Source organism: Enterobacter sp. SST3 (assembly GCF_000286655.1).
Lineage (GTDB): Bacteria > Pseudomonadota > Gammaproteobacteria > Enterobacterales > Enterobacteriaceae > Enterobacter > Enterobacter roggenkampii.
In genome coordinates, this window is sequence record NZ_ALNS01000008.1 from 1 (window position 1) to 57,671 (window position 57,671).

A 57,671-nucleotide genomic window follows, 5' to 3' on the forward strand; every position below is an offset into this window, starting at 1 on the left:
GGCGGCTTCGCCTTACCCGGCCTACGAGGTTTTGGTTCCCTCTCCCTGTGGGTGAGGGCATCAGACCGCATAATTACCGTAGGCCCGGTAAGCGCAGCGCCACCGGGCATTTTCCACCTCAGAGCTGAACCGCCACCTCATCCCCCTCGGCTTTCACCACCACGCCCCACTCGCTGCCCGCGTGCGAGCCGCCCTTCACGCCGCGCACTTTCTGCACGTTGCGCAAACACACCGACCAGTTTTGCGCGTCTCCCGCGCCGGTAAAGGTCACGACGTCGCCCTGACGTGACGCCTTAAGCGTAAACACCACAGAACCGTCCGCCGCAGGCACTTCACTTACCGCCGTTGCGCCATCGTCCAGGTTAAACAGCTGAAAGGCTGTCCCCTCGTGCCACGCGTAGTCCGGCTTCTGGTTATTGTTGCCCAGCGCCAGCAGCGTGTTGTCGCGCACGTAGACCGGCAGGCTCATGAAATCGTGCTGCTGCTTATGCCAGCGGCTGCCCTCGATTTCATCGTTGTGCCACAGGTGCGTCCAGCGCCCTTCCGGCAGGTAGAACTGCACGTCACCCGCCTCGGAGAATACCGGTGCCACCATTAACGAATCCCCCAGCATGTACTGACGGTCGAGATAATCACACGCCGGATCGTCCGGAAATTCCAGCATCATCGCCCGCAGCATCGGCGTGCCGAACTCGCGGGCCAGCGCCGCCTGACGGTACAGGTACGGCATCAGCTGACACTTCAGCTGGGTGAAGTTGCGCACCACGTCGCAGGACTCGTCATCGTACGCCCACGGCACGCGGTAGGATTTGCTACCGTGCAGGCGGCTGTGGCTGGAAAACAGCCCGAACGCGCACCAGCGTTTGTAGACGTGCGCCGGGGCGGTGTTTTCGAACCCGCCGATATCGTGGCTCCAGAACCCGAAGCCGGACAGGCCAATCGACAGCCCGCCGCGCAGGCTTTCCGCCATTGATTCGTAGTTGGCGTAGCAGTCGCCGCCCCAGTGAACCGGGAACTGTTGCGCACCCACGGACGCGGAGCGGGCAAACAGCACCGCCTCTTCTTCTCCCACCGTCTCTTTCAGCACGTTCCACACCAGCTCGTTGTAGATGTAGGCGTAATGGTTGTGCATCTTCTGTGGATCGGACCCGTCGAACCACTGCACGTCCGTCGGGATGCGCTCGCCGAAGTCGGTCTTAAAGCAGTCGACGCCGATATCCACCAGGCCTTTCAGCTTGTCGGCATACCACCGGCACGCGTCCGGGTTGGTGAAGTCGTAAATCGCCAGCCCCGGCTGCCATTTGTCCCACTGCCACAGGGAGCCGTCCGGACGCTTGAGCAAATAGCCCCTCTCTTTCAGCTCCCGGAAGATCGGGGATTTCTGGCCGATGTATGGGTTAATCCACACGCAGACCTTCAGCCCTTTCTCCTTCAGGCGGCGGATCATCCCTTCAGGGTCCGGGAAGGTCACCGGGTCCCACTCGAAGTCGCACCACTGGAAGGCCTTCATCCAGAAGCAGTCAAAGTGGAACACGTGCAGCGGCAGGTCCCGTTCGGCCATGCCGTCGATAAAGCTGTTCACCGTGGCTTCGTCGTAGTTGGTGGTGAACGAGGTGGTGAGCCACAGGCCGAACGACCAGGCAGGCGGCAGCGCCGGACGTCCGGTGAAGCGGGTATAGCGGTTCAGCACTTCTTTCGGCGTCGGGCCGTCGATCACGAAGTACTCAAGATATTCGCCTTCCACGCTGAACTGCACCTTAGAGACTTTCTCGGAGCCCACTTCAAACGAGACGTTTTCCGGGTGATTCACCAGCACGCCGTAGCCGCGGTTGGTCAGGTAGAACGGGATGTTTTTATAGGACTGCTCGGTGCTGGTGCCGCCGTCGCGGTTCCAGGTCTCGACCATCTGGCCGTTGCGCACCAGCGCGGTGAAGCGCTCGCCCAGACCATAGACCGTTTCCCCCACGCCCAGATCCAGACGCTCAAAAACGTAATTGCGGTGGGTATTGCTGTCCTGCACGTAGCCGTTATTTTTCAGCTGGCTGCCGGTAATACGCTGGCCGTTGCGCAGGAAGTCCAGCGCCCAGAACTCGCCTTTGGTGACGCGCACGCTGACGCTGCCGCTTTTCAGCTCAGCAAATTCGGCGTTGTTTTCAATCTCGACCTTCACGTCTTTCAGAACGTTCAGCGGATAGTGCGGGCCGTTGTTCAGCGCGCCCTGGAAGTGCTCGATGCGCACCCCGACAATCCCTTCCTGCGGGGCAAACAGGCGCACCGTGAACATCAACGTGTCGAGCTGCCAGGTGCGTTCGCGCACGTCGCGCGGCGCCACGTACACCACCAGGTCATTCCCCTGCTGCTCCACGTCGAATACCTGCACCGGACAGGTCACGTTCAGACCCGGTTGAATAAGCCAGTTTCCATCACTGATTTTCATGCTCTCGTCCTCTTAGTTCTGTAATTCTTTGCTGACCGGCAGGTTTTCAAACTCCTGCTGATTGCGGTGCGCGCCCTGCGCCAGCTCGCCCAGGATTTTGGTCAGGAAGGGGGTTTTCAGCGTGTAGTAGCGTTTGGCGATGATGGCGCTCAGCACGTAGCAGACCGCCGGGGCCAGGGTAAACAGGCCGATAATGATGCTGATGGTCGCGCTGTTCTGGGTTTTGGCCGCCGCGTCGTAGCCGCCGCCTGCCAGCATCCAGCCGATCATCGCCCCACCCAGCGCCAGGCCGAGCTTCAGCACGAACAGCGTGCCTGCAAAGCTAATGCCGGTCAGGCGCTTGCCGTTGGTCCATTCACCGTAGTCGACGGTATCGGACATCATGACCCACTGGATCGGCGTCACCAGCTGGTGCAGCACGCCGATGACGAAGATAAAGGCGAACATCACCATGGTGGCATGCATCGGCACGAAGAACATCGCCACGCTGACCACCGCCAGCGCGGCGTTGGTCCACCAGAAGATGCTGACCTTGCACTTCCAGTCGGTGAGCGGTTTCGCCAGCGCGGAGCCAATCAAGTTGCCGACGCAGTAGGTGGTCAGGAACGCGACGAACACTTCCGGCGAGCCCATGATCCAGGTGCAGTAGTACATCATCGCGCCGCCGCGCACGCAGACGGCAAGGATGTTGAGGATGGTCAGCACGCCGACGATGCGCCACTGGTCGTTGTGCCAGATGTCGCGCAGGTCTTCCCGCATGGAGGTGGTGCTCGGCGGCACCTGGATGCGCTCTTTGGTGGTGAAGAAGCAGAACGCCAGCATCAGGAATGCGACCACCGACAGCACGGCAATCCCGCCCTGGAAGCCGAAAGCTTTGTCATCTCCACCAATCAACTTCACCAGCGGCATCATCAGCACCGTAGAGAGCATGCCGCCCGCCGTCGCCAGCACGAAGCGCCAGGACTGAAGGGAGATACGCTGCGTCGGGTCACTGGTGATCACGCCGCCCAGCGCGCAGTAAGGAATGTTGACCACGGTATAGAGCAGGGTCAGCAGGGTGTAGGTAACGGCGGCGTAAACCATTTTGCCGTTAAGGCTGAGGTCCGGCGTGGTGTAGGCCAGCACGCAGACGATACCGAACGGGATCGCGCCGAACAAAATCCACGGGCGGAACTTGCCCCAGCGGCTGCGGGTGCGGTCGGCAATCAGCCCCATGCACGGGTCGGAGATCGCATCCAGCGCGCGGGCCAGCAGGAACATGGTGCCGACGAACCCGGCGGGAATGCCGAAAATGTCGGTGTAGAAAAACATCATGTACAACATGACGTTATCAAAAATGATGTGGCTGGCGGCGTCTCCCATGCCGTAGCCAATCTTCTCTTTTACTGACAGTACTTCGCTCATCTTTTTTTATCCTTCACGCTGTAGGGGCGCTGAGACCGGTTGCATTGGTTTTAAACCATTGTTTCAGATGGGGGTATTGCGTTTTCTGGTTAGCAGATTACGTTTCTTGTTTTTTGTGATCGCGGTAAATACTGGAGAGCACGAAAGGCTAACCTGAGGATTTTCTTAAGAATTAACTGAAACAGGGGGGTGCAGGTCAAAAGAGAGGTGAAAAAAGTGGTGTGGGGTATGTGGTAAATGCCTGAAAGTAGCTATAATGCGCCCCGCCTCCATGTAGCAATGCAGGCGCGGAAGATCGTCATCTCCGGTGAGGTGGCTGGACTTCAAATCCAGTTGGGGACGCCAGCGTTCCCGGGCAGGTTCGACTCCTGTGATCTTCCGCCAAAAATGTCCATTTATTCCATTATGTTTTGTTCATCTCCATTCTCGAAGAAATCGATTATATCTGTGAGCCATTTATCGCATTTTCTTACCCTCAAATTATTTAGATCTTTAACATACATGTTTGATATTAATGATTTCATTCTTTGAGAAGTTAAATATTCATAAAATTCTTCTTTCTTTTCATACCCTTCAATTGATGTTGGTTTTAAAAAAGCAACACCACCGCTTAGATTAACAAAATCCATCTCTTCATTTAATTTGTAAAAACTTAAAAACTCATGTAGAATTTCATCTTGCTCTTTAATTTTGTGAAGCACGTCCCAAAAAATTGCAGGATCAAGCAAATCTTCAATTTCAGTATTAATCCCCATAGTAGACGCAATTGAAATTAGACCACTTTCGTCATTATTTAAACTTAACCTAAAAAAGCCGAGTTTATTTTTATAATTACTCTTCTTATAGCCGTCAATACGAATTACATTCTTATCGTCTGTATCAATGAGGCACATAACTTTGCCTTTGATTTCTTTGTTTTCTTGTGAGTCAGAAAATGGAACCTGAAGAAAATCAAATATTTTTTTAATATTTCCACACCCATTAAATGGTAATATATATAAATTATTAACTCTATTTTCTAAATAGCGTTTGAGATATAAGTAATCCTCTGTTCCTTCACAAAATATCCAGTTATAACTTTTCTTCTTAAGAAGAGTCAGCATGGACGCCATCAAATCAAAGTAGCTTCTAATTTCTATAGAATTTGGGAAAGCGCGTCTACTTTCTTGAAGATTATTTAATGGAAAACTTTCTATTTTTAAATTTTCACTCTTACAAACAAAATGTAATGAACCCTCAATAGGTCTCAAGACCAAACCATACCAATGTGTTGTAACAAATATTTGTCGACCATATTTTTCAGATAATTCGATCAAGCTACAAAACTGCTCAAAACGATGTGCAGATTCCAGAGAAACTTCAGGCTCATCAATCGCCAATATTACTTCTTTTTCTTTTTCCTCCTTGGTTGATAGTAAGGTTGTTGCAATATCAATTAAAGCCAAGCGTTGCTCACCAGAACTTAAGTTATTGATACTTTTAGAATTTTTTGATAAAGGCCTAAGTGAGAAATATTTAACGAAAATTGAGTCAAGTATATCTGTAGGTTTTATAGGTCTTTTAATTGCTCCTTTATATTCGAATTTATAACCTTCAGGTATTTTTTTATTTAAACTTTCAATGTAGGATTCTAACTTCTGATTAATTAAATCTATAACGCTATATTTTAATGGTTTTTTGCGAGGCCTCCCTGGCTTAAGAATTGGGTTTTCTTTTGACGGTAATGAATGATCTTTAGATGAAAGTAATTGCCTAATCTCATCTGACACGGTTTTATCCATCATTCCTTGCATCTCTTGCGCCTGCAAAGAAAGTACATCACTTATCTTGTTTTCAACAGGAAGATATATGTAACGATATCTTTCTAAAATCCTTTTAAATATACTTATTATTTTATCTTTAGATACACCATCTTTTTTTGTTGCACTACTAATTTTATTATGGAACGTCGTAGTAAGCAGTATATTACCTTCATAATCTTTGCCTATCGCTATGAGATAATAATCGCTTGGGTGATACCATTCCTTTAGCTTGTTTCTATATTTTATGAAACTTTTTGTGACTTCATTCGCTGGCATCTCATTAAAATGATGCTCCCAAAATTGTGGGAAATCCTTGCCATTTGAGGATCATCATCATCCCAATTTGATTTTTTTATTAAAAATAAAGGGAAAATATGTGCACTATCTTTCTTTTGGCCTACTGTATAAGCCCATTCCTTACTATCTATGTTATTCATCAAACAATGAATACTTTCTAGTATAGTTGATTTACCGGCTCCATTATCACCAGCAAAAATAGACATCCTATCTTTTTCAGATGTGACAAATGGGATAAAATTCATGTTTTTATAAATTTTAAAATTTCTTAAAAAAAGTCCTACAATCATATAAATTCTTCCATTGTGAAATTTATTAAATTGCTGTTAAGTGTGCGTAATTAATATCAAGCTTAGGTTTAAACTCCTATCCTATATATTTTTCCTATAGGATGGCTTTCTAATTTTTGATACTACTCCTTAATAAAAAATCATTTCAAGTTCCAATTTTTACGATTTACTAGAATCGAATTATACTATTTTTATACCACGCCATTATTGTTATGACTACTGAAATCGAAACGGCCTAGTAATGAATTTCTAAAACGTCAAAAACTAACCTCACCAACTATCATTTAGTTGATTATGGCTGATTAGCATTCAGCCCAGACGCCGACCAATCCGGAACCAAGCGTTCGTTAATTGTGGGATACCGCCCGAATGTTTTCGACAAATGCACGCCGAAAATCATCCTTTCCGGCAAGTGGCTACGCGCGGCGGGGTTTGATACCAGACAGCAGGTAACAGTAAAGGTGATATAAGGATGCATCGTTCTGGTGGCGTATAACGAGCAGGAGCAGAGGTTGCAGTATGAGATATGAAGAATTAATTAATTCACCAGCCGGTGAGTTCGTCATGTTTGCCAGCAAGGATGGAAAAGTTCGAATTGAATGCCGCTTCGAAAGCGATACGTTGCGGCTCTCACAGGCCACGATCTGTGAGTTGTACGGCAAAGCCAAAGCAACGATCAGTGGGCATATCAAGAACATTTTTGATGAGGGTGAGCTGGTCGAAAATTCAGTTGTTCGGATTTACCGAACAACTGCCAGCGATGGTAAAGCATATAACGTTCAATATGTTAGCCTGCCCGTTATTCTTGCCATCGGCTATCGCGTCCGCTCCGCGCAAGGGAGATTTCTCATTAGCCGCTGACTATCAGTCGTCGTTCAAAGAGACGACGGAATTCTTCCAGACTATCCAGAATAAACTGCATTTTGCCTGCACGGGCCACACTGCTACTGAGTTGATTCACCAGCGCGTCGATGCCACTCAACCGCATATGGGGATGACCAGCTATAAAGGCGAAGAAGTCCGTAAAAGCGATGTCACCACTGCAAAAAATTATCTGTCTCTGGATGAGGTGAGCGAGCTTAATCGCGTCGTTAATATGTGGCTCGATTTTACCGAAGATCAGGCCAAACACCGCAAGCAGATATTTTTACGAGACTGACAAACTAAACTCGATCAGTTCCTGCAATTTAATGACCGGGACGTTTTAGAAGAAGCAGGCAAAATCAGCAAGAAAGCGGCTGATGAAAAGGCGTGCTTAGAATACGTTGAGTATGAAAAAAGCAGCGCCTGCTGAAAGAAGCCGAGGGTGAGAAAGATATCGTCGGCTTATTAAAATGGGATAAGCAGGCTAAGCGATAATCCCGGTATAGGTTCATTATTTAATGACATTCATCATTTCAATATTTGATTATTTTTAGTGACCACTATTCTTGCGATGGAAGAATAACCATAAATCGAGCTTATAAATTTTATAACATTGATTGACGCCACCCATATCTCGCAACAACAACTTTCTATTAAACCAACCAAAATTCTTTAGCATTCCTGTTTTGAAATGAAAGTCACAATTTAAATCCATAATGAAGAGTAGTTTCCCTCAGTCTATAAAAGGAGATTGAGATGGCTATACCTGTTTACTTATGGCTCGAGGATGATTCAGGCCGGAGGATTAATGGATCTGTCGATATAAAGAGTCGCGAAGTTTCAATAGAAGTGATTGAATTTATGCATTCTATAGAACAGCCTATAGATAAATTCTCCGGAAAAATCACAGCAAAACGCATTTGTAGTACCTATGCATTCATGAAAGAGATTGATTCATCATCCTCATATCTATACAAAGCCTTGTGCACTGGGCAAACGCTAAAAAAAGCAGAGTTCATATTTTACAGGATCAACTATAACGGACTCGAAGAGGCTTACTTTAAGACAACGTTAGAAAATGCAAGAGTTGTTCAAATTGAACCTGTCATGTTTGATATTAAACATCCGCAAAACGAGCACTATACACACCATGAATATGTAGATCTAATATATGAAAAAATCACATGGCACTATATTGATGGAAATTTCATTCACTCTGATACCTGGAAAGAGCGCGCTTAAGGAGAAAGTATGTCCTGGGAATATGATGTAAAAGAGCATAAATTTTATCTGGATGGTGTCTACCAATTTGATGCAGATTACGCAGGTGCAAGTGGTTACAAAAACGATCCGTCACAAGAATGTGTAAAAAACAGCGGACCGCTGCCACGAGGTACCTACACTATTGGGTCCCCTCATAATTCAGCCCACACTGGGAAATATACTCTCAGTCTCACGCCCTACTCGACAAATGATATGTGTGGTAGGGACGCATTTAAAATACATGGTAAAAGCAGTTTGCACCCCGACGACTCTTCAGAGGGCTGCATCATTGCTCCTCTGAGTGCCAGAAGGAGTATCTGGAAAAGCAACGATACGGTATTGATTGTCAAATGAAGCGTTTATTTTGTTTATTGCCATTACTCGTTGCAGTCAGTTCGCACGTCTTAGCAACTGAAATGACCGGTTTCGCGGCTCAGTATTACGATGAAGACGGCTCGCTGACGGAAATTTCTACAGCAATGCCCCTTTCACCGACCATCGCTATAGGCAAGCAAGCCGTACAAATGGAGGTTACACATCTGGCAGACATCTCCAGCACACCAGTTAACAAAGACAGTTCCGCACGCTGGGTCTGCCTTCATGACAACGTTGGCACGAATTACTGGTTCATCTTGGATAACGAAATGGGTGCAGGATTGTTAACTGCGCTAGTAATAGCCAGGGATGGCATCCATAAAGAGTGTGCTAAAACAACGGAACCTGTCAGCGTCTCAGTCGCTAATGTTCCACTATTAAAGGCGACGCATGGGAATTTAGTCGCATTGTTCGGCAAGAAAGAGATCGCCAAAAAGAAAGCGATGCTTTTTTATCAGGAGACGCCAGTACAGAATGGATTCATCCAGATTAATACGGTCTCTTATTACTTTGATGGCGAAAAAGTGGGTGGCGTAATCATCGGGCAAATTACCAGTAACTAGCTTGCAGACACCCTCTCCAGAGGGAGAGGGTGTTAAACCTGCCCACCCAACCGCATATGCAGCAACGGAAACGGATTCCCCTGCCCGTCCAGTTCCGAGCGTCCGACCTGCTCAAACCCCATATGGCCATAAAACGCGACGCCCTGCGGGTTCTGCTCATTCACATCCACTTCGTTCGCGCCGAACGCTGCGATGGCGTGTTGCAGCAGCAATTTCCCAACGCCCTTCCCGCGGCTCGCGTCGTCAACAAACAACATTTCAATGCGGTTTTCATCCACGCCTAAAAAGCCGTGAATAACGCCTGCGTCATCGCGAGCAATCACGACCTTGAGATTTGGCAGATAGGCATTGAGCAATAGCGTGCGCAGCGCCGCGATATCGCTTTCCTGTAAAAAGTGATGGGTGGCGCGGACGGAGGATTCCCAGATCGCAACAAGACGTTCGAAGTGTGTGGGGAGTGCGGTTTCAATTTTCATGGGGGGATCATGTGCGGTTTAGGACGTTAATTCAAGTCACTCCTTGCGCTCTGTTCCCCCTCACCCTAACCCTCTCCCACAGGGAGAGGGAACTGACCGTGCGGTTTTTCATCCCCTACCCTAATCTCCATCACCGCATACACCCCGTCCTTCGGCACCACCACGGTGACGTTTTCCACCGGCACGCCCGCCGCGAGGTGGATGTCCTGCAGCTGCTGTAACGACCTCGGGTGAATATCCTCCCAGCCGATGCCCCGCAGCACAAAGTCAATCTGCGGGCTGCTGGTGAGCATGTTCGACACAATCACCGCGCCGCCGGGCTTGACCAGCCGCAGCGCGCGCTGGAGAAAAATCACCGCGTCAGTATCGTTGAAGTATTCGAAAATCCCCAGCGCGTCGACCAGTTCGGCCTGGTGCTCGCCCAGCTCCAGCAGCAGGTCCTCGTTACGCACCAGCGTATGGAGCAGGTTGCGCCTGAGCAGCGTCAGCTGTTCGCCCACCACAATGCCTTCCTGCGCCGCCATGGTTTCCGCCCAGCTCAGCGCAACCGGGTCTTTGTCCACCAGGATGAGATACACCTGCTGACCGTCGAGCTTTGCTTCGCGCAGCGCCTCCAGCACCGGAATGGCGGCGCCGCTCGCCAGGCTGACCCAGTTGTTCTCGCTTTCATTATGAATGTACTTATCCACCAGCGCGGCCAGCACCCGGGCGCGGGAGCGCACGCCAATCGCATCGTTAGCGTGGATAAACCACTGGCGGCTGTCGCTGTCCATTTTTGTGCCGTCGGGCAGGCGGTCCTCCAGCGGGTTTTGCACCACAAACAGCGCCAGCGCGGAAGGGACCAGCCGGGTGCGCCACGCGGTGAGCGCCGGACGGTTGCGGAAAGCCTGTTCGGAATAGCGGTTCTGCGGAACAAGCACGGCCTGCCCCCCTTCGTCGTATTCCACCCTCGGCGGCCGGAGCGCTGGCTCGGCTTTCAGGGCGCGGTCAAGGGAGGCGATCTCACGAGCAGCATCGTCTTTCATCGGCCACTGGTCGCTGACGTCGGGAAATGACACGCTGAAAATCGTCATATTTTCCGGCGCATCGCCGCGAAAAGGCTGCCAGTTCATGTCGTCTTCCCCCGTTAGGCTTTTAACGGAAGTCTATCCAGGCGAGCCAGTAATGCCCCAGGAAGAAAGCACGATTTTTATTGTTTCACCCACACCAGCTGGTCAACCCGGAAGCCCAGACTGCGCGCGGTGTTCAGGTAATCCTGCTTCACCGCATCCGGGATGGTCGGCGTGCGCGACAGGATCCACAGGTAATCGCGGTTCGGGCCGCTGACCAGCGCGTACTGATACTTGTCATCCAGTCTAATCACGTTATACCCGCCGTAGAACGGGCCGAAGAAGGAGACCTTCAGCGCGGCCGTGGTCGGCTCGCCGGTGAAGTACGCTTTGCCTTCGCTCTCATTCCACTTGTTCTTCACCGGATCGTACCCCCGGTTAAGCACGCTGATGCCGCCGTCGCTGCGCTTGCCGTAGGTCGCCGTCACCTGCTCCAGGCCGCGTTCGAAGCGGTTTTCCAGACGGGCGACTTCGTACCATTTGCCGAGATAGCGGCTGGCTTCGAAGTTGGTAATAGGCTGCACGCCTTTCGGCGGCGTGGGGGATTTACAGGCGACCAGCGTCAAAGCAATCGCAACACCGGTCACAACAGGCCATAGCTTCATGAGAATTCCTTTCATTTGCACGGTTGGATGTTAAGTGTAGTGCACCGTTTCGGCGCTTCATCCCGTTCGGGAAAATTCGTAGTATATTGAGAGTATTCCTCCACTCTGGACACGGACATGGCTTACTCCATCGGCGAATTCGCCAGACTCAGCGGCATCACCGCCACCACCCTGCGGGCGTGGCAGCGTCGCTATGGTTTACTCAAGCCACAGCGCACGGAAGGCGGCCATCGTCAGTACAGCGATGAGGACGTCCAGCAGGCGCTCAAAATCCTCGACTGGGTAAAAAAAGGCGTCCCGATCGGCCAGGTCAAACCGCTGCTGGAACGCCCGACGCCGGGCCGAACCAACAACTGGCAAACCCTGCAGCAGAACATGCTGCAACGCCTGCAGGACGGCAAAGTCGAGTCCCTGCGCCAGATGATTTACGACGCCGGGCGCGAATACCCAAGGCCGGAGCTGGTCGCGAACGTGCTGCGCCCGCTGCGCCGCCAGGTCTCGGCTAACGTGGCCGCCGCCATGACCCTGCGCGCGATCCTCGACGGCATCATCATCGCCTATACCTCGTTTTGCCTCGAAGGCGATAAAAAAGCGCCGGGCGATAATATTCTGCTCAGCGGCTGGCACCTGAACGACCCGTGCGAGATCTGGCTCGAAGCCCTAACGCGCACCGGGCAGGGCCACCGCATCGACATTCTGCCAGTTCCGCCAGACGCCCTGGCTCCGGACATTTTCCCGGAGCGAAAATGGCTGCTGGTCACCAGCGGTAAACTCACCGCCGGGCGGAAAAAGCAGGTGGAGCAGTGGCAGCAGCAGGTATCGCTTGAAGTGATTATCCTCTGATCATTTTCTCCTGCGGGAATCTTCACGAAAAGTTGAATATTTTCCCGCGCCGCAAATGCTAACGTTTTCCTGTGACGAATAACTCCACAGGAAAACACCATGAAAAAAACTGCCCCTCTGCTGATCCTGGCCTCAATGGCCTTTGCCCCTGCCGCCTTTAGCGCCCCTGCCGGTACGCTGAGCGTCCACATTCTCGACCAGCAAACCGGGATGCCGCCATCAGACGTGAGCGTTACACTGGAGAAGCAGCAGCAGGACAAATGGACCCCGATTGCCAGCGGTAAAACCGACCATGACGGACGCATCAAATCGCTCTATCCGCAGGATCAGGACATGCAGCCTGGCGTATATAAAGTGACCTTCAAAACCGCAGAGTACTTCCACGGCAAAAAGCTGGACTCCTTCTTCCCGGAGATCCCGGTGCTGTTTACCGTGACGCGCACCAACGAGAAGCTGCACATCCCGCTTCTGCTGAGCCAGTACGGTTACTCGACTTACAAGGGCAGCTAAGACGCATTGATTCTAAAGGAATAAAAAAAATAGTTCCGCGAATACTTGGACAAATTAGTCATGTTGTGTAAGTTTTAATTATATGAACGGGAGGACCACACCATGACAACGAAACCTGTGCTCGGTATTAGCGGATGTTTGACCGGATCCGCCGTTCGCTTTGACGGCGGACACAAGCGTATGAGCTTCGTCATGGATGAGCTGGCCCAGTGGGTGAACTTCAGGCCCGTCTGTCCGGAAATGGCCATCGGCCTGCCGACACCTCGCCCTGCGCTGCGTTTGATTATGACCACCAGCGGTGAAACGCAGATGCGCTTTAGCCACGCGCCTCACGAAGACGTTACGCAGAAAATGGCGGACTTTACGGCAGATTTTTTGCCGAAAATCGGCGATCTCGCCGGGTTTATCGTCTGCGCTAAATCTCCAAGCTGCGGCATGGAGCGCGTGCGCCTGTATGATGAAAACGGCAACCGGGGCCGCAAGGAGGGGGTCGGGCTGTTCACCGCCGCCCTCCTTGAAACCTGGCCGTGGCTGCCCGTGGAAGAGGACGGACGCCTGCACGATCCGGTGCTGCGTGAAAACTTTGTCGAACGTGTTTTTGCCCTGCACGAACTGAACACGCTGCGTAAAAATGGCCTCACGCGCCGCGCGCTGCTGGACTTCCACAGCCGTTACAAACTCCAGCTGCTGGCGCACCATCAGGCGGGTTACCGTGAAATCGGCCCGTTCGTTGCCTCGCTGCACGAGTGGGAAGACCTGGACGCCTTCTTTGTGGCGTACCGGGAAAAGCTGATGACCATCCTGAAAAAACCCGCTTCGCGGAAGAATCACACCAACGTGCTGATGCATATTCAGGGGTATTTTCGTAACCAGCTGAACACCCGCCAGCGCGGCGAGCTGCGCGACGTGATCCTGCACTATCGCAACGGACAGTTACCTATTCTCGCCCCGATCACGCTGCTGAAGCACTACTTGGCCGAATACCCCGACCGGTATCTGATGACGCAAAACTACTTTGATCCCTATCCTGATGATTTGGGTCTGCGTCTGGCAGTCAAGTGATCATAAAAATGCGAAGGCCCCATTGACCCGTAGAGGCCCAAAGCAGTACCCCGTTTAGACGACATCCTCACTGTCGTCTCTTTTTTGCATTTCATCTCAAAGACTGTGATTATATACAGGCTTATTCTGCGAAAGGGGCCTGCCTGTGATCCACACCCTGCACATCCAAAACTACCGCTCCATCCGCGAGATGTCGCTGGAGCTTGAGCAGCTCAATATCGTCTTCGGGCCGAACGGCACCGGGAAATCCAATATCTACAAGGCGATACACCTGATGCACAGCGCCGCGCAGGGGCAGTTTTCCCAGGCGCTGGCGAACGAGGGCGGCATTCTGAAGGTGTTCTGGGCAGGTAAAACCCGTAGCGACCAGCTGCGGCGGATGAACCTCGCGGTGGAAACAGAGACCTATGAATACGAGCTGCAGGTCGGGTTTGTGGAGAAGCTGCCTTACCCGTCGCAGTTCCAGCTCGACCCGGTGATCAAGGAAGAATCTCTCTGGCTGAGCGGCCAGCACCGACGCCCCTCGTCCCAGCTGATGAAGCGCAGGAATCAGGCCGTGTTTCTGAATAACGTGCATCACGAGAAAGTGACCCACAGCGGCACGCTGTACGAGAACGAATCGGTATTCGGCCAGCTCGGCGAACCGCACCTTTACCCGGAAGTGTCGCAGATGCGCGAGTCCCTGCGTAACTGGCGCTTTTATCATGAGTTTTCTGTATCAATCGGCTCAGCGATGCGGGCCCCACAGGTCGGTTTTCGCTCCCCGGTGCTGGCCAGCGACGGCGCCAACCTGGCGGCCGCGTTTCAGACCATCGTCGAGATTGGTGACGAGCTGCTGCTGATGCGCATCCTCGATCAGGCCTTCCCCGGCTGCGTGTTTTACAGCGACAACACCGGCGGACGTTTCCGCATGATGATGCAGCGCGAGGGGCTGAGCAGACCGCTGGAACCAGCGGAGTTTTCCGACGGTACCCTGCGCTTCCTGTGCCTGACGGTAGCGCTGTTAAGCCCCCGCCCACCGGCGTTTATCGCGTTGAACGAACCGGAAAATAGCCTGCACCCGCAGATGCTGCCAGCCCTGGCGAGCTTAATCGCCGAGGCCAGCCGCTACTCGCAGATCTGGCTCACCAGCCACTCGCCGGAGCTGGCGCAGTTGATTGAGAAGCAGCGATCGTTTTCGCTGTATCAGCTGTCGATGGCGGAGGGGGAGACGCGGGTGGAGAGGCTGGGGTAAGCCGCATTCTCTTCCTTAGAAGCCCAACAAAAAGAAACACAGTCCCAAACTCGACATTACTCCGGGGGCTTCTTTCGTATCTTGCGCTCATCGAGTAAGGCATATAGCCACGATCTGACGCCTGCCGCGGTTGCTGCAATAGCGCTTACAACGACAACCTGCTTAATATCTGACCGGTCAAAAACAACGTCATGGCTGATGATGAATTTAACGACAATCAGGGCCAGAGAGAAAAACGCCAGGCAGCAAACAAACAGGTAGGCAATGCTGAACAATAACCTGGCGAGAGTAGGTTTATTTTTTGTCATTTTGTTCACATCATCTTTATCGGCATTATCGAAAACGCCCTTCTCAGAGAACCAAAAATATCATCAATATATACCTTTCCCGAGTCTGGTACAGGGCTAAACAGTGGTTGATATGAAAGGCCTGCAAATGTACGAACAGGGCTATAATTTTTATCTTTCCGATAGCAGTGTGTGGTTAATGAATTTAAGTTCTCTGCCCTGATTTATACACAGCAGATTCATTCTCTGCAGCTGCAAACCACGCGCTAAAGTTAGCTACTGCACCATGGTCCGCCCACCCCGGTGATGCAAAAGCATGAACATAGTAAACGTTAGGATCGCCTGATATAGAGTGGCCGTCAAAACAAGCAACATCGTCAGAGTCACTCTTTTTTGCAAATGGTATCAAATTTCGTTCCGGGTATTGCTTTTTAATTTCATCAAACCACTGCTGAGAATATCCCTCGAACTCGCACAGGAACCACCAAGGTTCCAGATCAATAAGATAGTCTTCATCTATAACATTCAGAAAGCTCTGCGGATACTGAAACCCCATGACAAACTCTTTATTCGACCAGTGGTCGCCTCACCCGTGTTGTTGGTGCTAACCTCTTTTTAGGTCGTAGAAATAGAATATTTCAGCCACTTTTAGTTTATCAATTGAATATCGCGTTGAACTAACCGGAAAACAGCCTGCCCCCGCAGATGCTGCCCGCCCTCGCGAGCTTAATCGCCGAGACCCGCCTCTACTCGCAGATCTGCCTTACCAGCTTCGATGGCGGAGGGGGAGACGCGGTGGAGAGGCTGGGGTAGTCTCAATGGGAACGGAGGCTGTTTTTTCGCATCTCGCTTCAGTGAAGCATGCCAATAAAGAACCCCAGATACCCGGCCCTGCTTAACCATATAAAGGGGCTGGTAAGGCCGGATCGCCGGATATTAATCAACTCTCTCATGGGGGCCAGGCCATCATTTTTGATAACGACATTTTTTGCACAATAGCGGCAATGCATAATCAGAAATAAAATTCCGGCGATCGCAAAACCAAAATAACTTTCGCGACTTCCCCAAAAATGGGTGCTTAATTTTAAATAAGTTAATCCCCAGATACTGACTAGAAAGACGATAAATGAAGATGCTGCGATGTTCATGTCTCGCTTACTACCCAGACCAAAAAAGAGCGCATCAAAGAAAAACATCGTGGTAAGAGGTGACTGAACGCTTCTTCCCGTCACTTTACTAAAACGGACAAACACGACAGTTCCGATGAAAAATGCGAACAGCGCAATTCCTAACAACAGATAAATCATTTGATTAGTCCTTCATTGCTTTCTGACATACAACCCCACTCGGATTGTCGGAACAAGACGCCATATCAACGCCATGCTGGCGTATCGTCGCGGCCTGAACATCTTCGCTACCGCCGAGTAAATCATCATCCGCAATAATTAATTTTTTTAAAAGAAAGATACTAACAACCTATACCAACAACAAGTCCACCAAATGAAGCACCCTTAATAACCCTCACTAAGTCAAAAATATTTATCTCAAAAGGAATATTACGAATGAAATAGAGACAGACTTTGAAAAAAATAAGTTAACAAAGCAATAATCTCCATTGTTAAAATCAGCGCCAGCAAAATAAAAAATATTAACCGTTTTTTTAGTTGATTTTGCTGCTCCATTATTGTTGTTAGCAGCCGTAATTTGCCGAGGCCCGCGGGCTGTTTTTTCGCATCTCACTCATACTATCTATTCTCAGCGACTATTTTTCCAGCGATACTCATGTAGTTTGTTTTTTAACCACACCCCTACACCTAATATTAATCCTGTAATACCCCCTTTTATTAATGCGATATGTAATGCCTTTTTCCATGAAAAAAAGAATTCACCATCGTTAAAATAGAAAATTATTGACACTCCGAACTGGCATGCGAAAAGAACAATAGTGACTAAAACTGTACAGTACATAACCAAGAAAAGAAGCCAAAAGATACCAACCTTACTGAAGATGCTCATTGCTTCTTCTCCCGTTTGTTTAACTCATCTTTTACCACTTTTCCTGGAAATTCAAAAGCAGTAGAACCTGTTACTACACCAATAACATCCTTTGTCACTTGATCAGCTACTGGAGACAATGAACCAAAAACTTTTGCTCCTAAACTACCAGCCGCACTTCCAAATCCAAGACTTATCAGAGTGTTACTCGGGTCTTCCCTTTTAATCGCACTGCCAATCGCAGCCCCAATATTGATTGCCGCTCATACGTTCCAGCCTTTCCCCGTAGTTGCGGCAGATGCCACGCCCGGCATAATGGCATCAACGGGGAGCAGGTCAGTGAGAAGCAGGCTATCGTAAAATAGCCTGCCGGGATGAGTTCAGATATTTCCAAACAGTATTGCGTAACAAAAAAACGCCGCAGGAGCTGGGATCTTCTCAAGCCATCATATTGGCTAAAATTTGGCCTATATCATTAAGTAAGGCACAGACATCTTCTTTAGAAGCCCCAATCCTGGTTTCAAATTCAGGAACAGAGATACCATTACAGATTTCATTTAAAGCTGAATTCAGGATCAATAACTCATTTTCATCAATGGTTAATTGAGCTTGTTTCCCAGCAAGAGATATTACATTCATCACCTCAAATTATCGAAGTACGCCCTACCGTTTACAGGCCTAAAAACGGTTCCACCATCTGATGTTTTAGGATTGCGTGACCTGGCCGTTTTGGAGTACCGTCGCGGACGGCGGTACTCCAAAAACACATCTTGTCTGGAAGTGAAAAAGGCAGAGCAAAAAAATCCCGCGGACAGTTGGCTGGATTTGTACTCACACAGGTAGCCGAGCAAGTAAGCTATTTACCTTTTCCGTATCTTCCGGGTGAAGCAGCAAATACTTTTCACTTGCAAGTCGTACGTAGTGATAGCAGATTTCTTCACTAACGATAGTAGTATCTGCTTCAGAGGGAGGATAACCAACAGCAAATTCAACACCCTCAAAATGTTCACTTTCGTCATAACTTTCCATATCAGGAAAGAAGCAGTAAACCCCATCTCTCATAAATGAATGCTTTTTAATAATACTTTCAATAGACATCAAGAAATCACCATCATTATACATGAGGTCAAAGTAAGTTTTTATAACCACGTAAGGGTCTGATTTTATATAAGGTAAACCAAATAAAAATTTCATTCATTTAATCCTATTTGGGATGAAAGTTTGTGACTCGACCTGTATTTTTATCGAGATAAACTCTAAAATTCAACCCGCCAGCTGTAGCGTCATATGCTGACTGACCATTGAGCATTGCATCTCTATACCCTTTCACTGCAGCCTCTTGCCCAAGATCTAACATTACTTTGTCAGTATATATTTTCGGATCATAGATAGTTTTCTTTTCTGGACTTGGTTTATATTTTCCATCTAAATTCCCCATGCGATCTTTGGTAGGAACTAAGTATTCAACTTCAGAAATACCTTTAACATTTGTAGGTTTCTCGCTTACGATTTTTACGCCATATTTTTTAACGGCATCATAAAACGCATCAGCATTATGCCCACCTGAAATCCCACTCTTTTGCGTAAACCCATCAACCGTTGCCAGATGTTTTGGTTGATCAATTCTGATACTCATCCCATCAGGATAAGTGATTGTCGTAATGCCCTTCTCTGTACTGGTTTTATATGGCAGCGAATTTCCGTCGTACTGACCGCCAGGATACTCTACATTTTTAATATCCTTACCCGGTTTTACTGAATACTCGCCATCGCCAGCAGTCCATGTGATCGATGGATTTTCAGGAATAACTTTGTCTACTTTGGAAGTGACTTTTGCAACAATCTTCTCTGTCAGAGCCGTACCTGTTTTTGCAACACCAACACCACTGGCAACAGCAGTAATGAGATCGGACATGAGTTTACCCGCCTCAAGACCTGCATTGTACGCACCTCCCGCACCTGCCCTCTGATACTCTGATTCCATCAGATTGATACGATCAATATAACTTTGTTTAACGGCATCCGACATCGTACTGAACATGTCGTCGCTCGTGATTAATTGCTTAATCGCATCATAAGTGGCGGCAGGATTTGTGATGGCTTTCGATAAACTCTCGACGGAATCACTAATCCCCTGAGGAACACCAACCAGCATACCAGCCCCGTAGGCGGCCTCCTGCCCGATATCAATAGCATCCCATTTAGCACCGACTTTCAACTGGCATGAGGTGTTACCTTTACAGGCATCAAACTCTTTATCCCGCTCAGAACGTTGTTGGTTGCTAAGATAGTTATTCTCAACCGTCGTTTTGCCCGCCTGAGCCGCCGCTACCGCATTCGCGCTGCTGTCTCCGACAAGCCCGCCAGCCAGACCAGAAGCCAGTGTCGCCAGCGCAGATACCGTCTGTTTTTCTTCCTCGCTCAGTTCGCTGACCTGTTTGCCAAAACCGTCAACCGCAATCTTACCAGCCAGCTCACCCACCGCCGCGCCAGCTGCAGCGGACGCCGCATCTCTGCCGGAAGCGGCTGCAAGTGCGGCGTTGACAACCGCATGGGCCAGCACGCGTCCCTTAAGATCCTTCTCCGGGATGGCATTCGCGATGGCATTGGCGATATACGGCGCGGCACCGCCCGCAATCGCAGCTTTAATATCGCCACCTGCCAGCGCCTGAATGGCCGCCGTTGCTGCCGTGATGGCGCGCTGGGTGCTCTGCCCCGTTCCCATGCCAGACTGGTTAAACGCTTCGTTATAGAAGGTCTGGTACATCTGGTCATGAATCGCCTGATCGGTAACCTCTTTACCGTCTTTTTTCAGCTGGCTGATGGCGGCGTTACGCGCATCGCTGCCCGCGGTTTTCATCTTCTCGTTGGCCGCTTCCGTGGCCGCAATCTTGCCGTTGGTGCGCGCAATATCCGCAACCTGATTGCCGATCTCGCCAATCATTTGCGCGGTTTGCAGGCGTTTCTGCTCTTTCTCTTTGTTAAAGATCGGGTCGATGCTGCCATTGGCATGGTCAGTGTCACGGCTGAGCGTGCTGACGTCCTGCTTCTGGTTAGCCTGGTCGCGAACAATGATAGCACCGTCGGCTACCGCTGATTGCGTGGTCCCTTCAGCATGGCCGCTGCCGCCCATTCCTGCCAGCATTGTGCTGGCCATGTTGCTAACCAGATTACCCGCAACCCCGGCGCCGCTGCTGAAGCCGACACCCTGATGTTCAACCTTATACTCCGCCTTATTGTTGATGTCCGTAAAGCCCAGCGTACCGGTCTCAAGGCGGTTTTTGTCTGCATCAGCACGGCTGGCAATCACCGCACCGTCCAGCTGCGTATGGTTGCCAACGTTAATATCAAAGCCGCCTTTGCCAGCGAAGATCCCGGTCTGCTCCTGGACCGAGTCGTAGTTGCTCTTCATCTTGTCGCGGCTGATGCTAAAGCTGCCGCTACCGCTGCCCGCTCCCCAGGTGTAGCTTGCACCCGCATTCATACTCTGCTGTTTGCTGTTGTATTTGTCGCTATCCTGCAGGCTGCTGAGGGTCAGGTCGCGCCCGACATCCGCCGTGACCTTATCGCCGTTGACCTGCGCGCCTTTAAGTACCGTATCGCGGCCGCTGGTCAGGTTGACGTTCTGTCCGGCATCCAGCGTCGTTTCGTTCCAGGAGGTTCCATTGCCTTTTTCGCTGCCTCTGGCGGCGTTTACGCTGGCAGAGACGGTGATGCCCGCGCCATTCGGACCGGCGGTAATACCGATCCCGATTGAGCCACCCTTGCTGGAGTTACTGCCCGTCAGTTTGTTGGTGTCGGCTGCACTCGTCAGGTTGATATCCTGAGCCGCATTGAGCGTCAGATCCTTGCCAGCCTTCAGCTGGCTGCCCGCCACGGTAATATCACCGCTGTTGGCAGCGTTGCCCTGACCTGTCGCCGTGATGGCGAGGTTACCCCCGGCATTCAGCGTGCTGCCGGTCGTTTTGTCCTGCTCCGAGTGTGAGGTGGATTTAGAGGACTGTCCGCCAATGGAGGCCATCACGCCGAACGCGCCATTGTTGGTGGGATCGCTGCCGTTAGCCGCTTCAGCGAGACGGTTGGCCTGCACGGCCTGAACACCCGACAGTGCCGCTTTGGTCGCCTGCAGTGCGGCGAGACGGCCATCGCTCTGGTCTTTCACCGCCATTGCCGTGCTGGCCGCAGTGTTCACCGCGTCACCCACTGCGCCGGAGAGGGCAATCGTCAGGCCACTGCTTTTCTGCTTGAAGGTTTGATCGCTGGTGAGCCTGTCGTGGCCCGGCTCGATCGTCACGCTGTCTCCGGTGAGCGCCATATTTTTGCCAGCCACCAGATCCGCGCCGCTGACATGCAGCTGATTACCGGCGGCAATATCAACGCTCCCCCCCGTCGAGCCCACCGTACTGAAGCTCTGGCTCTGGGTGGTGCCCTTCTCACGGAGATCCTGGGTACTTTTGCTGCTGCCGATGGTGAAACCAATCCCGCCCGAGCCCATCAGGCCGGATTTTTTCTCTTCCTTAAAGCGCCAGGAGGTATCGCTGTTCGTCGCAGCCACGATATCGACGTTGTTGCCCGCCTTAAGCTTCACGTCGCCATCGCCCGCCACGGCGGAACCGTTCACCAGCAGGTTATTGCCCGCCACCACCTGCACGTTATCGCCGCTCAGCAATGAGCCGGATTCACGCGTCGCGCTGTTCTCCTCGATGGTGTGGGTGGTTTTCTTGCTCAGGAACCCTTTTTTGGTTTTGGTCTGCTCTTTGTAGTGATAATCGCTTTCGGTCGCGGTATTGAGATTGACGTCGCGGACCGCCGCCACGCCGATATCGCCCTTCGCCGTTACCTGCGCGGCTTCGGTGGTGACATCGCGCCCGGCGAGGATCTGGGTATTCGCCCCGCTGGCGATCTCGGTTCCCTGCTGGCGTACCGATTCGTTGATGACGGTTTTCTTGCCTGACTTATAGCTATCGCCCTGCGTGGTCTCTTCCGCCGCCAGATTCACGTCGCGACCCGCCTGCAGCCCGACGCTTTTCTCCGCCGCCAGCGCGGCGGCCTGCGCGTTGATATCCTGCCCGGCCTTCAGCACCAGGTTATCGCCTGCGGAAATCGTGGTGCGGTCGAGCCCGGTGCTATGGGACTCGCTTTTCCCTTTACGGCTGCTTTCTCTGGTCTGTGCCGCGTTCAGATTGAGATCGTTGCCCGCACTCAGCCCCGCGCTGCCGCCCGCCTTCAGGTCGCTGGCGGTCACGTCAAGGTTGTGCCCGGCGTTCACCAGCAGGTTGCCGCCCGCGGTGACGTTACTGCCCTGATACGTGACGGACGAACGGCTGGTTTTCGCCCGGCTGGAGCTGAATGCGTCGTTGATCTGATTCGCGTTGACGGCAATATCGCCCCACGCGTTCAGCAGCATATCGCCGCCGGAGGCCAGGTTCGCCCCGGTAACGGTGATGTTTTTCCCCGCCTCAAGCGACAGGCCATCCTGCGCGGTAATAGACGCCGTGTTGCCCAGCAGGGTGTCTTTCAGGCCGATCTTGCCGTACTTCCCTCCGGCGTTGATATCAATCTGCTCAACCTGGGTCAGGTTGTTGATGCTGCCGTCCAGGCTCTCCAGCGCGACCGTTTTGCCGCTGATGGTGGAGCTGATGTTATTGATATCGCCGATGGCGCTCAGGTTGAGGTCGCCGCCCGCTTTCATCAGGCCGTTGTTGAGGTTGCTGATGCTGTTCTGGCTGTCGAGCGTCAGGCTGTTTTTCGCCAGCAGCGAGCTGCCGCTGTTGGTGATGTCGCCGCCCTTCAGGGTGACGTTGTTGCCCGCGATTACGCTGCCGTTATTGACGGTGACGTCCTTCGGCGACAGGTAGAGTTTCGGTACCATCACGGTTTCGCCGTTAACGGTGGCTTTCTCCCACCACAGCAGGCTGTGGTCGAGCACGGCAATCTGATCGGCGGTCAGCGAGACGCCAAACTGCAGGCCCAGCGACTGCTGCGCCGCCGCGGCGTTGTCCATCAGATAGCGCATCTGATCCAGATCGGAGCCGATGCCGTTCAGGTAGCGGTTACCGGTCTGGTTGAGCACCACGTTGGAGACATAGCGGGTATCGAACGCTGCATCGCCGAGGAAGCGGTAGTCGTAATCCGGGTTCAGGTTGAGGCGGCCGAGCATATAGGACGAGCCGAGGAACTGCTTCTCGTCGGTAAACGCCAGCCGCGTCTCCTGCGGTGCCGTGGACGACGGTTTGACCCCGAGCATTGCGTTCAGGTCGGCAAACAGGGCGGGATCAAGCTGTCCGAGACCGTTCAGTTTCGGGTTGATGCTGATCAGGTACGGGCTTTTCGGGTTGTCGGAGAAGACAAAATAGCCGTTGTTGCCCGACGGAAGCGGGTAAGCGCTGGTATCGACGCGCTGGCCCTGGTAATGCCCGACGGCGCCGCCCTGAGCGGTTCTGAGATCGGCGGTGGTGACCCCGGCGTTCGCCAGTGCGCCCAGCTGGCCGAGGTTCGCGTTGCCTTTCTGCGTGGTGCCAATGTTGCTGAGAGACGTGCCGGACGCGCCGCCGTTTTCCAGCGCGCCGCCGCCGTTAAGCTGCTGCAGCGCACCCTGGAGCTGATCGTTCCACTGCGGCGAGTTCACCGCCACGGTGCCGGTCGTGTTCAGCCCCTGTTTTTGTACGCCGCTGCCGACGCTCTGGTTGCTGAGGGTGTTCAGCGACGGCGTGGAGATAACGTTGCTGACGCCGCCCGCGTTCGCAGTGGTATTGGTGTTGCTGATGTTACTGGTGAAGTTTGCGGTGACGTTACCGCCCGCCTGGATGACGGCGCGGTAGAGTTCACCCGGTTGGAATTCTGTTTCATGCCCAACCAGATTGTACTCAATAGTATCATTCTGGAATTTGATATTCTTACTACCAGCCACGCCTAACTTACTTGTTGCGTAACCAACAGACGCAGATAACGGTTTATATTCATAAATCAGGTAATCAACCTCACTACCTGCCTGCCAGCTCTGGTTATTTAATTGATTTCCAGACAGGTGAATATCACCGTTTGCCAATATATTGCTGGCATTATTATCAAGTCTGGAAGCCTGAATAGTCAGGTCACTACCTGAAGAGATACGCCCTGATGGAGAATCGCCCCCTGTGATAACAGTTGTGCTGTATCTTCCGGAAAAACGCTGCCTGACTGTATTTTTAAAAGGAGCCAGATAATAGTATGTGGAGCGATGGATATTACATGCACTATTAGCTCCACAGTTACCAGCACCCGGACCAGTAATGACTTCTCGCGAATAAAAACCATAACTTCCATTTGGCAGAGCCGTAACAGGCACATCTATTGTTGACTCACCTGTCATCCAGTCATCAACTGGTTGTACCTGACTCTGAGTTGAAGCTTTAAGCCCTTCCCGTTCATTTCGTAAGTTGATGGTTTTAATATTAAGACTTCCACCCTGCGTCTCAATATTCCCAGACGTGTTCACCACCTGGCTGTTCGCATTCCCTGCCGCATCCCGCTGCATCCACAGGTTGTTTCCCGCCATGATGTCGCCGCGCTGGTTGGTGATGCTGTCGGCAAACAGCGCCAGGTTATTCGCCGCGTACAGCAGCGCGGTGTTGACGATGGCGCCCGGCGCGCTCAGGGTCAGCGAGCCGCGCGTGCCGGTGAAGCCGTCCACGGTAATGTTGCTCCGGCTGGCCACGGTGATGTCACCTCCGCCCTGCACCGAGCCCGCGGCGTTCAGCGCCACGCTGCTTCCGGAGAGCGTACTCGCGCCGCCGCCGGTGGTGATTTGTCCGTTGTTGCTGAGCTGCCCGCCCGCGTTCAGGTTGACCGCCTGCCCCTGCAGCACGCTGCGGTTATCAATGTCGCCGCCGCTGTTGATGGTGAGGGTTCTGCCTGCCGCCACGGCGGTTCTGCTGGTAAACGCGTTCGTCAGCTGCAGCGTTAAGTCCCCCAGGGACACCAGCTGGCCGGTCAGGTCCAGCCCCCGGCTCTGCAGCCACAGGTTGCCGCCGCTCAGCAGCTTGCCGCCCGCGCTCTGGGTTACCTGGTCCGCGCCAATATTCAGCTGCGTGTTGCCGAGCAGCGTGCCGCTGTTGTTCAGCTGGCTGTAGTTAACCGTCAGCTGTCCCGCCTGGGTGGTGCCCTGGCTGGCGAAATTGGTGCCGGTCAGGGTGGCGCGATCGGCCACCCACGTGCCGCCGTTGGTGGCGTTTGCCGCATTGAGTATCAGGTCGGTGGCCTGCAGCCAGCCGGTGCCGGTGAACTGCGGCGTGCCGAGCGTCAGGCGCGCGCCGGAGAGCAGCCTGCCGTCGTTACGCGCCTGCGAGGAGGCGGTCACGCGCGTCTCGCCGCCGCCCTGGATCAGGCCGTAGTTAAACAACGCGGGCGTGGTCAGCGTCAGCGCATCGCGGCTGACGATTTCGCCTCCGCTGTTGTTGGTCAGCGCCCCGCTGAGGGCCAGCGTCGCGCCGTTATCGCCCTGCAGACGTCCGTTGTTGGTGAGCGCCCCGGTGGTGATGCCGAGCGTGCCCCCCTGCATTTTGCCGTCGCTGGTGACGGAGGCCGCCGTGACGTTCAGCGCCCCGCCGGACAGCAGGGTGCCGCCAGACTGCTGGCTGACCGCGCCGGTCTGGCTGAGGGTCAGGCCATTCACGCCGCTGATGGCGCCGCTGTTGCTGAGCGCGCCGCCCGTCAGCGTCAGGTTTTTCGCCGCCCACTGGCCCTGGTTCGCCAGCGTCGCGGCCTGCAGCGTCGCCGCACCCAGCGCGGTGATCCTGCTGCCTGCGGTTCCGGTGAGCGTGTCGGCCAGCGTCATCTGCAGCGCACCGGCGCTCTGCACCGCGCCGCTGTTGGTGAGCGACCGGGCGTTAAGCAGGATGTTCTGTGCCTGCCAGCTGCCGGCGTTGGTCACTGCCCCGGACGCAATCGTCAGCGCGCCCTGGGTAAGAAGCTTGCCGCCTGCGCCGTTGATCAGCTCCTGCTGCGGCGCGGCCATCGCCATGCGTGCCATCAGCCGCTGCTGCCCCTGAACGGTCAGGCTCTGCAGACCGGTTAAGGTGCCCTGGTTGTTAATGCTGTTCTGATGCAGCGCGAGGGTGTTCCCCTGCACGGTGCCGCTGTTTTTAAGCGTGCTGCCGCCGAGCGTCACATCGCCCTCGCTGAGGAGCTGCCCGCGGTTATCCAGCGTCTGTGCGGTGATATCCGCCCGGCCCTGGCTCATCAGCGAGCCGGTTGAGGTCAGCGTGCCGCCGGTCGTGGCCGTCAGCGGTCCCTGGCTGAGCAGAGACCCGCCGTGCGTCCAGTCGCTGGCGCGGATGTCCGCGCCGTTCCCCTGCAGCGTGCCCTGCGTGGTCAGCTGGCCTGCATCCAGCGTCAGCATGCCGCCGGAGAGGGTGCGCGAGGTCGCGCCCGTGGTCAGCGTGGTGCCGGTGAGCGCCAGGCCGTTCGTTCCCTGCATCAGCCCGCCGTTGTTCATATCGCGGGCGGTGAGGGACAGCGTACCGCCCGTGATGCGCCCCGGGTTCGCCAGGGTATCCGCGGTGAAGGCGGTCGCGCCGCCGCTCTGCAGCAGCCCGGTATTCGTTAACGCCCCGCTGAGCGTGCCGCTGAGTCCCGTCTGCCCGTTCACCGTGCCGCTGTTGGTGAGGGTGGTGCCGGTCATGCCCAGCGTGGCGCCCTGCAGCGTACCGGCGTTCGTCAGCTGTCCGCCCGCCAGCGTGAAGCCGCCGCCGGAGAGCCATTTACCGTTCAGCTCGTTGATAAAGCGGTCGGCGGTGGCGTTAACCGCGTTGCTGCCCTGCATCAGGCCGCTGTTGCGCAGCTCAGTACCGCCTGCTGTCAGCGTTTTGCCCGCCACCGTGCCGCTGCTGGTCAGCGTCGTCGCGTTAAGCACGGCATCGTCGGTAGCAATGATGTTCCCCGTGTTGGTCAGGGCATTGCTCATGCCCAAATCCAGGCTCTGCGCCTGAATATCGCCCCGGTTCGTCAGGTCGCTGCCCCGCAGGGTGAACCCGCCCTTCACCAGCAGCAGGCCGGCGTTATCGAGCGTGTCGAGGGATAAGTCCAGAGGACTGCCGCTCACCAGCTGCCCGGTGGCGCCGTTGCTCAGCGCGCGGGTGGTCAGCGCCAGCGTGTCGTTGCCCTGAAGGATCCCGGTGTTGTTCAGCTGCGCAGCCTTCACCGTGAGGGCTTTCCCGGCCAGCTGGCCGTCGTTGAACAGCTGCGCCGCCGTCAGCGTGAAGAGATTCTGGCTGAGCAGGGCGCCCGTGTTATCTAGCCTGCCGGTCGTGGAAAGGGTCAGGGCATCCAGCGTCTGAACGCTGCCCTTGTTATTCAGGCTCCTGGCGTCAAGCGTCGCGCTGCGCCCCTGAAGGCTGCCCGCGTTGCTGAGGGTTTGTCCGCTCAGCGTCAGGGTCTCGCCGCCCGTCACCTGCCCCTGAGGCTGGTTCGTGAAGGTGTTCCCGGACCAGGCCAGCGTGCTGCTGCCCTGAAGCAGGCCGCTGTTCTGCAGGTCGCCCCGCAGGGTCAGCACTTTCGCCAGCAGCTGGCCCCGGTTATCGGTCCTGTCGGCCTGGACGTCCAGCGCCTGCTGGCTGAGCACCTTACCGCTGTTGGTCAGCGTGCCGGTCACCGCCGCCGTCACGCCCGCTTCCCCCAGCGCGTTGCCGGCGTTCATCCACTCACCGGTGGCGAGGTTCAGGGTGTTGCCCTGCAGCAGCCCGGCGTTGTTCAGGGTGGTGTGGTGCAGGTCGAGCGCGCCGCCGGAGAGCAGCATGCCCGCCTGCTGGTTGCTGAGCTGTGCCCCGGTCGCCGTGAGGGAGTGTGTCCCCTGCAGCGTGCCGCCGTTGGTCATCGACGCGCTGTTAAACTGCGCGTCGGTACCGGCCATCAGCCCGCTGTTCGTCAGGCTGGCGGTGGTCAGCGTCAGGCCGTTCCGGGCAATCACCCGCCCGTCGGCATCGTTGCTGGCCTGTCGGGTCAGGTTCAGCAGCAGCGCGGTGGCGCTGAGCTCGCCGCTGTTGGCCAGCGTGTCGCCGCCGAGCGTCAGCGTTCCGCTGCTGCGCAGCGCGCCACGGTTAGTGAGGTCTGCCACGCCGAGCGTCAGCGCCGAGTCCCCCTCGACGGTGCCCTGGTTTTGCAGGCTGTCCGCCGTGATGTGCAGGTCGCTGGCCGCAATATTGCCCGCGTTAGCAAACGCAGTGCCGTTCAGGGTGAGCCGATCGTCCGCCAGCAGGCGTCCGGTATCGGTGTTGGTCAGGCTGAGGTAGTCGCTGCTCAGGCTGACGCCGTTGATTTCACCCTGGTTTGTCAGCGTGTCGCCCCGGAGGCGCAATGTGCCGTCAGTGGTGATAAGCCCGCTGTTAGACAGCACCGGAACGTTCAGCGTTAAATCCTTCGTGCTGTAGACCGATCCGCCCGCGAGGTTTGTGAGTGACCCGGTCTTCAGGCCGAGCAGGGTGGTCCCCTGCAGCAGTCCGCTGTTCTCCACCGAGGCAGCGTCCAGCGCCAGCGTACCGGCAACCAGCGTACCGCTGCTGGTGATGCGGTCAGGAGCCGTCAGGGTCATGCGATCCGCTTTTGCGACGCCGGACTGGAGGATGTTCTGTCCGCTGAGCGCGATGGCGCTGGCGGTAAGCTCTCCGCCGCTGGTCAGGTCGCCGGTTGCGTTAAAACTCAGCGCGTTACCGGTGGATTTCCCGGCGTGCGCAATCGTGCCCGCCGTCACCGACAGAGCACCCTTCGCCGCCTGCGTGCCGTTCAGCGCGGCATTCTGCGCCTGCAGGGTAAGCCCCTGCCCGCTCTGCAGATGCGCATCCCGGCCGGTGGTCAGGTCGCCGGTGCTGACGGTTAAGGCCCCCGCCGCGTCCGTCTGCCCGTTCAGGCTGGCGCTGCGGGTCGCGGAAATCTGTACATTGCCCTGGCTGGTGGTGCGGGACGCCTGACCGCTGGTCAGGGTGCCGGCCTGCGCCGTCAGCGCCGTCGCGCCGGACAGGGTGCCGTTCTGTTCAAGCGTGTCTGCCGTCACGCTCATCGCGCCGTCAGCCAGCAGGCTGCCGCTGTTACGCAGGGTCTGCTGCGCCGTGACGTTCGCATTGCCTTTCGCGCTCAGCGTGCCCCGCTGCTCCAGGGTATCAACGCTCAGCGCCAGGTTGCCTGCGCTCTGCAGGGTACCGCTGTTAGTGACCGTCTGCCCCTTCAGGGTGACGTCGTTACCCTGCACCGTGCCGCCGTTTGTCAGCACTCCTGCGTTCACGTCAAGGTGGCCTTTCGCCGCCAGCTGGCCGCTGGTGGATACCCTGTCGCCGGAGAGGGCAATGTCGCGCCCCGCATTCACCTGCCCCTGATTACTGACGGCGCTGCCCGTCAGGCGGACATCGCCCGTGGCATCGGCCCGGCTCTGGCCGTCCATCACCAGCTGTCCGCCGCTCAGGGCCAGATTCTCTCCTGCCGAGACCGCGCTGGCCGTGGATGACAGCGTGCCGCCGCTGCTGAGGGTCGCGCGGGTATCGCTACCGCTGCGGGTATTCGCCAACGTGATATCTTTCCCGGCCGCCACGCTGAGCGCGCCTTTGCTGGTGACGCTGCCGCCGCGCTGCGTCAGGCTGCCGTCGGTGGACAGCGTGGTGTCGGCCTGACCCGTCAGCGTCGCATCCGCAAGCGCCATTCCCTGTTTGCTCGTGACGGTTAGCGCCCCGCCCTGAGCCGACACGCCGCCGCCGTTGACGGTCAGGGTAGCTTTACTGTCCAGCGTCGCCGCGCCGCGGGAGACCAGGGAGGTATTGCTGAGCGTCATCCCCTGCCCGCTGCTCACCGACAGCGCGCCCGCGCTGTTTGTCCCGCCGCCCGTCGTCTGCACTTTCCCCGCAGCGGAAAGGCGCATATCGCCCTGGCTGGCGAGCGTGCTGTTATTGAGTTCCACATCCTGCGAGCTGGCCACATTCAGCGCGCCACCGGCCTGATGGCTGCCGTTGAGGGCCACTCCCGCGCCGTTCGCGGTAATCGATCCGCTGGCCAGGCTGTTCGTGACCGTCAGTTTCCCGCCCGCGTCCAGCTGAATGTCGCCCTGGCGCGCGGTGAGGTTGCCGAGGTTCACCCCCACGCCCGTCTCGCTGGAGACCAGGCGGATACGGTTCGCATACATCCCGCCGAGCGCGCCGGTATCCACGGCCACCACGGGCGCGGCACCCTCACCGGCAATCGGCCTGACGCTGCCGTCTGCGCCCACGCGGTTCGCTCCTGCCGTCACCTTCAGGTCGTTCGCATGAATCGCGGCGTTCACTTCCGTTGCGCGCGCAATAATCGACAGCGCGTCGCTCTTGCTGGCATCCAGCCCCTGGCCTTCAACCGTGATGGCGCCTTTCGTCACCTCCAGCGCCTGCAGGTTACCGCTGGCGTCGAACTGCGGTTTCCCCGTGGTCAGGGTGACGTTCGGGGTGTTGATAAATCCGCACCCGTTACAGGTAATGCCGTACGGGTTGGCCACCATAACGTTTGCTGCTTTACCGGCGACTTCCGTATAGCCCTGCAGCTGCGAGCGGCTGGCGCCCGTGACTTCGTTGATAATGCCTTTCGCTTCCCGCCCGGCCTGCAGGTTGGGGTTGTTCTGGATAAGCCCGCCCAGCTGGGTCTGGGTTAAACGGTCCGTGCCGTTGTTGAGGATAAGCCCCTCTTTGCCGACGTTATACTCACCGAACTGGTTATGCGAGATACCCGCCCCGTTAGGCGTGGCGATGTTGACGACCGGCACCCCGTTCCCCGCCCGATCGACCGTGGTCTGCCCGGTCGGCGTAAGCGCCGCCGCGACGGCAGGTGCCATCGGCTGCCAGACCATCAGGCCGCAGACAATCCAGCTGATCAGACGCTGCGAGAAACGAACGGGTGGGTGACGGGTATCCATAGTCGTAGAGTCTCTTAAAGCATGAAGGCAATGCGCCAGTTAACGCTCACATGATCCGGGCCGAGCCAGTCGGGGTAGTGCAGGGGCGTACCGACCGAAATCTGGCTGCTGTACCCGCGCCCTGCGCTGTTCAGTCCCACCGAAGCGCCCCACAACGTGCCGGAGGCAAAGCGGTCCTGACGGTCTTTTTCCAGCCAGCCGCCGTCAACGGCGACCGTTGCGCTCACCGCGCCAATCACCGGAAGGGTGAAGAGGGAATATCCCAGCTCGTTACGCCAGTAGCCGCCGTTGTCCCCGGACAGGTACTGCTCTTTAAAACCGCGCACGGAGCTTTCGCCGCCGAGCGTCAGGCGCTCGGAACCGTACAGCCGATCGGGCGACCACTGGCCGTAGGCGCTGGTCAGCCACCAGGCATTACGGGTAATCGGCCGCTGGAAGCTGGCGTTCAGACTCCATTTACGGAATTCCGCGCGCGGCATATCCCCGGACTTATCTTCGTCGGTTTCGGCATTGAACCACGGCATGCCGTGGCTCCAGGTCGGGTTGAAGGTCGCCACGCCGCCCAGCATTTTTTGCGTGTGCGTAATGCCCAGAATCAGGCTGGAGAGGTTGCGCGTGCTGCTCTGAAGCGGCGCGTCGTTGAGCCAGTTGCGGCTGGATCGCTGAACCACGCCTGCCGCAATGCCGGTTTTCACCTCCCCGTTGCGGAAGACCACCCAGGACGCGTTAAGGCGGTGGGTTTTGGTATCGCCCGTGGAGAGCCAGTTGAATCCCTGGTTACTGATGGTGGTCCGGTAGTTACTCCAGGCGTAGCTGTAGTCCAGTAATCCGTAGCCAAACGGCACGCTGACGCCCGCCTGGAAATTCTGCGCATCGTACGCGCTGGCAAAATCGCTGCTGCGCCCGCCGCTGACAAACCATTTATCCGCCAGCCCCAGCATATTATTCGCGGTGAGCACGCCGCTCAGCTGATCTTCGCCGGTACTCTTCTGCCCGCTATTATCCAGGCTTACCGATGCACTTAAGGGAAATTCCGGCTTTGCCGTAAGATTAACAATGGAATATCCGGCCTGCGTTCCCGGAAGAATTTCAATCTGAACCGGCTCGGCGCGCAAACGGTTAATTTGCTCCATGCCCTGTTCGATGTCGCGTAAATTAAGGATGCCGCCCACCCGCCCCGGAAACGCCATTTTCAGCATACGCGGCGTTTCGCCTTCCAGACGGATCGCTTCCAGTCTGCCTTCCAGCACAACAATATTCAGCTGGCCGCCGGAGAGATCCTGCTCGGTAAGAAAAGCGCGGCTGGTGATATATCCCCGGCTGATATACCAGTCAGAAATATGGGCGAGAAGCTCCGTTATTTTCGCCATATCCAGACAGCGGCCCTGCCACGGCGCGACAAGGGTCTGCCGGGTTTTCGGGGAGATTAAGGTCGCACCGGAAAGGGTAATGGTATGAATGGTGAAACAGGGTCCGGAGCCGGTAACCGGCAGCGGTCTGGCGGGCGCGGGGCGAGGAATACTCCGCTCCAGCTCCTCACGCTGTTGCTGGTTCTGTAATAAAAGCTGCTGCTGTTGCTGTTGAATGGAATCGCGATCGGCTGGCGATAAAGGTGCAGCACTCACCCTCGCTGAAAAAAGCGAAAACAATAAGATAGCAACGGCATAATTTACTAATGAAATTATTCTAATTTTTATTTCGGCGCTATTCATCCATGCCACAAAAATGTCCGCAATGATTATTTTTGTAATATAAGAGTTTTCTTAAAGCGAGTATATCTAATTTGAATTAGGGCTCCTAAAATTAATAGTTATTTCAGAAGAGTGAGAAGGATATTAAGAGAAAATAAGAAAGGATTTAACTCACCCTTAAATCTTGAGTTAGCCGTAATACACTAGGCATGAAGCCGAAACGTCTTTCGCCACTCCGCCGGACTCACCCCAAAACGCGCCTTAAACTGCTGTCGCCAGGTGACGGCGGAATTAAATCCCACCAGCTCAGCCACGCGTTCAATCGGCATATTTCCGGCTTCCAGCAGGATTTGGCTGCGCCGCAGGCGTTCGGCGGTCAACCAGTCGGCGACGCTCATCCCTGTAGCGTTAACAAAATGACGGGTCAGGGTGCGGCGGCTCATCGAGACCACCTCAGCCAGCGAGTCCAGACTATGTTGTTCGGTGATGTGCTGCTGCAGGTAGTCGATCAGGCAGTTAATGCGTCCGTCGCGGGTATCTTTAGGCACCGGCTGGGCGATGAACTGCGCCTGGCCACCCTAGCGGTGGGGCGGAACAATCATCCGGCGGGCAATCTGGTTAGCAACCACGCTGCCAAAGCGCTGACGAATGATATACAGGCAGCAGTCCAGCGCAGCGGCGGTTCCGGCAGAAGTGATGATATTGCCGTCATCCACGTAAAGGGCATTAATATCCAGCCGAACGTTCGGGAAGAGCGACTGAAACTGACGTTCGAACTCCCAGTGGGTGGCCGCACGTTTGCCGTCGAGGATCCCCGCCCAGGCCAGCACAAACGACCCCAGACACAGCCCGACGATTTCTGCGCCGCGGTCTCTCGCCTGTACCAGGCTGTCGAGCAGCGTCTGGGGCGGGCGTTCAGGAACGTGCTGCCAGTAGGGAACGACAACAATATCGGCCTGCCCAATGGCGGTAAAATCCTGCGTGGCGTTGAGGGAAAATCCGTCTTTTGAGGTGAGGAACCCTGGCGTTTCGGCGCAGATCGTCACGTTAAAGCGCTTTTCTCCGGAGACCGAGTCGCCAAACAGAATACAGGGAACGGAGTAGTGGAACGGGCTGAACCCGTCTACCGCGACAATCGCGACGTTGACTAGCGACATTTGTCTCTCCTTTCCCTTTCAGACACTCAGAATATAACGGTTTCGCCATCCTGGGGAATGCTCACTGCGTCACTCACCTGGTTGGCTTCTACGTACTCACGCAGCGCGCTGCGGGTCAACAGGCAGTGGTTAATGGCCTCCATATGGCTCGCCACAATGTTGGCCTGCGGCAGCAGGAAATGAACGTTAAGCACATCTTCCTGCCCCATAATAATGGGCCCAAAACCAATGACGTGGGCATAGCCAGCGTTCAGCACCACCACGTCCGGCTGGTGCTTTTGCAGATCGGCCGCCACCTCGTCACGCCAGACGGTATCCCCGGCAAGGTAGAGCGTCTTCTCATCTGGATGACGCAGCACCACGCCACAGGCCTCGCCCAGCCGCTCCGCCAGTTCGGGCACGGCGTATGCGCGATCGGTACCGTGCTGACCGCCGTGGGTTTTCGCTATCCGGATATCACCAAAGGTGGTTGCGTCAGTCATGACCGTCAGGTTGCTAAACCCCTGGCTGCGCAGCAGCGCGGCGTCGCGGTCATTTTGTACGTAGATCGGTTTATCTTTGGCGATCAGCTCCGCCGCGGCGCGATCCCAGTGATCGTCATGGGTATGGGTGACGATCACCGCGTCGATGTCCAGCAGCGTGTTGACGTCTACGGGGAGTTCGACCGTCGGGTTACGGCGTTCGGCATGGGCCGTGCCGGGGAAGCCCGGATAAGCGCCCTGCGGAGCCAGCATCGGGTCGATTAAAAAACGTTTTCCAGCGTAGGTAATCAGCTGGGTGGCGTTGCGAATGTGGGTGATGTTCATGGGCTATCCTCCGGTTGGTGTGATAAGGAGGATAGCCAGCCGTCGCGCGTCATGCTGTGGGTTAAAGAGCGATTACCGATGAAATCGGGCCAATTTTCGTCACCGCGCTTTCTGCGGGTTCCTTACCAGCCCGGCACCGCCCCGCCATTAAAGATCGTCTCCGCTGCTTTCGCTACTTCAGGGGACTGATACGACTGGATAAATTCTTTCACGTTCTCGGCGTCTTTGTTGTCTTCGCGCGTCACCACGATGTTCACGTACGGCGAGTTTTTGTCTTCGATAAAGACGCTGTCATGCACCGGCGACAGCCCGGTTTGCTGAATATAGGTGGTGCTGATGATGGCGACATCCACTTTCGGGTCGTCCAGCACGCGCGGCAGCTGCGCCCCTTCGAGCTCCATGATTTTCAGCTGTTTAGGGTTGGCGGTAATATCCAGCGCCGTCGGCAGCAGCCCGGTATCCGGCTTCAGGGTGATGAGTTTCTCTTTTTGCAGCAGCAGTAGCGCGCGGCCAAGGTTGGTCGGGTCGTTTGGAATGGCAATGGTTGCCCCGTCCTTCAGATCCGAGACGGATTTGATTTTGCGGGAATAGCCTGCCATCGGGAAGACAAAGGTGTTCGCCACGGCCACCAGCTTGTAGCCATGCGCCTTGTTATCCTCTGCAAGGAACGGGCGATGCTGGAAGACGTTGGCATCCAGTTCCCCCTGGTTGGTGGCATCGTTAGGCAACAGCGAGCCGCTGAAGCCCACCAGCTCCACGTCAAGACCATATTTCTCTTTCGCCACCTTTTTGGCGACTTCCGCCACGTCCTGCTCGGCGCCGTTGATGACGCCGACTTTAATGTGTTTGGCATCGCTGCCACTTTGATCGCACCCTGCCAGCAGCAGGCCAGCCAGTACCAGAGCACCCAATCGACGTTTCACAAGACAGTTCCTTTTGCTGAATGTTGTAGTGACTATATCGACAACGAGGCGGGGAAATAAAAACCGAAAAAGAATCAATAAGAAGGATCGGTTATATGCGGGTATGGCCGGGTGACGCTGCGCTTACCCGGCCTGCGGATTCAGAGCTTAAAGGGCTTTCGCCAGGTAATGTCGCTGCATGCCCGGGTACGGATAATCCTGCAAAGACATCTGCAGCTGGTACCCCTGTTTTTCATAGAACGGACGCGCCTGGAAGCTGACGGTATCCACCAGCGCGTGCTTGCAGCCTTTGCGTCTGGCTTCATCTTCCGCCGTTTTGATGAGCTGGCTGCCCACGCCGGATCCGCGCACGGCATCGCTCACCCAGAGAAAGTCGATATTCAGCCAGTCGCCTTTGCGCACCCCAATGAGCCCGCCGAGCATGGTGCCGATGTCGTCCCGCACGTAAACGCCAATATCCCCGCTGAATGTGGAGAGATCCAGAAACTGCGCATTGTAGGCTCTCAGGCCCGTGAGTAACTCTTCTTTTTCCTGCGCCGTAACCGCATGAGTAATGCTCAGGTGCATATTTTTCTCCTTGTTATCTGTGCCGTTTCACTATCTCACACACGCAACGTGGAGAAAATTCATACTTTCGGCTGGCGTCGCTACACTGAATGTAACGATATATTTCATGGGAAGCCTGTGACTTCTAATGGGGGTTGTTGATGAAAGCTGCGCATCTGGTCTGTCTGCTGGTTTGTCTGCTGTTCGCCGCGTTTGTCCATGCTCAGGAAAAGGAGGATCCGGTGAAAGAGGCGCAGATTAAGCAGCAGGTCCTGAAAGATATAAAGAAAACCTGTACGCCACAGAAAAAGCAGAGCGATAAGGCCTGGCAGTCGATGATTTTGTCGTCAGAGGCCAATCAGCTGCTGATCAAAAATGCCGTTACCGCCGTGAAGCGCGACAACCTGGACGCCTACTGGGCGGCGGTTGGTCAGGTGGATTGTATGGAAGATTATTGAATGCTGCTTGCCGGGTGGCGGCTGCGCCTTACCCGGCCTACAAAATATTTTTAACGCTTACGCACGTCTGGAATAATCAAATCCCCGCGCAGCACATACGAGCCCAGCATCTGCGTTTTCTCCGTCAGCCAGCTCACGATACGCGCCGCCATGGCATCCATTGAATATTCAATCGCCGGGATCACCGGAATACCCGGCAGGTGCAGCGATCCGGCCAGGCTAAAGACCATAATGTCGTCCGGCACGGATTTATTAAACGCCTGCAGCTGCGGGATCACCCGCTGGGCTTCCTGCTCGTCCGCCACCAGCAGTGCGTTGAAGTTCAGCGTGCTGGCGTTATTCAGCAGCTCCTGTAGCGCAACGGACGAGGAGGTCGCGTCCATGAACACAAGGTTGCGATTAAAGGGCAGGAAATTTTTCTCCAGCGCGTGCTTGTAGCCGAGCAGAACCTGGTCGGCAAACCCGCTGCCGTGCGGGTGGATCAGGGCAATCTGCCGTCGCCCCTGGCTGGTCAGGTAGTTACAGGCGGTTTCGGCTGCGAAGGCGTGATCGAACTGAATGCTGTTGGAATTATCAGACTCCATGCAGTCGACCAGGATGACGTTGTCCATATCGACGTCCAGCGGGAAACGCGCGCCAATCACCAGGATGTCATCGCAAAGCCCGCGAGAGAGTTCTTCAAGGGCGTGCATCACTTCCGCTTTACTGTGCGCGAAGCGCAGCAGCAGGTGTTTTTGATGCTGGCTGAGCTGTTTTTCCAGCGCGTAGAGATAACCGGTGGTCTGGTTAATATTTTCCTGCGCGCAAATGACCCCGATACAGCCCGTCGACTGGCTCAGCAGCGACTGGGCAATCACGTTAGGCCGGTAGTTCAGCTCATCCACCGCTTTCAGTACGGCCTGACGGCTGGCTTCCTTTACGCCACGCGACCCACTCAACACTCGCGATACCGTGGCTTTAGACACCCCGGCAAGACGTGATACATCATTGATTGTCGACATCTCTTTCCCCTGGCAGGCTTACCTCGCGCCTGCAAATTCCATGACCGCTTCGGCTCACATTATAGCCAGAACGGAGTATATCCGTTTCCGTTTTCCATGGAAACCGATTTTCCGTTTCCACTCAAAATGATGTCAAAACAGCCAAATTATGTGACCTGCATCCGGTTAATTAGCCTCATAAGTATTGGATCTTGATGGTTGTCACAGTTCTGTCTTTTATGAATGGAAACCGGTTTCCGTATCATGTCCAATCATCCTCGCAATAACTTTTTACATTTAGAGGATGGTTGTCGATGTTCAAGATTATGCTGTGCTGCTCTGCCGGGATGTCCACCAGCCTGTTGGTCAGCAAAATGGTCGATGTCGCGAAAGAACGTGGTTTGCCGGTGAAGATTGATGCGTACGGTGTTTCCGAATTTGATACGCAGTTTCCGCAATACCAGGTGGTACTTCTCGGACCGCAAGTGAAATACATGTTACAGACACTCTCAGACAAGGCGGCGACGCATGGCATTCCGGTGCAGCCCATCGACATGATGGACTACGGCATGCAGCGTGGCGATAAAGTACTGGACTTTGCTCTGTCGCTCATCGAAGCGGCACACTAAAAGGTGTTCACATGAGTTCGTTATATCAATCCATGGTCGCGGTGATTGAGCAGTCAATTACCCCGCTGGCCGCGAAGCTCGGCCAGCAAAAGTACGTGATTGCCATCCGCGACGGCTTTACCGCCGCGCTGCCGTTTATGATCATCGGCTCGTTTATGCTGGTGTTCATCTTCCCGCCGTTCTCGGCGGATACCACCAACAGCTTCGCCCGCGGCTGGCTGGATTTCTCCCAGACCTACCGCGAACAGCTGATGCTGCCGTTTAACCTCAGCATGGGCGTGATGACCTTCTTCATCTCGGTAGGGATTGGGGCGAGCCTGGGGCGTCAGTTTAACCTCGACCCGGTGATGTCCGGCCTGCTGGCCTTTATGGCCTTCCTGCTGGTCGCCGCGCCGTATGCCGACGGCAAAATCTCGACCCAGTATCTCTCCGGCCAGGGCATCTTCACCGCGCTGATTACCGCGATCTACGCCACCCGTGTCTATGCCTGGCTGAAGCAGAACAACGTCACCATCCGCCTGCCGAAGGAAGTGCCCACCGGCGTGGCGCGTTCGTTTGAGATCCTGATTCCGGTGATGGTGGTGATCGGCACGCTGCATCCGCTGAACCTGTTCATTGAAGCGCAGACCGGGATGATTATCCCGCAGGCGATCATGCACCTGCTGGAGCCGCTGGTGTCCGCGTCTGACTCCCTGCCCGCCATTCTGCTCTCCGTGCTGCTGTGCCAGATCTTCTGGTTTGCCGGTATCCACGGCTCGCTGATTGTTACCGGCATCATGAACCCGTTCTGGATGGCCAACCTCTCGGCAAACCAGGCGGCACTGGCCGCAGGCGCGGCGCTGCCGCACGTTTACCTGCAGGGCTTCTGGGATCACTATCTGCTGATTGGCGGCGTCGGTTCCACCCTGCCGCTGGCGTTCCTGCTGCTGCGCAGCCGCGTTACGCACCTGCGCACCATCGGAAAAATGGGCGTGGTGCCAAGCTTCTTTAACATCAACGAACCGATTCTGTTCGGTGCGCCGATCATCATGAACCCGATGCTGTTTATCCCGTTCGTGTGCGTTCCGCTGGTCAACGCCTGCCTGGCGTACGGTGCAACTAAGCTCGGCTGGCTGGCACAGGTCGTCTCGTTAACCCCGTGGACTACCCCAGCACCAATTGGCGCCTCGTGGGCGGCGAACTGGGCGCTGAGCCCGGTGGTAATGTGCCTGGTCTGCATGGTGATGTCGGCGCTGATGTACCTGCCGTTCCTGCGCGCCTACGAGCGTACGTTGATTAAAAACGAAGAGCAGAAAGCCCAGGCTGCAACTGTGGGTGCCGCTGAAGCCACAAGTAATTAAGTCAAAGAGGAAGGGTCATGAAATACGCATTTCCCGATAACTTCTGGTGGGGCAGCGCAAGCTCCGCTCTCCAGACGGAAGGGGCAAGAGAGGGTGAAACCACGTGGGATTACTGGTTTGCCCGCGAGCCGAACCGTTTTCACAACGGCGTGGGGCCGCAGCAGACCTCCACGTTTTATCAGCACTGGAAAACGGACATTCAGTTGTTGAAACAGCTGAATCACAACAGCTTTCGCACCTCGATTAGCTGGGCGCGCCTGATCCCCGACGGTATCGGTGAAGTGAACCCGGACGCGGTCGATTTTTATCATCAGGTCATTGATGAACTGAATGAACAGGGCATCACGCCGTTCATCACCCTGTTCCATTTCGACATGCCGATGGCGATGCAGGAGATAGGCGGCTGGGAAAACCGTGACGTGGTGGACGCGTACGCCCGCTATGCACAGATTTGCTTCGAGCTGTTCGGCGACCGCGTGCTGCACTGGTTTACCTTCAACGAGCCGATTGTGCCGGTGGAAGGCGGTTATCTGTACGACTTCCACTATCCGAACGTGGTGGATTTCCGCCGGGCGGTCACCGTGGCGTATCACACGGTGCTGGCGCATGCGAAGGCAGTTCAGGCTTACCGCGCCGGGCATTACGCGGGGGAGATCGGCATCGTGCTAAACCTGACGCCGTCGTATCCGCGCTCGCAAAACCCGGCTGACGTGAAGGCGGCGCACGTTGCGGACCTGATGTTTAACCGCAGCTTCCTCGACCCGGTCCTGCGCGGCGAATACCCAGCGGATCTGGTGGCGCTGCTGAAATCTTACGACCAACTGCCCGCCTGCAAGCCGGAAGACGGTTTCCTGATTGCGGAAGGGAAAATCGACCTGCTCGGCATTAACTACTATCAGCCGCGTCGCGTGAAGTGCCGCGACAGCGCGGTGAACCCGCAGGCGCCGTTTATGCCGGAATGGTTCTTTGATAGCTACGAGATGCCGGGCCGCAAGATGAACCCCTACCGCGGCTGGGAAATCTATGCGCCAGGTATCTACGATATTCTGATTAACCTGCGCGACAATTACGGTAACCCCCGCTGCTTTATTTCTGAAAACGGGATGGGCGTCGAAAACGAGCAGCGCTTTATTGAAAATGGCCAGATTAACGATCAATACCGCATTGAGTTTATCTCTGAGCATTTAACCTGGCTGCATAAAGGCATTAGCGAAGGGTGTAATTGTCTTGGCTACCATATGTGGACATTTATCGATAACTGGTCGTGGTGCAATGCCTATAAAAATCGCTACGGATTTATCCAGCTCGATCTGGAGACGCAGCAGCGCACCATTAAGAAAAGCGGAGAGTGGTTTGCCACCACCGCCTTAAATAATAGTTTTGAAAAAGAGTAATGATAATGATCGCATTAGAAGAAGCCGTTATGGAAATTATCGTCAATGCTGGCCAGTCCCGCAGCCTGTGCTTTGAGGCGCTGCACGCGGCGCGCCAGGGCAACATTGACGAAGCCAAAAGCCTGCTGCGCGAAGCCGACGGCTATGCGCGCCAGGCGCACAAGATGCAGACCAAACTGATCGAGCAGGACGCAGGCGAAGCCCGCCAGCCGATGACCTTAATTATGGTGCACGCGCAGGATCATTTAATGAATTCGTTATTAGCGCGTGAATTGTCTGAAGAAATTATTCATTTATATCAGAGATAGTCTATGGCGAAATAAATTAATGCAATACCTCTGTACCTAAAAAATAGAAATCCACTTGTTCTGATGATAGCGACATATTCTGTCAGATCGGAGCGGGATGGTTATTGTCTGAATAAAATTAAACTATATTGAGATAACCATGAATACGATTAAAAAACTTCCATTAACCATGGCGGTTATCGCCGCGCTTTGCCCAATTTCCGTGCTCGCACAAGAATTCACCCAGGAGCAAATCGACGCCATTGTGGCGAAAGCGGTGGATAAAGCCCTGGCCGAGCGCCAGGCCAAAATGGATGCCGCCGTCGCGAAAAAAGCGGACGTGGTGACCGAGCCGCAAAGCGCCGCGCAATCCCCGGACATGGCGATTCCGTTCGGGATTAAATTTACCGGCTACGCCCGCTACGGCGCGCACTTCCAGGCCGCCGATCAGAAATACGTGGCTGTCGATGGCTCCTACAACGGCGCGTCCGCGATTGGTCGTCTGGGTAACGAAGGCAACGGCGGCGAGTTCCAGCTCTCTAAAGCCTTCAAGGGCGAAAACGGCGCCATCTGGGACATCAACGTGATGATCGACCACTGGGGCGACGAAGTTAACCTGAAAAAGGCCTACGCCGGGGTGACCAATATTATGGCCTCCAACCCGAACGCCTACTTCTGGGCCGGTCGTGACTTCCACCAGCGTCCGCAGCAGGGCATCAACGATTACTTCTGGATGAACCACGACGGCCAGGGCGCCGGGGTGAAGAACTTCGACATCGGCGGCGTGCAGTTTGACGTGGCCGCCGTGGCGGCGGTGGAATCCTGTAGCCCGGAAGTGATGGAAGACGAAGCGAACCCGTCGCGTATCACCTGTACCGGCGGTTCCGGCACGGGCGACAAAGGCAACTACGCCGCGACGTCTAAAATCCACGGCATGAAGCTCGGTCCGCTGGATCTGGAGCTGTACGCCAACTACGGCTTTGACTCGAAAGCGGTGGAGAGCGACGAGCGTCTGAACGCCTGGCAGGGCGGCGTGGTGCTGAGCCACACCAACGACAGCGGCGTGAACAAGGTGATTGCCCGCTACTCCGATAACGCGGACAACAGCGTGTTCAACAAAACCGAGGATCTGACCACGGTCTACGCCAGCTTCGAAGGGCTGTATAAATTCACCCAGGCCACGCAGGTGGAGTACATCCTCGCCTTCCACGATTATGACAACAGCCGCGATAAGACCGACAACCGTAAGAACTACAACGCCATCGTGCGCCCGATGCACTGGTGGAACGACGTTCACTCCACCTGGCTGGAAGCAGGCTGGCAGCACGTTGACTACGATAACGGCGGCGACAACAAGGGCTGGAAGCTGACCCTGTCGCAGAACATGTCTATCGCCATGGGGCCAGAGTTCCGTCCGATGCTGCGCTTCTACGTGACCGGTGGCAAAGTGGATAACGCACGCACCGCGCGCGTGAACAACACCAAAGACGAGACGCTCGACGACTTCAACGTCGGCGCAATGTGGGAGGCGTGGTTCTAGTAGAGCGTCGTTTGTTTCGCCCGGCGGCGCTGCGCTTGCACGGGCCTACAAGGTTTTGTAGGCCCGTGCAAGCGCAGCGCCACCCGGCAAGATCCCATGTTATGCTAGAAAAAAATCACCATAGCAGGGGAGAAAATGGGTTCCACACGTAAAGGGATGCTGAACGTCCTGATCGCCGCCGTTTTATGGGGCAGTTCCGGCGTTTGCGCGCAGTACATCATGGAGAAAAGCCACATTTCTTCGCCTTACCTGACCATGGTTCGCCTGCTGTTTACCGGCGTGATCCTCCTGACGCTCTCCTTCGTTCACGGCGACAAGATTTTCTCGGTCATCAAGCATCGCAAAGACGCCCTCAGCCTGCTGTTTTTCTCGCTGGTCGGCGCGCTCACCGTGCAGCTCACCTTCCTGCTGACGATTGAAAAATCCAACGCCGCTACCGCCACCGTGCTGCAGTTTCTGTCGCCAACGATTATCGTGGCGTGGTTCGCGCTGGCGCGGAAAACGCGCCCCGGCGTGTTTGTTCTGTCCGCAATTGTGACCTCGCTTGTCGGGACGTTCCTGCTGGTGACCCACGGCGATCCAACCTCGCTCTCCATCTCGCCAGCCGCGCTGTTCTTTGGCATCGCCTCGGCGTTTGCCGCGGCGTTTTACACCACCTATCCGTCAACGCTGATTGCCCGCTACGGCACATTGCCGATTGTCGGCTGGAGTATGTTGATTGCCGGGTTAATGCTGACGCCGTTCTACGCCGGGCGCGGGACGACCTTCGTCATTGACGGCAGCCTGCTGCTGGCGTTTTTCTATCTGGTGGTGATCGGCACCGCGCTGACGTTCAGCCTGTATCTGAAAGGCGCGCAGATGATCGGCGGGCCAAAGGCGAGCATTCTGAGTTGCGCCGAGCCGCTGAGCAGCGCGTTGCTGTCGGTGATGTTGCTGGGCGTGGCGTTTACCCTGCCGGACTGGCTGGGGACGCTGCTAATCGTGTCGTCGGTGGTGCTGATTTCGATGGATTCAAGAAGACGGGTGAGGACATCGGCGTAGCCTGATGTCCCCTCATCCCGGACCGTACACCCCAAAGGGGCGACGGGGAAAAGACCGCACCGAGCAGTCCCCTCCCCCCTGTGGGGAGAGGGTTAGGGTGAGGGGAAAATTGACTACTTAGCTTTAACCTTCCCCGCCACCAGCAGCGCGGTCAACAGCATCAGCGTGCCGGAAATCACCAGCGGTGACGTCAGCCCCAGGTGGTCGAGCGCCACGCCGCCAATCGCCGCGCCGCAGGTGTTTGCCAGCTGGATCACCGCCACCTGAATCGACCCGGCTTTTTCCGCCTGATCGGCGAGCGAGCGGGTGATCCACGTCGACCAGCCCACCGGCACCAGCGCAAAGGCAAAGCCCCAGATAATCGCAATGGCAGACGCGACCCACTTATCGCTGCCCCACAGCACCAGCACCGTGGCGCTCACTGCCAGCACCAGCGGCGCCCCCGCCAGCGCCACCTTCAGGGAGCGCTTCAGGAACTGGGACGACAGAGAGGTGCCGACAAAGCTGGCAATACCGAAGCTCAGGAGCACCAGCGTCAGGCCGTCGACGTCAAAGCCCGCCATGGTCATATACACCGGGCGAATATAGGTGAAGAAGGCAAACTGCCCGGCAAAGGACATAAAGATCGCGGTCATTCCCGCCAGCACGCCGGGGCGCTTCAGCAGGCTGAACATGTTTTGCTTGTGGTGCGCCGCTTCGCCCGGCAGGGACGGCAGCGCCTTCCACACCCAGATAACGCAGAGCAGGCCCATTACCGCCGCCGCGTTGAAGACGTTACGCCAGCCGATAATCCCGCCGAGGAAGCTGCCCAGCGGCGCGGCAATCACCAGCGCGATAGAGACCGCGCCAAAGATGACGGACAGCGCTTTCGGCACGGTGCGCGCAGGCACCAGGCGCATGGTCAGCGAAGCGGACATCGCCCAGAAGCCGCCGAGCCCCAGCCCCAGACAGGCGCGCCCCAGCAGCAGCAGGGTAAAGCTTTCCGCGAAGGAGACCAGCAGGCAGGAGAGCGTCAGCAGTACGCTGAACAGAATGACCACTTTGCGGCGGTCGATGGCGCCAATCACCTGGGTGATAAACAGACTGGCAAACATCGCCACAAAGGCGGTGACGGTAACGGACTGCCCCGCCACGCCTTCGGAAATGCCCAGATCCTGCGCCATCGGCGTCAGCAGGCTCACCGGCAGAAACTCAACGGTAATCAGGCAGGCGACGCAGAATGCCACGGCGAAAACGGCCGACCAGTTGGGGCGTGAAACCTCGCTGGTCTGCGGTCTGGTCGAGGGCTGGATATGTTCTGTCATGGCGTCACCTGAAGATAAAAACGTGCGGAAAAGTCGCGCAGTTTATCATCAAAAGTGTGACGAATTTAACGTTTAGACAACTTTTGTGGTTTTTAGAGGAGATCAGTGCAGGTAAAACACGCCCTCTTCCGGCAGGAAGAGCTGGTTATAGCGCAGCTGGAAGGCGTTCAGCTCCTGCGGATCGGGCTCCATCTCGCGCATAAAGCCGAGCGCCAGACGAATTTGCGCATCGGTGATCGGCGCGGCCAGGCGGGCTTTACGCAGCAGGCGGTGCCACGTGTGCAGGTTCTCTTCACTGCCGTCGACAATGCAGACCTGCCAGATCAGCAGCACCTGTGCGGCGTTTTGCAAATGCGCCTCGTCGGGGCGCTCAAGGTAGCGGATAAACTCATTGCCCGGCGTTTTACCGAACTGATCGATCATCGACTCGACCGGCATCGGGGTGATGCCCAGACGCTCGCTTAAACGTTTGATGGCGCGGCGGGAATCTGAGGTCAGGACGCGAAATCCCACCACAAACACCACTGCAAGCGTTGCCAGCATTATCCAGACCATGCGTTCTCCTTTGACTAGCCGCTCATCATAGCGGGAAACGCACGGCGTCAACAGCGGGCAGAACCAGAATAGTGCACTGAAAAGACGTTGCAGAACGGGGGATAAGGTATTAATGCCGTCGGCGGAAATAAAAAAGCCCGGCATCACACACCGGGCAAAGAAGTTACCTGCACACTCAGGCTGTTTTTAATTTCTGCGCACGATTCTCACGGCGAATTTTACGTTCTTCCAGTACGGCAACCATCGCCATCAGGACGATACAGCCGATCGCTGCCGCATCCAGCGCCGCGAAGGTGCCCGCCCAGCCGGTGAGGCCGAAAATTGGCGTGCCGTCGGCGATCATCCCCAGACCCAGCTTGGCAAAGCTGTCGCCGATCAGATAGGCGAAGGTGCCTTTAATCCCATCGGCAGCGCCGATCGCTTTTTTCGGTACGAAGCCCACTGCCGCCACGCCGATCAGCAGCTGCGGACCAAACACCAGGAAGCCGAGCGCGAACAGGGACGCCAGGTAAACGTACTGGTTGCTGGCGTGCTGGTAGACGCCGAGGGTGGCGATAATCAACGCCAGCGCGATGCAGGCCACCAGCGCGCGACGGCCGTTGGCGAGGTCGGAGAGCCAGCCCCACAGCAGCGTGCCGACCAGCGCGCCCACTTCGAACAGGGTGAAGCCCTGAATTGCTACTTCTTTAGAAAGCTTCAGCTCCTGGAAAGCATACACGGTTGACCACTGGTCAATGCCGATACGCACCACGTAGAGGAAGATGTTTGAGAAGCAGAGCAGCCAGATCACTTTGTTTTTCAGCACGTACTCAACAAAGATCTGCCATTTGGTCATCTCGTTCTCTTCGGTCTCTTTGTCCTCTTCGCTGATCTCCTCGCCGAACAGCTCTTCGGCTTTGCCGAGGCCGTACGATTCCGGGGAGTCGCTGCCGTAGCGAAGGCCGATAAAGCCGACGATTAGGGCGATAATCGACGGGAAGATAAACATCCCGATGACGTGGCCGTCGAACAGGTAGTTTGCGCCGAACAGCGCTACGCCAGCCGCGCCCGCCCCGCCGAGGTTGTGGGAGATGTTCCACATGCCGAGGTAGGAACCACGCTTGCGGCGCGGGGTCCATTTGGTAATGGTGGAGTAGCTGCACGACCCGCCGGTACTCTGGAAGAAACCGCTCAGGGCGTAGAAGGCGATCATCAGGAACAGGCTAACGGAACCCGCGCCCATGCTGGCGCTGAAGCCGAGCATACAGATGGCGGAGAGGATCAGCATAAACGGCAGGAATTGCTTGGTGTTTTTGCCGTCTGCATAGTACGAGACAACGGTTTTCCCCACGCCGTAGGTGATGGAGAAGCCCAGGCCAATCATCCCCAGCTGCGTCATGCTCAGCCCGTAGGTCGAGATCATGTCGTTCTGCGCGATGTTAAAGTTTTTGCGGATCAGATACATGGTCAGGTAGCCGATGAAGACCACCAGATAGGACTGCATGAACGGTTTGAACCACATCTTGCGCCGCACGTCGAGCGGCAGATCCAGAGTCGGCTTGCGCACCTGGTTTAAGAAGGCCAGCATGGTTGGTTTACTCCTGAGCTGATTTTTGCAGCATTGTAAAAATCAGCCGGGAGAGATGCCTGAGACAGCGTCCAGGTAAAACCGGGAAAATTTCCTAGTTTTGCGCCACTCGGGGTGAAAAGGTGAGGCGCATCACATCACGCTGGCTTCACGCGGGGCCTGCGCATGTAAAAACGGCAGCAGCAGCAGGGCGGAAATGCCCGCCGCGATGGCGATCACCGCGAAGAAACCGCTCCAGTGCCAGATGTCGATGACCCGCGCCAGCGGCCAGCCGGAGAGCGATGCGCCAAGATAGGCAAACAGCCCGACAAAGCCCGTCGCCGCGCCTGCCGCCTCCTTGTGGGAGCACTCCGCCGCCGCCATGCCGATCAGCATCTGCGGGCCAAACACGAAGAAGCCGATGGTGAAGAAGCACGCCGCCTGCATGACGTAGCTGGCGAACGGCATCAGCCACAGCGAGCCGACGGAGAGCAAAATCCCGGCGGCGAAGATCAGGTTCATCGGGCCGCGGTTGCCGTTGAACAGCTTGTCCGAGCCCCAGCCCGCCACCAGCGCACCGATAAACCCGCCCAGCTCGAACATCGTCACCGCGGAGTTGGCGGTCACCAGGTCCACGCCGAGCGTCTCGGACATGTACAGATTGCCCCAGTCGTTGATGGCCGCGCGCACCACGTAGACCAGTACGTAGCAGAGCGACAGCAGCCAGATGTACGGGTTTTTCAGCACGTATTTGGTGAGGATCTCCCTGCTGGTCAGCCCCGCGCCCTCCTGCTGCTGGGCAATCTCCATCTCGTCGTGCCGCCAGTCGCCCACCGCAGGCAGGCCCACGGTCTGTGGCCTGTCGCGCAGGCGCCAGCAGAGGAACAGCCCGGCGACAATCGCCAGGCCACCGGCAATCATCATCCCCGCGCGCCAGCCGTAGTGCAGCGCCGCGGCACCCACCACCATCGGGATCAGCGCCCCGCCGACGTTATGTGCGGTGTTCCATATCGCCCACCAGCCGCCGCGTTCATTGCGCGAGTACCAGGCGGTGAGCAGGCGGGCGCAGACCGGCGCGCCCCAGCCCTGGAAGAAGGCGTTCAGCGCCCACAGCAGGGCAAAGGCCCAGAGCGAGGTGGAGAAGCCAAACAGAATATTCACCACGCCGGTGGCGATCAGCCCAACGCCCATGAAATAACGGGCATTTGAGCGATCGCTGACGATGCCGGAAAAGAACTTCGACAGGCCGTAGGTGATGTAAAACAGCGTCGCCAGCAGGCCGATATCGGTGCGCGTCATCACGCCGCTGGCGAGGATCTCCGGCGCGGCGGCGTTGAAGCTTTTGCGGGTAAAGTAGAACAGCGCGTAGCCGAGCCAGATGGTGACCAGGATATGACGACGCCAGTAGCGGTAGCGGGCGTCGATTTCCGCTTTGTTGCTTAACGGGGCTGCGCTGGCTGGGGTTTTAAACATGATGCGTCCTTAACGGCAAATTGACGCTGACGCGCGTCCCGTGGGTGCAGGAGAGGCTCAGCGTGCCGCCCAGCGCCTTCACGCGCTCGCGCATGCCCGCCAGGCCAAAGCCCTGCTGCCCGGAGCCGGGCGGCAGGCCGCAGCCGTCGTCTTCAATCACCAGCATCAGGCGCTCGTCCTGCTGCCAGCCCTGGATCGTGACCGCGCTGGCGCTGGCGTGCTTGACGATATTGTTCAGCCCTTCCTGACAGACGCGGAACAGCGTCACGCGCTGGCCTTCGCTCAGCGCAGATTCGTTAATTCGCCAGTCGAGATGGCTGACAATGCCGCGGCTTTCCAGCTCCATCTCGCGCATCAGGGAACGCACCGCCTGCTCCAGCGACAGGTCGTCAAGCTGGCGCGGCCGCAGCCTGCCGAGCAGGCGTCGCACCGAGTCATACACGCCCAGCGAAAGCTGTTCAATATGCGCTCCGCCCTGCTTCACGCCTGCGTTTTCTGCCGCCAGGCGCTGGACAATGCCCGCCTGGGTGCGGATGGCGGTAATGGTCTGCCCGATGTCATCGTGCAGCTCGCGGGCCACCTCCTGTCGCACGCTCTCTTCCGTCTCCAGCAGGCGTTCAGCCAGACGCCGGTTGCGCGCCAGCTCGGTCTGCAGGGACTGGTTCAGCTCGCGCAGGCGCTGAATGCCCGCCCCGAGCAGCAGCCCGGTCAGGCTCTGGGCCAGCAGCGAGAGCAGCAGATCCACCGGATGGTCGTGCCAGGTCTGGCTGGCAATCAGCGCGATGGCGTTCATCAGGGTCGCGATCAGCGCCCCCTGCCAGCCGTAGTGCCAGGCCAGGGCGATAATCGGCAGCGCCAGGCAAAACGGCGTGAAGCGTGAAAGCTCGGCGGGCAGACCAAGCTGGAGCCAGAGGCTCACCACGAACAGCAGCAGATACCAGATGAGATGCCGGGCGCGCCAGTTCACCGGTTGGGACACCAGCCCCGGACCAAGCGGCTGCCAGACGGTGCTGGTGAGGTAGTGCCAGATCACGAGGCAGGTGGGTGCCAGCGTCAGGCCACCGGTGAGGGTCAGCAGCAGAGCGTTGAGCATCTCCTTGTCGCCAACCCACGGCAGGGACTGCAGCAGCGCGGCGGCAATCAGCGCCGCCCCCTGCCGCAGCAGCGTGCGCCAGTCGCGCTGGTGACGATAGCGGGAAATGAGCGCAACCGGGAGAAGCGTGAGCAGACTTCCGGTCATCAATAAGGGCAGATGCGCGACGGCCACTTCCTGCGCCAGCCAGACCAGCATCAGCCACTCTGCACCGAGCAAAACGGGCCAGTAGCCGCGCGGGCACTGGAGCATTAACCCCAGACGCAGGCCGAAGGGAAACAGCAGCACCGCCAGCTCAGGACGTTCCACCAGATGCAGGCTGATGCTCCACAGGCAGAACCACGCGGCGGAGAAGATGAAAAAGCTGGCAACGACGGCGATCAGCCGCGAAAAGACGGGACTCATTGCCAGCTGTCGAACATGCAGCGCGCCAGCTCGACGTCGTTGCTGACGTTGAGTTTTTCCATCAGGTTGGCGCGATGGACGTGCACGGTCTTCGGCGACAGATCCAGCTCAGCGGCAATCTCTTTTACCGACATCCCCTGCGCGAGCTTCTCAGCCACCTGACGCTCGCGCCTGGTGAGCGGATCCTGTCGTCCAGCCGCCAGCTTGATGGCGATTTCCGGCGTCAGGTAGCAGCCGCCGGTGGAGACGGTGCGCACGGCGGCAATCAGCTCGTCCGGGCTGCAGCGTTTAGAGAGGAAGCCGCGTGCGCCCGCGTTGAGTGCCTGCTCGACCAGCGCCGGGCTGTCGTGGACCGAGAGCATAATGGTCGCCATCCCTTTCGGCAGCTGGCTTAACAGCTCCAGCCCGGAGAGATCCGGCATCGAAATGTCGCAGATACAGACCTGCACCCCGCGCCCCGGCAGGCCCGCCAGCGCCTCGCGGCCGGAGCCAAACTCGGCCACGACCTGGAAATCCGGTTCGAGGTTGAGAAGCTGGGCAAAGCCAGAGCGGACGATAAGGTGGTCGTCGATAAGGGCGATGGTGGTCATGTGTGTTCCTGCGGTCTGAAAAAGCCGGATGGCGCTGCGCTTATCCGGCCTACAAGAGCGAAAGACGCTTACCTTAAGCGATCTATTCGAAGAACACCGCAATTTTGTTAAACATGGTGGGATCGGACTGGTTGCGCGCCACGTTGGTGACGTCCTCCAGCTTGTCGATCTGCGCCATCATCTGCTCCAGACGCTGGTCATCGTTGACCAGTAGCCAGATGCGGCTGTGCTCGCTGCCCTGAATCGGCAGACAGAGAATGCCTTCCACGTTAAACGCCCGGCGGGCAAACAGCCCGCAGACGTGGGTCATGACGCCAGGGTGGTTGCGGACGGTGAGTTCCAGAATGACGTTATCATGTTGTTTCTGCATGGCTTATTCTCCCACCATCTCAGTATTTGCCGCACCCGGCGGCACCATCGGATACACTTTTTGTTCAGGGTCGATACGGACGTGGATCAGCGCCGGGCCCGGACGCGAGATCGCCGCCTGCAGCGCCGCGTGGGCATCCTCTTCCGCGTTCAGATCGCAGGTGTGCAGGCCAAAGCCGGCGGCAATCTGCATAAAGTTAATCATCCCCGGATAGGTCGCCGCAAACACGCCCTGCTTGTAGAACAGGCTCTGCTGCTGGTGCACCAGCCCCAGCGCCTCGTTGTTCATCAGGATGATTTTCACGTCTAACTGGTTTTCGGCCGCGGTCGCCATCTCCTGAATGTTCATCATCAGGCTGCCGTCACCGGAGAAGCAGATGACCTTGCGGTCCGGATTCGCCAGCGCCGCGCCCACAGCTGCGGGCAGGCCAAAGCCCATGGTGCCGAGGCCGCCGGAGGTCAGCCACTGGCGCGGACGGTTCAGCGGGTAGGCCTGGGCGGTCCACATCTGGTGCTGGCCCACGTCGGTGGTGATAATCGCGCTGTCGTCCACGCAGGCGGCAACGGCGTTGATAAGACCATAGTGGCTCAGCGGATCGCCTTCAGTTGGGATCGCACCCGGGAACTCGCGCTGCAGATCGGCCACCAGCTGGCGCCAGTCGGCGCGATCGGTCGCGTCGGTTTGCGGGATCAGCTGCGCCAGCACTTCGGCTACGTCCCCCTGAATCGCCACGTGCGGCTGCTTGATTTTACCCAGCTCGGCGCGATCGATATCCACGTGAATGATTTTCGCGTTCGGGCAGAACTCCTCGGTTTTGCCAATCGCCCGGTCATCAAAACGCGCGCCCATCACAATCAGCAAATCCGCCTCTTGCAGGATGTAGTTGGTGCTGCGCGCGCCGTGCATGCCCAGCATCCCCAGGGACAGCGGGTGCGCTTTTGGCAGCATGCCGAGCGCCATCAGGGTCATGGTGGTCGGCAGGTTGGCTTTTTCCGCAAACTGGCGGATTTCATCCGCGGCGTTAATCGCCCCGCCGCCCAGATACAGCACCGGACGTTTGGCGGCGTTAATCATGGCGGCGGCGTCGCGCACGCTCTCAGCGCTGAACTCCGGCGCGGGGGCACGCTCGCCCGGCTCCGGCAACACGTCGATCTCGATCTCTGCGGTCTGGACATCCTTAGGAATGTCTATCCACACCGGGCCCGGGCGGCCGGACTGCGCAATGCGGAACGCATCGCTGATAACCTGAGGAAGCTCGGCGATGTCGCGAACTAAATAGTTATGTTTGGTGATGGGGATAGAGATGCCGTAGGTATCCACTTCCTGGAACGCATCGGTACCGATCATCGAGGACGGCACCTGGCCGGTAATGCAGATCAGCGGAATGGAGTCGAGGCGCGCGTCGGCGATGGCGGTGACCAGGTTGGTTGCGCCCGGGCCGCTGCAGGCCATACAGACCGCCGGTTTACCCTGCGTGCGCGCCATGCCCTGAGCGATGAACCCCGCCCCCTGCTCGTGGCGCGCCAGCACGTGACGGATCTGCGTGCTTTGGCTTAACGCATCGTACAGCGGCAGCACCGTGCCGCCAGGGATGCCCGCAACCGTGGTGATGCCCTGTCGTTCCAGCAGATGAACGATCAGCTGCGCGCCGGTAAAACGCGTCTTGGTGGATGTTGTGCCCGAACTTGCCATGCTCCAGTCCTTTTCTTCTGAGCCGACTTTCCGGGGAGGGTCCTAAACGAAAAACCCCGCCCGGTTTGCGCCGGCGGGGTTTTGGATTCGTGTGTTGATCCAGTCCCTACGGCGCATTGCCGACGACCACCACCACACGCACGACGACCACTGCGGCTGGTTGCGCAGTTTTTAGTAGGGTCGAAGTGAAGATGGATGAAGTCATTGGGGACCTGTGTTTGGAATCATTGATGGAATTTATACAAACACAGGTTTTCGGGCGTGACAATGGAAATATTTTCATCTGCGCAAAAATGCGTCAGGGATCACGTTTCGTTTGTTGGGGGATGAAAACAAAAAACCCCGCCGAAGCGAGGTTTTTATCAGGGTCTTGCGGTTGGTCGCCGCAGAACACACTGTGTTACGTCAACGCAAAAAGTATACGCGATCGAAGACGAACGCGCAATTCCGGCACGGATTTTGACGTTTTTGAGTATGGATCGCCTTCCAGATTTTGTCCACAAAATACTGTTCATACGTACAGTATTTATCTATACTGAGGGTGTTCGCAGTGAGCGAGGGGGCCGCAGTTCTACCGGCGCAACGAAGTCCTGGCTGAAACGGGTGGTGCCGTCAGTGCCTTAACCCCTGAAGTGAGCACACTGTGTTACGTCAATCCAGGTGCTGGCAACAGGCGGCGGAAAGGTACGCCAGCATCGTGCTCCTTTTAACCAAAAGGAGACGCGTATGAGCGTAGTGGATATGGTGATACTTATCCTCAAACTCATTGTTGCAGTACTGCAACTGCTTGATGCTGTCCTGAAATTCGTTCGGTAATTCAGGTTCAAGTCGCACCTGAGAGGGGCGGGCAACCGCCCCTCTTTAATAACGAGGGAATGCTATGTCGCGTCTGTTAATTGAGCCTGTCACGCCCGACGAGCCGGGGTATATCGCCCTGAAGGCTGAAAGTATCGCATCGAATTTCAACATGCTGCGCAGGCTGGAAGAGAGCTGGCAGCGGGGTGAGAACCGCTTTAACGCGCCGGGTGAAAAGCTGCTGGGGGCGTTTCTCAACGGCAAGCTGGTTGGCGTGTGCGGTCTGAATCGCGATCCGTTCAGCCAGCAGCCGCGCGCCGGGCGTATTCGCCATCTCTACGTCAGCGAGAAGTGTCGCGGGCTGGGAATTGGCAGGCAGCTTTTGACCGTGGTGATGGCCGATGCCAGCATCTGGTTCGATTTCCTCAATACCCATGCGCCGGACGCTGCCTACGGATTTTATCGCCAGGCAGGGTTTACGCTGGTCTCGGACGAACCGCGGGTGACGCACCGCCTTTTTTGTGCGGTGTAACCGGCTGGCAGCTTCAGGACGTGAATGTTACAGTTGAGTGACAATTCACCACCCGACACGCCATGACCATCACCGTATTCTGTATTTTGCTGTTTGCCGCCCTGCTGCATGCCAGCTGGAATGCCATTGTCAAAGCCGGAATGGACAAGCTCTATTCCGCGATTAGCGTCAGCGGCTCCGCCACGTTGATTGCCCTGGTGCTGCTCCCCTTCTCTCCACAGCCCTCTGCCGCAAGCTGGCCGTTTTTGATCGTCTCCTGCGCCTTACAGGTGGTCTACACCGTGCTGGTCGCGAAGACCTATCAGGTCTCCGATATGAGCCAGACCTACCCGCTAATGCGCGGCACCGCCCCGCTGCTGGTGGCGCTGATCAGCGTGCTGGTGCTCGGCGATCGTCTCTCCTGGCTCGCCTGGTCCGGCATCGGGGTAATTTGCCTGTCGATTCTGGCGATGGCAATGAACGGGCGCATGCAGTCACGCAAGGGGATCTGGCTGGCGCTGCTGAACGCCTGCTTTATTGCGGGATATACGCTGGTGGACGGCACCGGCGTGCGGCTGTCGGAGACCGCGCTGGGCTATACGCTGTGGACCTTCTTTATGAACGGCTTCTGCCTGCTGAGCTGGGCGATGGTCGCGCGTCGGCGCGAGGCGTCCGGCTACCTGCGTCTGCACTGGAAAAAGGGACTGCTTGGCGGGGTGGGGACCATGGGCTCTTACGGTCTGGCGCTGTGGGCGATGACGCAGGCGCCGCTGGCGGTGGTTGCGGCGCTGCGTGAAACCTCCATACTCTTTGGCGCGCTGATCGCATTTCTGCTTTTAAAAGAGAAGGTTGCGGGCCTGCGCATTGCAGCAGCGCTGGGTATCGCCGGCGGCGCCATTCTGCTGCGCCTGGCGTAAAGCACTGGCAACATTAGTTGCCGTTATTGTTTACAAATCCTGCCTTTACCGGTTTTTTCATTCACCGCGACAATGCTTAAATTGTCATCTCTCTGTGGTAGATTCCTCGCGCATTTATGGGAATGCGCAGTCACTTATTCTTCATTTTTCTCTTTTGGCAAAAGTATTCAGCGACATGAAAAAGCAACGGAACGTTAACTTATTGTTGATGCTGGTGTTACTGGTGGCCGTCGGTCAGATGGCGCAAACCATCTACATTCCGGCGATTGCCGACATGGCAAAGGAATTGAACGTCCGCGAGGGCGCGGTACAGAGCGTAATGGCGGCCTACCTGCTGACCTATGGCGTTTCGCAGCTCTTCTACGGCCCGCTCTCCGACCGCATCGGGCGTCGCCCGGTGATCCTGGTGGGCATGAGTATTTTCATGGTGGCGACGGTAATTGCCATTACCACCCACAGCCTGACCGTACTGATTGCCGCCAGCGCCCTGCAGGGCGTTGGGACCGGTGTTGGCGGGGTGATGGCGCGAACCTTACCGCGCGATATGTATCAGGGTACCCAGCTGCGCCATGCCAACAGCCTGTTGAATATGGGGATTCTGGTCAGCCCGCTGCTGGCCCCGCTGATCGGCGGCCTGCTGGACACGATGTGGTCCTGGCGCGCCTGCTACGCCTTCCTGCTGGTGCTGTGCATCATTGTCACCTTCAGCATGGCGCGCTGGATGCCGGAAACGCGTCCGCAGGACGCGCCGCGCACGAAGCTGATCGCCAGCTATAAAACGCTGTTCGGCAACGGCGCGTTTACCTGCTACCTGCTGATGCTCATCGGCGGCCTGGCGGGCATCGCGGTGTTCGAAGCCTGCTCCGGCGTGCTGCTGGGCGCGGGGCTGGGCCTGAGCAGTATGGTGGTGAGTATTCTGTTTATTCTGCCGATCCCGGCGGCGTTCTTCGGCGCGTGGTTTGCCGGGCGACCAAACAAACGCTTCTCCACCCTGATGTGGCAGTCGGTGATCAGCTGTCTGCTGGCGGGTCTGATGATGTGGATCCCGGGGCTGTTTGGCGTGATGACCGTCTGGACGCTGCTCATCCCGGCGGCGCTGTTCTTCTTCGGCGCGGGGATGCTGTTCCCGCTCGCCACCAGCGGCGCGATGGAGCCGTTCCCGTTCCTCGCAGGTACGGCGGGCGCGCTGGTGGGCGGTTTGCAGAACATCGGTTCCGGCGCGCTGGCCTGGCTTTCAGCGATGATGCCGCAGACCGGGCAGGCTAGTCTGGGCCTGCTGATGACGCTGATGGGGCTGCTGATTTTACTGTGCTGGCTGCCGCTGGCGTCGCGTGTCCCACATCACGAGCAGCCGGTTTAACCGCATGATGGCCCGGCTTCTCGCCGGGCTTTTCACAGACGGGCGCAATCATCGCCTGCAGTAACGGCTCTGGCGCTGGCCGCCAGGCCCCCTCTTCCCCGTCGTAAAACTGGAAGTCCGCGTTAAGCGCATACGGGATTTTGGCCTTTTGCAGCTCGCAGGCCATAAAGGTGGCAAACGCGACTTGCGAGGCGGTTGGCGTAAAGCGGCTTGATTCTCCCACGCCCCAGCCCCCGACCCAGCTAACGTGCCCGGTTTTTTGCTGCCAGTGCAGCGCGGCATTGATGCGGTTACGGATAGCCGCTTTCTCCGCCGCCGTGCCGGATGTCCACGGGTATTTACCGCCATTTTTCAGCGGCCCCCACGGGAAAATATGCCACTCCGCCAGCAGATAGGTTTGGCTGTGCGCGGGCAGCTTCAGGCTGGATAACTCCTCCGGCGCGGCACGCAGGCGTGGCGCAATGAAGATCATGCGCTGCGGGTCGATGTCGTGGATCGCTTTAACGGTTTTTTCATAGACACGGTTTAGCGACGCCAGATTGTGGTTAAGCTTGTCGGCAGGCTCATAAATGAGATCAAAACCCAGCAGCGGGTAGCTTTGACCGAAATAGTGCGCCACGGCAATCCACCAGTTGACCGTCTCTTTCTCGTTATCGGCTTTCGGGTCGTTTTTATATTCATCAGCCTGATAAGCGACTATCGGGATTACGCCATACTGCTCACAGGCTTCTACCAGCTTGCGCAGGTGGATCAGCCGCGCTTCCGTCGGCTCGTCGGCCACGCGGATGCGCACGTGGGTAATGCCTTTAGCCCGAAAATCGCGGACCACCAGCGGATCGAATTCGCGTATGCCGCGCTCGGTGCGCGCCCAGTCCACATCCATCCCGACGCCAAGCTGCTGCGCATAACGGGCAGCCGTCAGCGGCGGCTCAGCGGCAATGGCCCAGCCGGAAGA

At 56.5% G+C, this 57,671-nt stretch carries 46 protein-coding genes, 1 tRNA gene and 3 pseudogenes (1 of these 50 running past the window's edge); 21 read left to right on the forward strand and 29 right to left on the reverse strand.

Translation table 11 applies throughout. From position 1 onward, the window contains the following. Positions 1-118: 118 nt before the first annotated feature. Entirely contained in the window at positions 119-2,437 is a 2,319-nt protein-coding gene (yicI, locus tag B498_RS17200) for an alpha-xylosidase (protein WP_008500105.1), read from the reverse strand. Between the two features lie 12 nt (positions 2,438-2,449). After that, on the reverse strand, positions 2,450-3,841 hold the full coding sequence (locus tag B498_RS17195) for a glycoside-pentoside-hexuronide family transporter (RefSeq protein WP_008500106.1): 1,392 nt from the start codon (positions 3,839-3,841) through the stop codon (positions 2,450-2,452). Between the two features lie 289 nt (positions 3,842-4,130). Between B498_RS17195 and B498_RS17190 the strand changes: the two genes are divergently transcribed. Beyond that, a tRNA-Sec gene (locus tag B498_RS17190) sits at positions 4,131-4,225 on the forward strand. Positions 4,226-4,236: 11 nt separating this feature from the next. Here the strand turns inward: B498_RS17190 and B498_RS17185 are convergent. Together B498_RS17185 and B498_RS22075 are read right to left on the reverse strand one after the other, a co-directional pair. Beyond that, positions 4,237-5,919, reverse strand: a complete 1,683-nt coding sequence (locus tag B498_RS17185; RefSeq protein WP_008500107.1) for an ATP-dependent nuclease — start codon at positions 5,917-5,919, stop codon at positions 4,237-4,239. Next, entirely contained in the window at positions 5,886-6,230 is a 345-nt protein-coding gene (locus B498_RS22075) for an AAA family ATPase (protein ID WP_071530938.1), read from the reverse strand. Before B498_RS22075 ends, B498_RS17185 begins: the two co-directional genes overlap by 34 nt. A gap of 350 nt (positions 6,231-6,580) precedes the next feature. Here B498_RS22075 and B498_RS0121220 point away from each other — a divergent pair. The 5 genes and pseudogenes from B498_RS0121220 to B498_RS17175 form a co-directional block, all read left to right on the forward strand. After that, positions 6,581-6,697, forward strand: a pseudogene (locus B498_RS0121220) (SymE family type I addiction module toxin); the annotation flags it as partial. A 52-nt stretch (positions 6,698-6,749) separates the two neighbouring features. After that, a pseudogene (gene rhuM / locus B498_RS0121225) lies at positions 6,750-7,589 on the forward strand (RhuM family protein). Positions 7,590-7,850: 261 nt separating this feature from the next. Beyond that, positions 7,851-8,336, forward strand: a complete 486-nt coding sequence (tssD, locus tag B498_RS17180) for a type VI secretion system tube protein TssD (RefSeq protein WP_008500110.1) — start codon at positions 7,851-7,853, stop codon at positions 8,334-8,336. Between the two features lie 9 nt (positions 8,337-8,345). Next, positions 8,346-8,711, forward strand: a complete 366-nt coding sequence (locus B498_RS22080) for a tlde1 domain-containing protein (RefSeq protein WP_008500111.1) — start codon at positions 8,346-8,348, stop codon at positions 8,709-8,711. Continuing rightward, positions 8,708-9,295: a hypothetical protein gene (locus B498_RS17175; protein WP_008500112.1), complete on the forward strand. Its 588-nt coding sequence runs from the start codon at positions 8,708-8,710 to the stop codon at positions 9,293-9,295. Before B498_RS22080 ends, B498_RS17175 begins: the two co-directional genes overlap by 4 nt. Positions 9,296-9,327: 32 nt before the next feature. On the opposite strand, the gene B498_RS17170 is transcribed toward B498_RS17175, so the two are convergent. The 3 genes from B498_RS17170 to B498_RS17160 all read right to left on the reverse strand — a co-directional run bounded on the left by B498_RS17170 (position 9,328) and on the right by B498_RS17160 (position 11,485). Further along, the gene (locus B498_RS17170; protein WP_008500113.1) at positions 9,328-9,771 is read right to left on the reverse strand and encodes an acetyltransferase; all 444 of its coding nucleotides are present in this window, start codon (positions 9,769-9,771) and stop codon (positions 9,328-9,330) included. A 65-nt stretch (positions 9,772-9,836) separates the two neighbouring features. Then, the gene (locus B498_RS17165) at positions 9,837-10,883 is read right to left on the reverse strand and encodes a class I SAM-dependent methyltransferase (protein ID WP_008500114.1); all 1,047 of its coding nucleotides are present in this window, start codon (positions 10,881-10,883) and stop codon (positions 9,837-9,839) included. A gap of 77 nt (positions 10,884-10,960) precedes the next feature. Next, complete coding sequence (locus B498_RS17160) at positions 10,961-11,485, reverse strand: lipocalin family protein (RefSeq protein ID WP_008500115.1); 525 nt, start codon at positions 11,483-11,485, stop codon at positions 10,961-10,963. A gap of 117 nt (positions 11,486-11,602) precedes the next feature. Here B498_RS17160 and B498_RS17155 point away from each other — a divergent pair, with 117 nt between their 5' ends. The 4 genes from B498_RS17155 (at position 11,603) to B498_RS17140 (ending at position 15,134) form a co-directional block, all read left to right on the forward strand. Continuing rightward, the gene (locus tag B498_RS17155; protein ID WP_008500116.1) at positions 11,603-12,328 is read left to right on the forward strand and encodes a MerR family transcriptional regulator; all 726 of its coding nucleotides are present in this window, start codon (positions 11,603-11,605) and stop codon (positions 12,326-12,328) included. A 99-nt stretch (positions 12,329-12,427) separates the two neighbouring features. Next, on the forward strand, positions 12,428-12,838 hold the full coding sequence (uraH, locus tag B498_RS17150; RefSeq protein WP_008500117.1) for a hydroxyisourate hydrolase: 411 nt from the start codon (positions 12,428-12,430) through the stop codon (positions 12,836-12,838). Between the two features lie 102 nt (positions 12,839-12,940). Continuing rightward, complete coding sequence (locus B498_RS17145; RefSeq protein ID WP_008500118.1) at positions 12,941-13,900, forward strand: YbgA family protein; 960 nt, start codon at positions 12,941-12,943, stop codon at positions 13,898-13,900. Between the two features lie 145 nt (positions 13,901-14,045). Then, positions 14,046-15,134 carry an AAA family ATPase gene (locus B498_RS17140; protein WP_008500119.1) on the forward strand — a complete coding sequence of 363 codons (1,089 nt, stop codon included), beginning with the start codon at positions 14,046-14,048 and terminating at the stop codon, positions 15,132-15,134. A 56-nt stretch (positions 15,135-15,190) separates the two neighbouring features. Here B498_RS17140 and B498_RS0121230 read toward each other — a convergent pair whose 3' ends face one another. From B498_RS0121230 to B498_RS17110, 11 genes and pseudogenes are all read right to left on the reverse strand, one after another. Beyond that, a complete protein-coding gene (locus tag B498_RS0121230; RefSeq protein ID WP_025910659.1) occupies positions 15,191-15,442 on the reverse strand; it encodes a hypothetical protein in 252 nt (83 codons plus the stop codon). Positions 15,443-15,626: 184 nt separating this feature from the next. After that, positions 15,627-15,977 (reverse strand): hypothetical protein, encoded by a 351-nt coding sequence (locus tag B498_RS0121235; RefSeq protein WP_025910661.1) that lies wholly within the window; start codon positions 15,975-15,977, stop codon positions 15,627-15,629. Between the two features lie 295 nt (positions 15,978-16,272). Then, positions 16,273-16,728 (reverse strand): hypothetical protein, encoded by a 456-nt coding sequence (locus tag B498_RS17135; RefSeq protein WP_008500120.1) that lies wholly within the window; start codon positions 16,726-16,728, stop codon positions 16,273-16,275. A gap of 1,126 nt (positions 16,729-17,854) precedes the next feature. After that, positions 17,855-18,055 carry a hypothetical protein gene (locus B498_RS22085; protein WP_071530939.1) on the reverse strand — a complete coding sequence of 67 codons (201 nt, stop codon included), beginning with the start codon at positions 18,053-18,055 and terminating at the stop codon, positions 17,855-17,857. A 192-nt stretch (positions 18,056-18,247) separates the two neighbouring features. After that, positions 18,248-18,610 (reverse strand): ribonuclease toxin immunity protein CdiI, encoded by a 363-nt coding sequence (cdiI, locus tag B498_RS22090; protein WP_008500122.1) that lies wholly within the window; start codon positions 18,608-18,610, stop codon positions 18,248-18,250. Between the two features lie 10 nt (positions 18,611-18,620). After that, entirely contained in the window at positions 18,621-31,313 is a 12,693-nt protein-coding gene (gene cdiA, locus B498_RS0121240) for a contact-dependent inhibition toxin CdiA (protein ID WP_008500123.1), read from the reverse strand. Positions 31,314-31,327: 14 nt separating this feature from the next. Next, the gene (locus tag B498_RS17125; protein ID WP_008500124.1) at positions 31,328-33,025 is read right to left on the reverse strand and encodes a ShlB/FhaC/HecB family hemolysin secretion/activation protein; all 1,698 of its coding nucleotides are present in this window, start codon (positions 33,023-33,025) and stop codon (positions 31,328-31,330) included. Between the two features lie 182 nt (positions 33,026-33,207). Continuing rightward, positions 33,208-34,161, reverse strand: a pseudogene (locus B498_RS0121245) (GlxA family transcriptional regulator). A gap of 26 nt (positions 34,162-34,187) precedes the next feature. Then, positions 34,188-34,967, reverse strand: coding sequence for an MBL fold metallo-hydrolase (locus tag B498_RS17120; RefSeq protein ID WP_008500127.1), 780 nt, complete (start codon positions 34,965-34,967; stop codon positions 34,188-34,190). A 122-nt stretch (positions 34,968-35,089) separates the two neighbouring features. Further along, positions 35,090-35,890 carry a lipoprotein NlpA gene (gene nlpA, locus B498_RS17115; RefSeq protein WP_008500128.1) on the reverse strand — a complete coding sequence of 267 codons (801 nt, stop codon included), beginning with the start codon at positions 35,888-35,890 and terminating at the stop codon, positions 35,090-35,092. A 147-nt stretch (positions 35,891-36,037) separates the two neighbouring features. Continuing rightward, positions 36,038-36,457, reverse strand: a complete 420-nt coding sequence (locus B498_RS17110; protein WP_008500129.1) for a GNAT family N-acetyltransferase — start codon at positions 36,455-36,457, stop codon at positions 36,038-36,040. 140 nt (positions 36,458-36,597) lie between these two features. Between B498_RS17110 and B498_RS17105 the strand changes: the two genes are divergently transcribed. Next, the gene (locus B498_RS17105) at positions 36,598-36,894 is read left to right on the forward strand and encodes a YicS family protein (RefSeq protein WP_008500130.1); all 297 of its coding nucleotides are present in this window, start codon (positions 36,598-36,600) and stop codon (positions 36,892-36,894) included. Between the two features lie 50 nt (positions 36,895-36,944). On the opposite strand, the gene B498_RS17100 is transcribed toward B498_RS17105, so the two are convergent. After that, positions 36,945-37,895 (reverse strand): LacI family DNA-binding transcriptional regulator, encoded by a 951-nt coding sequence (locus B498_RS17100; RefSeq protein WP_008500131.1) that lies wholly within the window; start codon positions 37,893-37,895, stop codon positions 36,945-36,947. Between the two features lie 293 nt (positions 37,896-38,188). On the opposite strand from B498_RS17100, the gene B498_RS17095 reads away from it, so the two are divergent. The 6 genes from B498_RS17095 (at position 38,189) to B498_RS17070 (ending at position 44,105) form a co-directional block, all read left to right on the forward strand. Then, positions 38,189-38,503 (forward strand): PTS sugar transporter subunit IIB, encoded by a 315-nt coding sequence (locus B498_RS17095; RefSeq protein ID WP_008500132.1) that lies wholly within the window; start codon positions 38,189-38,191, stop codon positions 38,501-38,503. Between the two features lie 11 nt (positions 38,504-38,514). After that, positions 38,515-39,843, forward strand: a complete 1,329-nt coding sequence (locus tag B498_RS17090) for a PTS cellobiose transporter subunit IIC (protein ID WP_008500133.1) — start codon at positions 38,515-38,517, stop codon at positions 39,841-39,843. Positions 39,844-39,860: 17 nt separating this feature from the next. Further along, positions 39,861-41,237 (forward strand): glycoside hydrolase family 1 protein, encoded by a 1,377-nt coding sequence (locus B498_RS17085; protein ID WP_008500134.1) that lies wholly within the window; start codon positions 39,861-39,863, stop codon positions 41,235-41,237. Positions 41,238-41,242: 5 nt separating this feature from the next. After that, on the forward strand, positions 41,243-41,545 hold the full coding sequence (locus tag B498_RS17080) for a PTS lactose/cellobiose transporter subunit IIA (RefSeq protein WP_008500136.1): 303 nt from the start codon (positions 41,243-41,245) through the stop codon (positions 41,543-41,545). Positions 41,546-41,684: 139 nt separating this feature from the next. Further along, entirely contained in the window at positions 41,685-43,064 is a 1,380-nt protein-coding gene (locus B498_RS17075; RefSeq protein WP_008500137.1) for a carbohydrate porin, read from the forward strand. Between the two features lie 135 nt (positions 43,065-43,199). Beyond that, entirely contained in the window at positions 43,200-44,105 is a 906-nt protein-coding gene (locus B498_RS17070; RefSeq protein WP_008500138.1) for an EamA family transporter, read from the forward strand. A 113-nt stretch (positions 44,106-44,218) separates the two neighbouring features. Here the strand turns inward: B498_RS17070 and nepI are convergent, their stop codons facing one another. The 9 genes from nepI to ivbL all read right to left on the reverse strand — a co-directional run bounded on the left by nepI (position 44,219) and on the right by ivbL (position 53,338). Continuing rightward, the gene (gene nepI, locus B498_RS17065) at positions 44,219-45,409 is read right to left on the reverse strand and encodes a purine ribonucleoside efflux pump NepI (protein ID WP_008500139.1); all 1,191 of its coding nucleotides are present in this window, start codon (positions 45,407-45,409) and stop codon (positions 44,219-44,221) included. A 102-nt stretch (positions 45,410-45,511) separates the two neighbouring features. After that, a complete protein-coding gene (locus tag B498_RS17060) occupies positions 45,512-45,964 on the reverse strand; it encodes a DUF1198 domain-containing protein (protein WP_008500140.1) in 453 nt (150 codons plus the stop codon). 175 nt (positions 45,965-46,139) lie between these two features. Next, positions 46,140-47,531, reverse strand: a complete 1,392-nt coding sequence (uhpT, locus tag B498_RS17055; RefSeq protein WP_003861048.1) for a hexose-6-phosphate:phosphate antiporter — start codon at positions 47,529-47,531, stop codon at positions 46,140-46,142. A gap of 132 nt (positions 47,532-47,663) precedes the next feature. Beyond that, a complete protein-coding gene (locus B498_RS17050) occupies positions 47,664-48,983 on the reverse strand; it encodes an MFS transporter (protein ID WP_008500141.1) in 1,320 nt (439 codons plus the stop codon). Further along, the gene (uhpB, locus tag B498_RS17045) at positions 48,976-50,481 is read right to left on the reverse strand and encodes a signal transduction histidine-protein kinase/phosphatase UhpB (RefSeq protein WP_008500142.1); all 1,506 of its coding nucleotides are present in this window, start codon (positions 50,479-50,481) and stop codon (positions 48,976-48,978) included. The genes B498_RS17050 and uhpB overlap by 8 nt, the downstream gene beginning before the upstream one ends. Further along, positions 50,478-51,071, reverse strand: coding sequence for a transcriptional regulator UhpA (gene uhpA / locus B498_RS17040; protein ID WP_008500143.1), 594 nt, complete (start codon positions 51,069-51,071; stop codon positions 50,478-50,480). The genes uhpB and uhpA overlap by 4 nt, the downstream gene beginning before the upstream one ends. Before the next feature lie 82 nt (positions 51,072-51,153). Further along, a complete protein-coding gene (gene ilvN / locus B498_RS17035; RefSeq protein WP_008500144.1) occupies positions 51,154-51,441 on the reverse strand; it encodes an acetolactate synthase small subunit in 288 nt (95 codons plus the stop codon). Between the two features lie 3 nt (positions 51,442-51,444). Continuing rightward, the gene (gene ilvB / locus B498_RS17030; protein WP_008500145.1) at positions 51,445-53,133 is read right to left on the reverse strand and encodes an acetolactate synthase large subunit; all 1,689 of its coding nucleotides are present in this window, start codon (positions 53,131-53,133) and stop codon (positions 51,445-51,447) included. A 106-nt stretch (positions 53,134-53,239) separates the two neighbouring features. Then, the gene (gene ivbL, locus B498_RS23075) at positions 53,240-53,338 is read right to left on the reverse strand and encodes an ilvB operon leader peptide IvbL (protein ID WP_057979964.1); all 99 of its coding nucleotides are present in this window, start codon (positions 53,336-53,338) and stop codon (positions 53,240-53,242) included. A 521-nt stretch (positions 53,339-53,859) separates the two neighbouring features. Here ivbL and tisB point away from each other — a divergent pair. The 4 genes from tisB to emrD all read left to right on the forward strand — a co-directional run bounded on the left by tisB (position 53,860) and on the right by emrD (position 56,716). Continuing rightward, positions 53,860-53,949, forward strand: a complete 90-nt coding sequence (gene tisB, locus B498_RS22100; RefSeq protein WP_008500146.1) for a type I toxin-antitoxin system toxin TisB — start codon at positions 53,860-53,862, stop codon at positions 53,947-53,949. 64 nt (positions 53,950-54,013) lie between these two features. Further along, entirely contained in the window at positions 54,014-54,460 is a 447-nt protein-coding gene (locus tag B498_RS17025; RefSeq protein WP_008500147.1) for a GNAT family N-acetyltransferase, read from the forward strand. 62 nt (positions 54,461-54,522) lie between these two features. Further along, the gene (locus B498_RS17020) at positions 54,523-55,356 is read left to right on the forward strand and encodes an EamA family transporter (protein ID WP_008500148.1); all 834 of its coding nucleotides are present in this window, start codon (positions 54,523-54,525) and stop codon (positions 55,354-55,356) included. 175 nt (positions 55,357-55,531) lie between these two features. Further along, complete coding sequence (gene emrD / locus B498_RS17015) at positions 55,532-56,716, forward strand: multidrug efflux MFS transporter EmrD (RefSeq protein WP_008500149.1); 1,185 nt, start codon at positions 55,532-55,534, stop codon at positions 56,714-56,716. On the opposite strand, the gene B498_RS17010 is transcribed toward emrD, so the two are convergent. Then, on the reverse strand, positions 56,619-57,671 hold the 3' portion of the coding sequence (locus B498_RS17010) for a cellulase family glycosylhydrolase (protein WP_008500150.1). 36 nt of this gene lie beyond the right edge of the window; the window shows 1,053 of its 1,089 coding nt (coding positions 37-1,089); its start codon lies off the right edge, out of view — the gene reads right to left on this strand; its stop codon occupies positions 56,619-56,621. The two genes, emrD and B498_RS17010, sit on opposite strands and share 98 nt — an antisense overlap.

Coding starts and splice junctions, on each gene's coding strand:
- yicI (WP_008500105.1), bottom strand. CDS start 2,437: ATGAAAATCAGTGATGGAAACTGGCTTATTCAACCGGGTCTGAACGTG.
- B498_RS17195 (WP_008500106.1), bottom strand. CDS start 3,841: ATGAGCGAAGTACTGTCAGTAAAAGAGAAGATTGGCTACGGCATGGGA.
- B498_RS17185 (WP_008500107.1), bottom strand. CDS start 5,919: ATGCCAGCGAATGAAGTCACAAAAAGTTTCATAAAATATAGAAACAAG.
- B498_RS22075 (WP_071530938.1), bottom strand. CDS start 6,230: ATGATTGTAGGACTTTTTTTAAGAAATTTTAAAATTTATAAAAACATG.
- tssD (WP_008500110.1), top strand. CDS start 7,851: ATGGCTATACCTGTTTACTTATGGCTCGAGGATGATTCAGGCCGGAGG.
- B498_RS22080 (WP_008500111.1), top strand. CDS start 8,346: ATGTCCTGGGAATATGATGTAAAAGAGCATAAATTTTATCTGGATGGT.
- B498_RS17175 (WP_008500112.1), top strand. CDS start 8,708: ATGAAGCGTTTATTTTGTTTATTGCCATTACTCGTTGCAGTCAGTTCG.
- B498_RS17170 (WP_008500113.1), bottom strand. CDS start 9,771: ATGAAAATTGAAACCGCACTCCCCACACACTTCGAACGTCTTGTTGCG.
- B498_RS17165 (WP_008500114.1), bottom strand. CDS start 10,883: ATGAACTGGCAGCCTTTTCGCGGCGATGCGCCGGAAAATATGACGATT.
- B498_RS17160 (WP_008500115.1), bottom strand. CDS start 11,485: ATGAAGCTATGGCCTGTTGTGACCGGTGTTGCGATTGCTTTGACGCTG.
- B498_RS17155 (WP_008500116.1), top strand. CDS start 11,603: ATGGCTTACTCCATCGGCGAATTCGCCAGACTCAGCGGCATCACCGCC.
- uraH (WP_008500117.1), top strand. CDS start 12,428: ATGAAAAAAACTGCCCCTCTGCTGATCCTGGCCTCAATGGCCTTTGCC.
- B498_RS17145 (WP_008500118.1), top strand. CDS start 12,941: ATGACAACGAAACCTGTGCTCGGTATTAGCGGATGTTTGACCGGATCC.
- B498_RS0121230 (WP_025910659.1), bottom strand. CDS start 15,442: ATGACAAAAAATAAACCTACTCTCGCCAGGTTATTGTTCAGCATTGCC.
- B498_RS0121235 (WP_025910661.1), bottom strand. CDS start 15,977: ATGGGGTTTCAGTATCCGCAGAGCTTTCTGAATGTTATAGATGAAGAC.
- B498_RS17135 (WP_008500120.1), bottom strand. CDS start 16,728: ATGATTTATCTGTTGTTAGGAATTGCGCTGTTCGCATTTTTCATCGGA.
- B498_RS22085 (WP_071530939.1), bottom strand. CDS start 18,055: ATGAATGTAATATCTCTTGCTGGGAAACAAGCTCAATTAACCATTGAT.
- cdiI (WP_008500122.1), bottom strand. CDS start 18,610: ATGAAATTTTTATTTGGTTTACCTTATATAAAATCAGACCCTTACGTG.
- cdiA (WP_008500123.1), bottom strand. CDS start 31,313: ATGGATACCCGTCACCCACCCGTTCGTTTCTCGCAGCGTCTGATCAGC.
- B498_RS17125 (WP_008500124.1), bottom strand. CDS start 33,025: ATGAATAGCGCCGAAATAAAAATTAGAATAATTTCATTAGTAAATTAT.
- B498_RS17120 (WP_008500127.1), bottom strand. CDS start 34,967: ATGAACATCACCCACATTCGCAACGCCACCCAGCTGATTACCTACGCT.
- B498_RS17110 (WP_008500129.1), bottom strand. CDS start 36,457: ATGCACCTGAGCATTACTCATGCGGTTACGGCGCAGGAAAAAGAAGAG.
- B498_RS17105 (WP_008500130.1), top strand. CDS start 36,598: ATGAAAGCTGCGCATCTGGTCTGTCTGCTGGTTTGTCTGCTGTTCGCC.
- B498_RS17100 (WP_008500131.1), bottom strand. CDS start 37,895: ATGTCGACAATCAATGATGTATCACGTCTTGCCGGGGTGTCTAAAGCC.
- B498_RS17095 (WP_008500132.1), top strand. CDS start 38,189: ATGTTCAAGATTATGCTGTGCTGCTCTGCCGGGATGTCCACCAGCCTG.
- B498_RS17090 (WP_008500133.1), top strand. CDS start 38,515: ATGAGTTCGTTATATCAATCCATGGTCGCGGTGATTGAGCAGTCAATT.
- B498_RS17085 (WP_008500134.1), top strand. CDS start 39,861: ATGAAATACGCATTTCCCGATAACTTCTGGTGGGGCAGCGCAAGCTCC.
- B498_RS17080 (WP_008500136.1), top strand. CDS start 41,243: ATGATCGCATTAGAAGAAGCCGTTATGGAAATTATCGTCAATGCTGGC.
- B498_RS17075 (WP_008500137.1), top strand. CDS start 41,685: ATGAATACGATTAAAAAACTTCCATTAACCATGGCGGTTATCGCCGCG.
- B498_RS17070 (WP_008500138.1), top strand. CDS start 43,200: ATGGGTTCCACACGTAAAGGGATGCTGAACGTCCTGATCGCCGCCGTT.
- nepI (WP_008500139.1), bottom strand. CDS start 45,409: ATGACAGAACATATCCAGCCCTCGACCAGACCGCAGACCAGCGAGGTT.
- B498_RS17060 (WP_008500140.1), bottom strand. CDS start 45,964: ATGGTCTGGATAATGCTGGCAACGCTTGCAGTGGTGTTTGTGGTGGGA.
- uhpT (WP_003861048.1), bottom strand. CDS start 47,531: ATGCTGGCCTTCTTAAACCAGGTGCGCAAGCCGACTCTGGATCTGCCG.
- B498_RS17050 (WP_008500141.1), bottom strand. CDS start 48,983: ATGTTTAAAACCCCAGCCAGCGCAGCCCCGTTAAGCAACAAAGCGGAA.
- uhpB (WP_008500142.1), bottom strand. CDS start 50,481: ATGAGTCCCGTCTTTTCGCGGCTGATCGCCGTCGTTGCCAGCTTTTTC.
- uhpA (WP_008500143.1), bottom strand. CDS start 51,071: ATGACCACCATCGCCCTTATCGACGACCACCTTATCGTCCGCTCTGGC.
- ilvN (WP_008500144.1), bottom strand. CDS start 51,441: ATGCAGAAACAACATGATAACGTCATTCTGGAACTCACCGTCCGCAAC.
- ilvB (WP_008500145.1), bottom strand. CDS start 53,133: ATGGCAAGTTCGGGCACAACATCCACCAAGACGCGTTTTACCGGCGCG.
- ivbL (WP_057979964.1), bottom strand. CDS start 53,338: ATGACTTCATCCATCTTCACTTCGACCCTACTAAAAACTGCGCAACCA.
- tisB (WP_008500146.1), top strand. CDS start 53,860: ATGAGCGTAGTGGATATGGTGATACTTATCCTCAAACTCATTGTTGCA.
- B498_RS17025 (WP_008500147.1), top strand. CDS start 54,014: ATGTCGCGTCTGTTAATTGAGCCTGTCACGCCCGACGAGCCGGGGTAT.
- B498_RS17020 (WP_008500148.1), top strand. CDS start 54,523: ATGACCATCACCGTATTCTGTATTTTGCTGTTTGCCGCCCTGCTGCAT.
- emrD (WP_008500149.1), top strand. CDS start 55,532: ATGAAAAAGCAACGGAACGTTAACTTATTGTTGATGCTGGTGTTACTG.